The sequence below is a fragment of the Cobetia sp. UCD-24C genome (genome assembly GCF_001306765.1).
GTDB classification, from domain to species: Bacteria; Pseudomonadota; Gammaproteobacteria; order Pseudomonadales; family Halomonadaceae; genus Cobetia; species Cobetia amphilecti.
Genome location: NZ_LJTD01000011.1, coordinates 55989 through 111732, shown reverse-complemented (window position 1 = coordinate 111732; position 55744 = coordinate 55989). Strand labels below are relative to the sequence as shown.

Sequence of the window (55744 nt, the reverse complement as noted above, 5' to 3'; positions counted from 1 at the left end):
ATATTTGGTGACCTTGTCACCACTCATCGGCAAGCGCTCACACGAATTACCTGATCATATTTTTAAAGAGCGTCGCTGTTAAGCGAGGAGGCATATTCTACCCGGAACGCTTGAGAAGTCAAGCACTTGATGATGAGTCAGTCGACTGCCTCTAAGCATCATCAAGCGGTGAGGAGCGTTGCTCGATCACCTGTTCCGTAAGGAGTGCGGCGTATTCTAGCGAATCGCCCGGGATTGTCAATCGATGATGTCGAAGCGGACTTCAAAAACATCAAGTAAAACAATCACCTGCAAACCTCTTTCACCGCTGGTAACGCCATGCGTCCCCGGCAGCGGATGCGTACTTTACGCACGAACCGCCGTGAGAGCAAGGGGTTTTTCAAGAGATTGTCATTCTCGGGACATACGGGTGACATCTCTGCTCTGCCTTTCTCTCCCCTCCTCATACTGCTTCTCTTTTCTTCTTGTCCTCGTCGCGCCGTTGCTTGCTGACATCTTCCCCCGGCCAGAAACGCATTCGACCCCGCCAGGAATGGCGGGGCCGAATATCGATCATCACATTGCTGACAGCTGACGCTTACTTGTTGCCGCGCAGCTTGCGCCCCAGCGCCATGATCGGGCCACTGGCGACATAGCAACCAAACAGGCCCAGCAGCATCACGGACGGCTCCAACGAGATGACCACGAAGGCCAGCACGATGGCGAGCAGCGCCACGAAGGGCACCGGCCCCTTGAGGTCGATTTCCTTGAAGCTGTAGTAGCGGATGTTCGACACCATCAGGATACCGGCAGCCGCGACCACGAAGACCATCAGCGACTTGAAGGCGAAGGTCTCGGCGTCGAAGTTGTGCATGGTCCATACGCAGCCGGCCACGAGTGCCGCCGCTGCCGGACTCGGCAGACCGATGAACCACTTCTTGTCGGTGGAGCCGATCTGGACGTTGAAGCGCGCCAGACGCAGCGCAGCGCCTGCCACGTAGACGAAGGCGGCGATCCAGCCGATCTTGCCGACATCCTGCAGAATCCAGCTGAAGGTGACCAGCGCCGGCGCCACGCCGAAGGACAGCATGTCCGCGAGGCTGTCGTACTCGGCACCGAAGGCGCTCTGGGTGTTGGTCAGGCGCGCCACACGACCATCCAGGCCGTCGAGCACCATCGAGACGAAGATGGCGATGGAGGCGTTGGCAAACTCCCCGTTCAGCGCACACACCACAGCGAAGAAGCCGGAGAACAGCGCGGAGGTGGTGAACAGGTTGGGCAGCAGATAGATGCCACGCCGACGAACGGGCTTGCCGTCCTCAATGGCTTCTTCCACGACTTCGCTGTCGTCGGTGAACTCCTCCACTACCTTGTCCAGCACTGAACTGCTGCGGCGTGTCTGTGCTTCGGGGGCTTCGTCTGCGCCGGGATGTCGATTTTCGTCAGTCATGGGATTCCTTGCATCATGCCTCGTCGTGGCAGGGTAACCACATTCTACACCTGCCAGTGAGCGCGAATAGTGGTGACACCCTAGCGGCCTCACCGTCGACTGTCACTTCCCTCTCCCATTCGATAGCGCTTATAGAGCAACAACGCAAGCGGGGCGCCCTCCTGATGGAGAGCGCCCCGCTCATTTCACGCCGGATCCAATAGGCAGGATCAGTTGCGTGACTTGTCGACCAGCTGGTTGGCAGTGATCCACGGCATCATGCCGCGCAGCTTCTCACCAGTCTGCTCGATCGGATGCTCGGCGTTCTGGCGACGACGGGCCGTCATGGACGGGTAGTTGGTGTTGCCTTCCTGGATGAACATCTTGGCGTATTCACCGCTCTGGATGCGCTTGAGTGCATTGCGCATGGCGACACGGGACTGCTCGTTGATGACTTCGGTGCCGGTCACGTACTCGCCATACTCCGCATTGTTGGAGATGGAGTAGTTCATGTTGGCGATGCCGCCTTCGTACATCAGGTCGACGATCAGCTTGAGCTCGTGCAGACACTCGAAGTAGGCCATTTCCGGTGCGTAGCCCGCTTCGGTCAGGGTCTCGAAGCCCATCTTGACCAGCTCGACCGCGCCACCACACAGGACAGCCTGCTCACCGAACAGATCGGTTTCGGTCTCGTCCTTGAAGGTGGTCTCGATGATGCCGGTACGGCCGCCGCCGACGCCTGCCGCGTAGGACAGAGCGATGTCCTTGGCCTGGCCAGTCGCATCCTGGTGGATGGCGATCAGGTCCGGGATACCGCCGCCCTTCACGAACTCGGAACGCACGGTGTGACCCGGTGCCTTCGGCGCGATCATGATGACGTCGAGGTCAGCACGCGGCACGACCTGGTTGTAGTGGACGTTGAAGCCGTGAGCGAAGGCCAGGGTCGCGCCCTGCTTCAGGTTCGGTTCCACCTGGTTCTCGTAGATGGCCTTCTGATTCTCGTCCGGCGCCAGAATCATGACCAGGTCGGCAGCCTTGACCGCTTCCTCGACTTCAGCAACCTTCAGACCAGCCGCTTCGGCCTTGGCCCAGCTGGAGGAAGAGCGACGCAGGGCTACGGTGACGTCGACGCCGGATTCCTTCAGGTTGTTCGCGTGGGCGTGGCCCTGGGAACCGTAACCGAGGATGACCACTTTCTTGCCCTGGATGAGGGAGAGGTCACAATCCTTGTCGTAATAGAGTTTCATCGTCATTGCTCCTGGCGGCTCACCCCGTCAGCGGGATGGCGTGAGATCTTGAAAGAGTGTCTGTTGTTCTTGCGACCCTTCCCGCGAGGGAAAGGCGTATGACAGTGTCCAGCGCCGACGGCCATCTGTCTCGGCCGCTCTGCGTCCTGGGGAGGTCGTGCGCCTTGGATCAAGGTCTGCCGTCCTCCTCCTGCGCGGCGATGAGTCCACCTTACCTGCACCTCGACATTGCGTAAAATGCTATATTTGCACCATCATATGCCATATTGCGCAATACAAGGCATTTCCCTCTACAGCACTCACCGACAGCGGACTCCGGCATGGACAATCGTCAACTCAAGCAATTCCTGACCCTCGCCGAAACGCTGCATTTCGGGCGCGCCAGCACAGCCTGCCACCTGAGCGCCTCTGCCCTGTCACGCGCCATCCGGGCCATGGAGGAAGAGCTGGGCGTCAGCCTGTTCGAACGCGACAACCGCAGCGTCGCGCTGACACCGGCGGGTGAACGCTTCCGTCGTCATGCTCGCGAACTCCTGAGTCAATGGGATGACATTCGCCAGTCACTGCTGGAAGACAGCGATGAACTGCGCGGCGAGCTCTCCCTGTATTGCTCGGTGACCGCCAGCTACAGCTTTCTCTACGAGATTCTGGCCACCTTCCGTGCCCGCCATCCGCATGTGGAGCTCAAGCTGCATACCGGCGACCCCGCCGTGGCGTTGGAGCGCGTCCTGATGGGCCACGAGGACCTGGCGATCGCCGCGCGCCCCGACGTGCTGCCTTCCCGTCTCGCCTTCACCGACTTCGCCGAGTCACCGCTGCGCTTCATTGCTCCGCGTCGTGATGGCCCCGGCCAGCAACTGGAAGGCATCGGCGAGGCGGACGATTCGGCGGCGGGCGACGACCACATCGACTGGACACGTGTGCCGATGATCCTGTCGGAGACCGGCCTGGCGCGCGAGCGCTTCGATGCCTGGTGCCACACACGCGGCATCAAGCCGCGCCTGTATGCCCAGGTCGCCGGCAACGAGGCCATCGTCAGCATGGTCGGACTGGGCTTCGGGATCGGCGTGGTGCCGCAGATCGTGCTCGACAATTCGCCGCTGGCCGACCAGGTGCGCATCCTTGATGTCGATCCGCCGCTGACCCCCTACAAGGTCGGCCTGTGCGTACAGGAAAAACGCCTGCGACATCCGCTGGTGCGCGCGTTGTGGGAGCAACTGCCCGGCTCGCCGCAGCGACCCGCTGACTGATACCTGGTAGCGAACCAACGAAAATGGCGCAGCAACGAAAACGGCGCCCCGAGGGGCGCCGTTCTTGTCTTGCGATTCCACCACCACCGTATTACAGGCTCAATACCTTCTCACCGCGGGCAATGCCGGAGACACCGGTACGTGCCACTTCCAGCACGCCTACCGGCTGCATCGCCGCCAGGAAGGCATCCAGCTTGCCACCGTCGCCGGTGATCTGGATGGTGTAGAGGCTCGGCGTGATGTCGACGATCTGGGCACGGAAGATGTCCGCCGTGCGCTTGATCTCGTCACGCTGGGCGCCCAGCGCCTTGACCTTGACCAGCATCAGCTCGCGCTCGATGTGGCTGCCCTCGGTGAGATCCACCAGCTTGACCACATCCACCAACTTGTTGAGGTGTTTGGTGATCTGCTCGATGACGCGATCTTCACCGACCGTGGTGACGGTCAGACGGGACAGGGTCGCGTCTTCGGTCGGGGCCACGTTGAGGGTCTCGATGTTGAAGTTGCGCTGTGAAAACAGGCCGACGACCCGTGACAGCGCGCCCGGTTCGTTTTCCATCAGAATGGAGATGATATGGCGCATCAGGTCCGCTCCGTCTTCGTAAGCAGCATGTCACGCATGGAGCCGAGAGGCACCTGCATCGGGTAGACGTGTTCACGCGGGTCGACATAGATGTCGAGGAACACCAGCTCGTCCTTGTTGCGGAAGGCTTCTTCCAGCGCAGGCTCGAGCTCCTCCACCGTGTGCACCTTGATGGCACGGAAGCCATAGGCACCCGCCAGCTGCACGAAGTCAGGCAGCGACTCCATATAGGAATGCGAGTGACGGGACTTGTAGTTCAGGTCCTGCCACTGACGCACCATGCCCAGCGACTGGTTGTTGAGGTTGATGATCTTGACCCCGATCCCGTACTGCTTACAGGTCGAGAACTCCTGCATCATCATCTGGAAGCTGCCTTCACCGGTGAACAGCACCACATCGTCTTCCGGGTAGGACATCTTGATGCCCATGGCCGCCGGGAAACCGAAGCCCATGGTGCCCAGACCACCGGAGGTGATCCAGCGGTTGGGACGCTGGAACTTGTAGTACTGGGCGGCGAACATCTGGTGCTGACCGACATCGGTGGCGACGAAGGCTTCACCACGCGTCGCACGGTGCACGGCTTCCACCACCTGTTGCGGCTTGAGCGGCTCACCCGGGGCGGACGGCTCATACAGCTTGCCTTCACGCTCGGCACGCCAGCCATCGATCTGGGACCACCAGGCCTCCAGTGCATCGGGGTTGGCCAGCTCGCGACCCTGCACAAGGCTGATCATCTCGTTGATCACGGCATCGGCCGGACCGACGATCGGTACATCGGCGCGCACGGTCTTGGAAACCGAGCTCGGGTCGATGTCGACGTGGATGATCTTGGCCGTCGGGCAGAACTTCGAGGTGTTGTTGGTCACGCGGTCATCGAAGCGCGCACCGATGCAGATGATCAGATCGGTGTGGTGCATGGCATTGTTCGACTCGTAGGAGCCGTGCATGCCGGGCCAACCCAGACACTGCCGATCGCCCTGCGGGTAGGCACCGATGCCCATCAGCGAGGTGGTGATCGGGAAGTTGAGGCGGCGCACCAGGTCAGTCAGCGCTTCGCTGGCACGCCCGGACACCACACCACCGCCGGTGAAGAACAGCGGGCGACGTGCCTTGAGCATCAGCTCGACGGCTTTCTTGATCTGGCCACTGTGGCCACGGGTGACCGGGCTATAGGAGCGCATGCGTACCTTCTTGGGGTAGCTGTACTCATAGCGTTCGGTCGGGGCGGTCATGTCCTTCGGGATATCGATGACGACCGGCCCCGGGCGACCACTGGAGGCCAGATAGAAGGCCTTCTTGATCACCTCGGGAATCTCGCTCGGGTGCTTGATCGAGAAGCTGTGCTTCACGATCGGGCGAGTCACACCGACGATGTCGGTTTCCTGGAAGGCGTCTTCACCGATCAGGTGGCTGGCGACCTGGCCACACAGCACGACCATGGGGATCGAGTCCATGTAGGCCGTGGCGATACCGGTGACGGCATTGGTCGCGCCCGGGCCTGAGGTGACCAGCACCACACCCGGCTTGCCGGAGGCGCGCGCGTAACCATCGGCGGCGTGGGTCGCGGCCTGCTCGTGACGGACCAGAATGTGCTGGACCTTGTCCTGGCGGAACAGGGCGTCATAGATATGCAGCGCCGCTCCACCGGGATAGCCGTAAATATATTCCACGCCCTCATCATGCAGGGCGCGGGCGATCATGTCAGCGCCGGAAAGCAATTCCACTTGGTTATTCTCCCCTGGAGGTCTCGAGTGCGTCCGGCGGCAATGCGCAAGCCGGATCGAGTGCGACCTGAATGTCGCTACCGCAGAAATTGCGGCACCTGATGCCAAACCCTGGCGTCTGCGGCCCGGTTAGGGCCTGCACTCTTGTCGCATCGGTTGGATGCGGTCGGGGCTGATGGCCGGTCGGTACGGTTGGCGTACCCGGACCGGCGTATCCTTTGACAGGCGGACAGCGACTCAGCGTCTGTCCTTCACGCGGCGCTTCGAGGGTCGCCCGAATGGCCGCGCCCGCAATCAGGAATGGTCAAGAGTCCAACAGCCGCAAGGGGCTGTCAACTCAACCTTACGCCAGTGTGCGCCGCCTGCGCCAAATGCCACACCGATAACAACGAATCCGGCCATAAGCATGCGTAAAACCTCATCAATGGCGATAAATTCGCAATTTTCTGCCTCGTGAATTTCAGCCTGCCTCACGCCGGGTTGTCTTTTTGCGCCCGGGCGGCAGACACGAAAACGCCCCACCGCAAGCGGAAGGGCGTGCTTCCGTCACGGCGGGGCGTCGCTCATGGGCGCGATTCAGCGCGTGAAGGTCAGCTCCCCGCACTCTTCGCCGACACGGATGACGTCACCGGGCACGAAGTCACCGCCCAGCAGGGCCTGGGCCAGCGGGTTCTCGATGCGGCTCTGGATGGCGCGCTTGAGCGGGCGAGCGCCATAGACCGGATCGAAGCCGGCCTTGGCCAGCAAGGCCATCGCCGGGTCGGTGATCTCGAAGCCGAGATCACGCTCGGCCAGCCGCGCCTTGAGACGCTCAAGCTGGATGCCCGCGATGGAGGCGATCTGCGCCTGCCCCAGCGCGTGGAACACGACCACTTCATCGATGCGGTTGATCAGCTCCGGACGGAAGTGATTGCCGACGACTTCCATCACCGCCGTCTTCATGTCGTCGTACTGGAAGGCCGCCTTGCGCTCGGCACGCTCGTCGGCGCTTTCCGTACTGCCCTCGTCTTCCGCCAGCTCGCCATTGAGACCGCTCATGCGCTGGATCATTTCCGAGCCCAGATTGGAGGTCATCACGATCACGGTGTTGCGGAAGTCGACGGTACGCCCCTGACCATCGGTCAGGCGGCCATCTTCCAGCACCTGCAGCAGGATATTGAAGACATCCGGATGCGCCTTCTCGACCTCGTCGAGCAGCAGCACGGAGTACGGCTTGCGACGCACGGCCTCGGTCAGATAGCCGCCCTCTTCATAGCCGACATAGCCGGGAGGCGCGCCGATCAAGCGGGCCACGGAGTGCTTCTCCATGAACTCGGACATGTCGATGCGCACCATCGCCTCTTCGGTGTCGAACAGGAAGTTGGCCAGTGACTTGCAGAGCTCCGTCTTGCCGACACCGGTCGGGCCGAGGAACAGGAAGGAGCCGTTGGGACGGTTCGGGTCCGACAGCCCAGCGCGTGAGCGACGCACCGCATTGGACACCGCGATCACCGCCTCGTCCTGGCCGATCACCTTCTCGTGCAGCGCCTCTTCCATGCGCAGCAACTTGTCACGCTCGCCTTCGAGCATCTTGGCGACCGGAATGCCGGTCCAGCGCGAGACGACCTCGGCAATCTCCTCCTCGGTGACATTGGAGCGCAGCAGCACGTGGGCGGAGGTATCCGCCTCGCCTTCTCCTGCTTCGCTGATCTGCTTCTCGAGCCCCGGAATCACGCCGTACTGCAATTCCGACATGCGGCTGAGGTCACCGGCGCGGCGTGCCTGCTCCAGATCGATACGCGCCTGCTCCAGCTCGGCCTTGAACTGGGCCGCGCCCTGGATGCTGGACTTCTCGGCCTTCCAGACCTCATCGAGGTCGGCGTATTCCCGCTCCAGCTCCGAGATCTGGTCCTCAAGCGCGCCGAGGCGCTTGAGCGCCGCCTCGTCGGTTTCCTTCTTGAGCGCTTCACGCTCCATCTTGAGCTGGATCAGGCGGCGGTCGAGACGGTCCATCTCCTCCGGCTTGGAATCCAGCTCCATGCGGATGCGTGACGCGGCCTCATCGATCAGGTCGATCGCCTTGTCCGGCAGCTGACGGTCCGTGATGTAGCGCGAGGACAGCCGCGCGGCGGCAATGATGGCGCTGTCGGTGATGTCGACCCCGTGATGCACCTCGTAGCGCTCCTTCAGGCCACGCAGGATGGCGATGGTGTCTTCCTCGCTGGGCTGATCGACCTGCACCTTCTGGAAGCGGCGCTCCAGTGCGGCGTCCTTCTCGATGTACTGACGATACTCGTCAAGCGTGGTGGCACCGACACAATGCAGCTCGCCACGCGCCAGCGCCGGCTTGAGCATGTTGCCGGCATCCATCGCGCCTTCAGCCTTGCCCGCGCCGACCATGGTGTGCAGCTCGTCGATGAACAGGATGACCTGGCCTTCTTCCTGCGCCAGCTCCTTCAGCACCGACTTGAGGCGCTCCTCGAATTCGCCGCGGAACTTGGCCCCCGCCAGCAGCGAGCCCATGTCGAGAGACAGCACGCGCTTGTTCTTGAGGCCTTCCGGCACCTCGCCATTGACGATACGGCTGGCCAGCCCTTCGACGATGGCGGTCTTGCCGACGCCGGGCTCACCGATCAGCACCGGGTTGTTCTTGGTGCGACGCTGCAGCACCTGGATCGTGCGGCGAATTTCCTCATCGCGCCCGATCACCGGGTCGAGCTTGCCATCCCGCGCACGCTCGGTGAGATCCAGGGTGTACTTGTTGAGCGCTTCGCGATTGTTCTCGGCATCGGCATCGCCCACGGCTTCGCCACCGCGCAGCACATCGATGGCGGACGTCAGGGCGGGCTTCTTGATGCCCGAGGAGGTGAACAGCTTGCCCAGATCACCACCCAGCTCCAGCGCGGCCAGCAGCGCGAGCTCGGAGGCGATGAATTGATCGCCGCGCTTCTGCGCTTCGCGATCGGCCAGATTCAGAAGCTTGCCGAGGGCCTGCGAAGGCGCGACATTGCCGTCGAACTGGGACACGGTCGGCAGGTCATCCAGCTGGCGCTTGAGGCCGCTCATCAGGCTGGTGGCATCGCCGCCCGCCTTGTTGACCAGTGCCTTGAGACCGCCATCGCGGTCTTCCAGCAGAGCCAGCAGCAGATGCTGCGGGTGAATTTCATTGTGGCCTCGCCCGACGGCGAGCGACTGGGCATCCGCCAGAGCGTTCTGCAGCTTGCTGGTGAGTTTGTCGATGCGCATGGTGCCTTCTCCTGAGAGTCATGGCGGTACTCCTTTTCTCAGGAGCTTCGCCTGTAACATTTCGTATCTGACTCTCAAGATGGGGGCTGGCGCACGGCTTTCAAGGCAGGATTCGCCGCGCTGCAGCATGTTGTGGCATTTGCCTGATCCAGGTCAGATTCCCGCCGCCACGACGACGACCCGCCGCCCCCGCCGGCCATCATCTTTGCCACACACAGAAACGCCCCGCCAACCTGAGGCATCAGGTCAGCGGGGCGTTTGTGGGTACTGCATGCCAATGCGCTGATCAGCGCCTCAGCGCAGCCAGATCACCGTGGCGAGGCGTCCGGTCACGCCATCATCACGCCGGTGGGAATAGAATCGTGATTCAGAGGCGGTACAGAAGTGCCCGCCACTGACATGACCGACCCCGGCACGCTCGAGACGCAGGCGTGCCAGCTTGTAGAGATCACCCATGTAGTGACCGAGCCGGTAGGGGCTGGCCTCGAAAGCGTCATCGGCCTCAGGCAAGTCCGCGATGAAGGCATCACGCACCTCGGGGCCGACCTCGAACTGCGCATTGGAGATCGCCGGGCCCAGCCAGGCCATCAGCTCGCCGGGGTCATCACCGAGACGCTCGATGGTGGCTTCCAGCACGCCTTCGACCAGCCCGCGCCAACCCGCGTGTGCCACACCGACGCGCGTGCCCTGCCGATCACAGAACAGCACCGGCAGGCAGTCCGCCGTCATCACCACACAGGCCTGCCCGGTGCCGGTACTGATGCAGGCATCCGCCCGTGGCGGCGCATCCGGCCGGTCTTCGGCGTGGCAGACATCGAAGGCATCCACCACCTGAGTGCCGTGCACCTGATCCAGCCACGCCAGCGGACGGCCATCATCGACCTCCGCGGCGAGCAGCTCGCGCACCTGCGCCACCATCGCCGGGTCATCACCCACATGCAGCGCCGGATTGAAGCCGGCATACGGCCCCTGGCTGGGGCCGCTCTCACGCGTGGTCACGAAGGCCTGCACCGGGCTCGGCGCGGGCCAGTCCGGCAGTATCAGGGTCGGGCGTAGACTCTCGTCGTGCATAACCTCTCCTTGTGCGGCGTGTCGCGCGAGCCTGCCGCCTCAGCGAGCGATGTCTTCCTTGAGATAGTCGATCAGCACCAGCATGTCGCCCGGCATCTCGGCGCGGAATTCGACTTCCTTGCCCGTGATCGGGTGGATGAAGGCGAGACGACGGGCATGCAGTGCCTGACGCGGGAACTGACGCAGCAGCTCCTTGAGCGGGTCACTGGCCCCCGGCGGCAGCTTCAGACGCCCGCCGTAGACCGGGTCTCCGACCAGCGGATAGCGCTGGTGCGCCATGTGCACGCGAATCTGGTGGGTACGCCCGGTTTCCAGCTTGCAGCGGATATGGGTGTGACCCCGGAAACGCTCCACCACGCGGAAGTGGGTGACCGCCGGCTTGCCACTGTGAGTGACGGCCTGACGCTTGCGGTCCTTGGGGTGACGCCCGATGGGCGCATCCACGGTGGCACCGGAGGTCAGCACGCCCGTGACGACGGCATCATACTCGCGCGACACGGTACGGGCCTGCAGCTGCTCGACCAGGTCCGCCTGGGCGGTCAATGACTTGGCCACCACCATCAGGCCGCTGGTGTCCTTGTCGAGACGGTGCACGATGCCGGCACGCGGCATCATGGAATTGCCCGGACAATGATGCAGGATGGCGTTGAGCAGCGTGCCATCGTGATTACCCGCGCCCGGGTGCACGACCATGCCGTGCTCCTTGTTGATGACCAGCACGTCGTCGTCTTCATAGACGATCTCGAGCTCGATATCTTCCGGCTCGTGGCTGACTTCCTCTTCAAGCTCGGCGGTCAGGGCCAGACGTTCACCGCCATAGACCTTCTCGCGGGGTTTGACGGCGGCACCGTCGAGGGTCAGCGCACCGGTCTTGATCCAGTGCTTGAGACGCTCGCGGGAATAGTCGGAGAAGATCTCGGCGCAGGCCTGATCAAGGCGCATGCCAATCATCGCCTCCGGGATCCGCTCTTCGCGGTTGATGGTGTCTGCCATATTGCTCTCTGAGGCCGTTTCGCACGAAAGGGCCTTTGCTTTATAGTGAGTGCGGATCGGCGGATTCTAGCATGCCCGCCATGGATTGCCCGAGATGAGGAAACCGATGCGCGCCCTTCCCTTGACTGCCCTCGCCCTGGCCAGCACCTTGCTGGCTGGCTGTGCGTCCAACGAGCCGGCACCGGATCTTCAGGAGCAGGACCTGTATCGTCAGGCCCAGGTTTCCCTGGATACCAGCCGCTTCAACTCCGCTGTGCAACAACTTGAAGCCCTGGATACTCGCTTCCCGTTCGGCAGCTACGCCGAACAGTCGCAGCTGGAGCTGATCTACGCCTATTACCAGGTCGACAACTGGGAGGCGGCACGCGCCGCGGCCAGCCGTTTCATTCGCCTGCACCCCGATCACCCGCAGGTCGATTATGCCTACTACATGCGTGGACTGGCAGCGTACAGCGCGGGTCGTTTCAGCCTGGAATCCCTCGATCTGATCGATATTTCCAAGCGTGACCTGGGCGCGACACGCGATGCCTACGTCGACTTCGGTGAGCTGGTACGTCGCTTCCCCAACAGCACCTACGCGGCAGATTCCCGTCAGCGCATCATCTATCTGCGCAACGTACTGGCGCGCGGCGAGCTGCAGACAGCCGATTTCTACCTGCGCAAGCAGGCCTATCTGGCTGCCGTGAAGCGTGGCGAGTGGGTCATTGAGCACTACCCTAACACTCCTGCCACCCGCGATGCGCTGGCCGTGATGGTCGAGGGCTATCTGGGCCTCGGTCTGCGTGACCGTGCCAGCGAGACGCTCAAGGTGCTGATCCAGAATGATCCGGACAACGAACGTCTGGATGGTCGTACCTTCGAGCCGCGTTACGTGAAGGCTGACGACCTGACGGTCTGACGACCGGCAGGCGTCACCATCGAAAAGCCCGTGATCGATGATCACGGGCTTTTTCGTGCTGCCAGCATGGCCAGAATCGTTAGATTCAGGCGCTTTCAGCGTCTTGCGCAAAGAATCCGCAATCCGTCATTCGCCGGCTACCCAGCCATTGACGATCGGGTAGCGGCGGTCCCGCCCGAAGCCGCGTGGCGTGACGCGCACGCCTACCGGTGCCTGACGACGCTTGTACTCGGTACGGTCGACCAGACGCACCACGCGATAGACATCCTCTTCCTCGAAGCCTGAGCGGATGATCGCCTCGGCGCTCATGTCACCCTCGATATAGTGGGTGAGAATCGCATCCAGAGTGTCGTAGTCCGGCAGCGAATCGCTGTCGAGCTGGTCTTCGGCGAGCTCGGCGGACGGCGGGCGCGTGATGACGCGCTCCGGAATCGCCGGGCCCATGGTGTTGCGCCAGTTGGCGAGACGGAACACCCAGCTCTTGTAGACATCCTTGAGCGCGTTGTAGCCGCCGACCATGTCGCCGTAGAGCGTGGCGTAACCCACCGCCATCTCGCTCTTGTTGCCGGTGGTCAGCACCATCAGGCCCTTCTTGTTGGAGATGGCCATCAGCAGCACGCCACGGCACCGCGACTGCAGATTCTCCTCGGTGGTATCGCGCTCGCTGCCGGCGAAGCTCTCCGCCAGGGTCTCGGTGAAGGCCTCGACCATCGGCGCGATGGGCATCACCTCGTAATTCACGCCCAGCAGCCTGGCCTGCTCGGCGGCGTCTTCCTTGGAGATGTCCGCGGTGTAGTGATACGGCATCATCACGGCGTGCACGCGGTCCGCGCCCAGCGCATCGACGGCGATGGCCAGCGACAGGCCGGAATCGATGCCCCCGGAAAGCCCCAGCACCACACCCTTGAAGCCGCTCTTGTTGACGTAGTCACGCAGCCCGGTGACCAGCGCACAGTAGAGTGACTCCTCCGGCGACAGCAGCTCGGCGATCTCGCCACTCTGCGGCACCCAGTTGCCACCCTCTGCCTTGAGGAACTGCACCGGCATCAGGCCGACATCCCACCACGGCGCCTGCACGCAGGTCTTGCCGTCGGCATCGATGGCGGCAGAGCCCCCATCGAAGACCAGCTCATCCTGACCGCCGATCTGATTGACGTAGACCAGCGGGCAATTGACCTCGGCTGCCCGCTCGGCAAACAGCTGATTGCGCTCGGCCGGCTTCTCCAGGTGATAGGGCGAGGCATTGAGGCTGACGAGAATCTCGGCACCGGCATCGCGCGCCTGACGGATCGGCGCGCCGTCCCACAGGTCTTCGCAGATGACGATGCCCAGGCGGGCACCACGGCACTCGACCACACACGGCTCGCTGCCCGGCGTGAAATAGCGCTGCTCATCGAAGACCTGATAGTTGGGCAAGGCCTGCTTGGCATACTCGGCGATCCACTCACCATCCTTGAGCACGCCGGCCAGGTTGTAACGCTTGCCGTCACGCATGCCGGGGTAGCCGACGATGACCATCACGCCCGGCGCGACCTTCTTCGCCATCTGGGCGCGCGCCTCCTCGAGGCGGGATTCCATGGACTCGCGCAGCAGCAGGTCTTCCGGCGGGTAGCCGGTCAGACACAACTCGGGCAGCACTACGACATCGGCCTTGTGCTCAAGACTCGCTTCACGCACCGATTCGATGGCACGCGCAGTGTTGCCGGGAATATCACCGACCAGCGGGTCGAGCTGGGCCATCACCAGAGTCAGATCTTGCATGCGGTAAGGATCTCTCGATTGGCGGTTCGATAAGGGGCCAGTACACTGTGGCCAGACATCTGGCTCAGATCACTGAGCCGTGCACCGGCCCACCTGTCATCATGTTGGCCGCCATTGTCCCGCAAGGTCGCGCCGCTGGCAAAAGCCACGCGCGCCGCCTCATCTGGGAGTCATATAGGAATGAGCCTGTTGATCATCCGTCTGCTGGTTTTCGTCGCCCTGTTCTGGGCCGGCCTGCGCCTTTACCGCATGTATCGCCAATGGAAGCTGAGCCAGGACGACTACGGCAACGACAGCCCCGCCGAACGCGAGGCGCAGAACATGGTGCGCTGCGCCTACTGCGACCTGCATCTGCCGGAAAATGACGCCATCCGCCATGAGGCGCTGCACTTCTGCTGCCAGGAACACCAGCAGCACTTCCTCGACGAAGGACCGCGCAAATGATTCGCCACCGAGACGAGATGCTCGATGGCGAACCACAACACGCACTCCCTCAGGCCCAGCGTGTCTCACCGGCATCTGACGACGTATCCAGCGCAGCGATCTCGGCCAGCAGGGTCTCGGGCTGGTAAGGCGCTGGGTCGATGATCGGCGTACGCCCGAGCAGTTGATCCGCCAGCAGGCGGGTCGAGGCCGGCGCCAGTACCAGCCCATTGCGGTAATGGCCGGCATTGACGTGCAGGTGGCGGCGTTCAGGCACGGCGCCGATGAAGGGCGTGCCGGTCGGCGAACCGGGGCGCAGTCCCGCCCAGTGGTGCTCGACCTCACACTCCGCCAGCGCAGGGATGATCTCGCAGGCGCTCTTGATCAGTGACTCGCGCGCCTCGGCGGTGGTCGCCTTGTCGAAGCCGACCTCCTCCAGCGTCGAGCCGGCCACGATGCGACCATCGCCCCGCGGTATCACGTAGCGTCCATTCTTGAGCACCACGCGCTCCACCAGCCCCTTGGGTGCCTTGAACAGCACCATCTGGCCGCGTACCGGCCGCACCGGCAGCGCAAGTCCTGCCTCACTCAGAATCTCTCGACTCCAGGCACCACCGCAGACCACGACCTGCCCAGCAGACAGCACCGAATTGGCGGTCTGTACGCCGATGGCGGTGTCGTCCTGCAGCAGAATGCCCTGCACCGCGACATTCTCCAGCAGGCGCACGCGCGGGTGAGCGTCGAGCGCGGCGCGTAGTGACTTGCCCAGACGCGGATTGCGGATGCTGCCAAGCGTCGGCATCCACAGCGCCGACTCGCAGCCGGGCGCGACCGCCGGAGCCTTGTCATAGACGAAGTCGGCGTCCACGCGCGTCAGCGGCTTGGCATATTCCCGGGACCAGGCCAGTGCCTGCTCGGCATCCTCGACATTCAGGTACAGCAGGCCCTGCTGGCGATATTCGGGGTCGATGCCGGTGGTCTCGATCAGGCGCTCGGCCAGCGTGGGGTAGAAGCCTTCCGACCAGGCAGACAGGCGCGAGATCGGCGCGCTATAACGCCACGGATACAACGGCGAGACGATACCGCCGCCCGCCCATGACGCCTCACGCCCACACTGGCCTCGCTCGACCAGCGTGACCTCGGCACCGCCATCCGCCAGCTCCAGCGCGGTCAGCATGCCGATCACGCCACCGCCTACCACCACAAAGTCATTCACGCCTGTTCGCTCCTGCCATCAGCCCGGGAAAGGGATCAAGAATACGCCGCCCGCAAGGCGGTGCAAGCGAGCCGCGTGCAATCCAGCATTGCGCAGAGCCTCCAGCATTGAGCAGAGTCTCCAGCATCGTGCAGAGCCGAGCGCTTCACGGCTACCAGCAATCGCCATCGCCGGTCGTATCGCGGACACCGGTATTGGTGAGGGTCAGCGCGGGGCAGTCGGCATCGGCGCTTTGAGGCGCCACCGCGGTCGCGATGAGCGTGAAGCGCGTGGTCGTGGCGCCATCCTCCAGGCTCAGGGTGTAATAGCCTTCCGGCGACTCGGTGGCACGCCCCAGTCCTTCCTCATCACAATCACTGTCGCCGGCGATGCTGGTCGCGTAGCCGCCGCAACGCGCCATGTAGCGCTCCTGAGCCTGAGCCAATGACATCAATGCCGCCTGCCCATCGGCACGACGCGAGCGGATCACCTGGTCCTGATAGCTCGGGTAGGCGATCGCCGCGAGAATGCCGACGATGACGATCACGATCATGATCTCCGTCAGCGTGAAGCCTGAGGTGTACCGGCGCCGAGACAGACGCGAACGGGAAGAGAGAAGACTGGCCATGAAGTGCTTCCTTGAAGAACGTGAATGAAGGGCTTGAGTGAAAGACCAGGGCGAAAGACTTCAGTGAAAGACTCGGGCGCAAGACTCAACTAAAAAGCATCGAGCAAGCCTGCCTGAAGGAAGTAAACCCTGATGAAAGACAAGGCGCCGCCACCCGGGGAAGGCGTGGCGGCGCAGCGTGTCATCCTTGCCTCATGTCCGAGGCGGGCTCAGCGCAGCTGATACCAGGAGACACGGCCGGTGTCCGTCGAGCTGGACACGTTGAGATCATAGGAGGAGACACCGCCCTCCTCGCTGCCCAGCGAGCTGGTGCCCACGTAGACCGTATCACCGACACTGACACTGGACGTCGGTGTACCGCTCAACTTGACGCTGACGATGACATTGCCGACGGCGACGGTGTCATCAACGAGGGTGCCGACCAGGTCATCAGCGCTAAAGGCCTCATCCTGATTGAAATCGAAGATGGTCACGTAGCTGCCTTCGCTATCGTCATAGGTCGGCAGGCCTGTCTCGGTATCCAGCGCGACCAGCCAGCCACCGCCGGTACTTTCACAGAAGTTGGTTCCGGTACTGGACGTGCTGGTGGAGAAGACCACCAGGTTGGAGAGCAGATTGGCCGGCTCGACCAGCTCTTCCTGCTCGGAGGCGTCCAGATCCAGATACCAGCCGAAGCGATCCGTGTCTTGATCCTCGAGCTGGCTGGGATAGTAGGCAAAGCTGTCGCCGCCAAGGGTCCGGCCTGTCAGCTCGCCGTTGGTGTAGCTGCCGCTGACGAAGTTGCGTGCCTCAAGGTCACTGCGCGTCAGGCTGGTATGACTGCCGCCGGTATCCAGCACGGTGTAGAGGCTCTGCGTGACCCAGGCTTCATCTTCAGCATCGGCATACATGTCCTGGCCGGTCCCGAAGGACACCAGCAGATTGGGAGAGGTCATGGTGTGTGTCTCGCCGGAGTAGCGACTGAGTGTCGGCTTGACGGTGATCGGCTGCAGCGCGTCCGTCTGGCACTCCCCGCCGGTCAGGCTGGTAGCACAGGCCGTGAACAGGCGCGTGACACTCCATTTGCTGCTGTCGTCGTCACTGAGGTCGAACTTCCACAGTCGCCCCTGCAGGTCTCCGCCATAGGCGAAATCGACGGTGCCATTGCTGTCGAGGTCCGCGACCTGCAGGTTTGCCAATCCGCCGGTCATTCCACTGGGGGACAGCTTGGCGATCACGCCGCCGGCATTGACTCCATCAAGCTCCAGCGCGAACAACGTCGGCGCGGCGTTCTCATCGGCCGTTTCCAGCCCGTTGCCGACCAGCACCGCGCTGTCGCCGTTGTTCAGTGACACGATATGCGCGCTGCCGTAGACATGCCCCATGTCATCATCGTCGCTGGCACCGAATTCCCAGCGCACCACATCATCTTCGTCGAAGTCTTCGCCTGCCACGGCCTTGGTGACATTGAGCGCGAACAGGCCGCGTCCACCGCCAGCGAGACCGGATACCAGCCACTCCTCATCATTCAGGCTGGCCAGACGCAGTTCACCGTCGACGTAGTAGCGATGCTGATAGCCCGGGTCCGTCAGATACCCCAACCCTGCGTCGTCCTCTTCGCTGTAGAGCAGTTCCGGAATATAGGCGAACTGCTCGTTGCCGGTCTTGAGGTCGAAGGCATGCAGCATGCCGTCGTTGGCCCCGACGAAGACACTGCCCTCTGTCGTCGAGTCCTCTTGAGTCACGACGACAGGCGACGAGCCGATGATGTCGCCCAGCTGAACGCCAGTGCGATTGCGCAGGCCATCACCTTCGTATTCATCGCTGCCCCGCAGCCACTCGATCGCCGCCTCCACATGGTCATCGGTGGAGTTGCCACCGACCTCCATGCGCGCGAGATCATTGCGCTGGCTGGAGCTCAGGCGGCCCGCGTTGTCGGTCGTGAACTCGACTCCGTTGCCGCCGGACATGGTGAAGACCGTACGCGACTCAACACCATCCTTCTCTTCCAATGCCTCACTCAACTGGGTGGCAGCACTCCAGACCTGGTCGTCATCCTCGACGTCCTTGCCCTCCTGTACCGACGAGGCCACCACATCCCCCGTCCAGGTCGAGGCGGAATAGCGGCTCTCGATCAGTTGGCTGTCCGTCTCGACACTGGCCGTCGTCAGGTTGGTGGAGAGGCCACTGACACTGTTGCCCACCGCGACGATCTCGGAGGCGATCGCCGCCAGGGCCGAGACGAGGTCCGTCGGGCTGGAGGCATTGAAGTAGGAGCCCCCGCCATCGATGGCCGCCTGCTCCAGGTCATCGATGGTGCTGGAGCTGCTCTCGATGACGCGATCCTTGTCATCCCAGTCGTCACTGGTCGACTCGACCCCGAACGCCACCGTATAGGTCGTCATCACCTGCTTTTCGTAGGTCCCGCTTCCAAGCTTCGGCAAGAGATCATTATGAGCATAATAATAAGCGACATCCGCCAGCGTGGCATAACCGCCATAACTGTAGTTATAACTTTCCCGCCAGGTTCGTCCGTCACCATTGGCATCGCCGATCTTGCTTTCAATATTATTGGAGGCGGTAGAATTTTCGGAATTCCAGAAGCCATCCGTGATCAAAACAGTGAAGTTCTGCTGACACATGCCACCTTCATCTTCGGAAAGAATCGGCGTGGAGCCCAGGCTGGAGTAATTGTCACTGTAATATTCACCAGCGCGATAGAGTGCCTCACGCAAGGGCGTCGACACATAAGTGTTGCTTGAGCTGATTTCCGTTTTGACGATGGCATCCTTGATATCATCAAGATGATCGTTGCCACTGTCACTTGTCGTGACGACTGATACCAGATTACCCAGTACATTGGTGACATATTCTATGATCGAATCCAGAATATCATCGACCTTCACCTTGGTTGCCGTCTCTGAGCCGGGGTTGATGGTGATGAACCCAGTACGGTACTCAATATCGGAAAGCAGCTCGAGACCGGCAGCCTTGCCGACATTCAAGCGACTGCGATAATAAGTGAACCAGTTGGCATAGTTGACCTGCTCATCCAGGCTGAGATCCGAAACCTGCACTTCGCTGCTGTCACTGCAATTGCTGCCAGTGTAATAACGAAACTCGAGATCCGGGTCCGTCAGGTCGACCAGATTGTCTTCATCATCGCCTTCATTGAAATCAATCCACGCCGCTGTCGGGTCCATGTCATCGTAACGCTCATCCCCATTTCCAGACTTCCAGGGCTGATAGATCTGATCCGGGTCATAGGCTTGGCTATTGGAGTCAGCACAGAAGTATTTGTTGGAAAGATCTTGCGGCTTGAATACATATTCACAGGACCACTTCCAATCATTGCCATTATTTTTCTTGACCTTCTCACATACCTGTCGCTTTTTATAAAGCATGTTGTAGCCCTGATAGGAGCTACCACCATCAAAGGTGTCTTCCCAGGTCATCGAGCCCGAATCATCCAGCACCAGCAGGACGTTGGGGGTAACACCGACACTCTGGGTGGTGGGCAACTGGAGTAGCGTGTCGCTGTCTGCCAGCACGGGCAATGCGACCAGCAGTCCGCCTGACAGCAAGACCGGCAGGTGAATACAACGCAAGCCGCTGCGGCGGGGTGAGTGCTTCGATTTCATCGATAGATTCCCTTCAATCGGCCATCATGATTTCGCTTTGCACCACTGCCAGTGCACGCTTCCTGCTATCAGGGTCACCTGCGCTCTCAAGACTCCAACCGGCGGCCGTGATGCGGAAGGCATTCAACAACTGACTGCTGCTCAGGTTATCGTCATTCAGAACGCCTTCCGTCGTCTCTCCGAGATACTCGATGACATAGTTGCCGTTGTCAGCCGCATCACCACTCAAGACACCTTCCCCCTCCCAGGCGTCTGCCTGCAGAGGATCGAAGTCCAGGTCCTCCCCCGCCGTGACGTCATAGAAGCCGTCCCCACCGAAATCATCCAGGGTCAGCTCCCCCTCGAGCAGTCGACTCTCCGCCTGTTGTTGAAGGCTCTCGGCCTCCGCATAGGCGTTGTCGTAGAACTGGGTATTCATCAACATGCGGGTCTGCAACTGGGTATCTTCATTGCCTGTCACCGCCATCACGCCCACCACGATCAGCATGATCAGCACGACCAGCAATGCCATGCCTTGCTGGCGTGGCGGCCTGGAAGAACTTGCCTGGTTCATAGACCGATATTCCTCGGGCTCAGGGTGATATCGAAGGTGCGTTGCAACTCACCGTCCCCCTCTCCCTCGACATTGATCGACGGGGGCGTCTTGAGGGTCAGGCTGATGTGGATCCGTCTGACGCTGCTCCAGTCGTTCGCGGCTTCCACTTCCGCCACGCTGCGCTCCACAGCAAAGCGACTCGCGCTACCGCTGCCGGAGGCCGTATCGAAGGTCAGGTCCAGAGCTTCGACGTATCGCGCCACTTCTTCGCCACAGCCTGCTGCCGGATCGCCAGCGACATCCTCGCCGTTCAGGCAGAGCCGAACGGGGGAGTCGTCATCGGCCTGCGACAGCAACAGGTACCAACGCTGCAGCGGATAGACATATGCCTGGGTCTGTATGGTGCCGCCATAGCCGTGCTCGACGGCGCTCGACAGATCGAGCGAGTTGTTGCCATCGCCCGAGAGGCGTGCGATATCGCCGCTCTCACAGTCGCTGATCAGCACGACGCTATCCGTCTCCAGCGTGCCGGAGGTGTAGTCCTCCAGGGTCAGCGAGGTATCGCCTTGGGCGACGCTCGCCCCGAGCTTCCAACCGCGCTGCGCTCCCAGCGCCGGTACCTGCAAGGCCAGACGGTCGTAGGTGATCCCCGCCACCGTGTCGGACTCGGCCGTCAGAGGAGAATCGGACAGCGCATGGCTGCCGGTACCATCACTGACACTGCTCACCGACGCACAGCCGGAAAATCCGGCATTGCGCACCAATGGCTGCAGGCGACGCGTGACGTGGCGCGCAGACTCCTGAAGGTAGGACACGGCCGACGTGGTGTTGAGGGTAGAGCGCGAGGCCAGAAAGTATTCCAGCGCCATGGCGGAAATGAACAGTCCCAGCACCAGCGCCAGCATCAATTCGACCAGGCCGACGCCCTGCTGGGCACGCCGTGAGGGAATCGAGCGCGGCGCCCGAGGCGAGCGCGACGCGAAGGCTCGCAGCGGGAGGGAGGCTTTCGACGACATCAGGGCACCACTCGTATCTGTAGGGTCTCGCTCAATGCCTGAGCATCGGCGTCCATGCTGTCTTCGTTCTGCCCGAGCTGCGCGGCACCGCTCCAGCCGAGGGTCAGGGTGAGAAGGTCACTGCCGCTGCTGGCGATGGTCCCGACCGGCGCGTTCAGACTGCTGTCCTCAAGCCTGTCCGCCCACACCGCCACATCACGGGCCGCTAGCTCGGCAACACTGCAGGGACAACCGCCCGGATTTCCTGCCCCCGCAGTGGAAAGCCCATCGTAGTCATCCACGCCATCGGGATTGGCCTGAATGCGCTCTGCCATGCTGACCAGGAGAATACGGGCTTCGGTACGCGCGTAACTCTCGTTGTTGGCCTGCAGACTTTCCATCTGCATGAGCCCGAACCCCAGCAATGTCAGCCCCATCAACAGCAGAGCGATCAACGCCTCCAGCAGGCTGGTACCTTGCTGGCCACCGCTTGCGCGGGACACGCCAAGCTCAGCAACTCTGGTCATCGCTGCCATAAGTCTCCGTCAATACTCGTCCGATGGGAGTCAATTCAAGCTGGCGATGGCCCTGCCCGCCCGACTGATCGCAGATCAACAACCAGGTGGAATCAGAGGTCGCGCCCTGATCATCGAAAGTCACGCCGGCAACACCCGCCTGCACGGTGATGGCGGCATCAAACACGCGCAACAGGTCATCGCCCAGCGACGCCCGTGCCTCGGCCTGACTGCCCTGCACCACCGCCCAGCCATTGCTCCAGCTGGTGGAATTCATGCAGGCGTCACCCTGCGCATTCAGAGGGCAGAGCGTGATGTCGTTGCCGCTGGCCACCGCCTCGCTACGCGCATAGTTGATGGAAGTCACGAGCGTCTCGGCCGTGCCGGTGACGGCGTTGCGCGCGACCACCCCCTGCCAGGCGGGGACGGCAATCGTGATCGTGATCACGAGAATGGCCAGTGTGATCATCAGCTCAATCAACGTGAAGCCTTGCTGGCGGCCCTGCTGACATCCATGCCGAAGTGCAGGAAAAAGCTGCATCGTCTTACCCCTGAAAGCCACGCAGGCCAAAGCACCCTACAGGGCGTGAAATTGGGCAATTTAACGTCTATGAACCACAGATGGAATCATTATGTTACACAAGATTACCCATCATTCCGAAAACTCCCCATAATCACCGTTATTCCATATTTCTCGACTGAACCTCATCCACCAGACAAAAAAGCCCCGATCATCGTAGATCGAGGCTTCAGGCGCTTGCCATGCAATGTCGGCTGTCAGTGACTACCAACAATCACTGCTATCGGTGTCTTCCGAGTCCTCAAGGACTGCCGCTCCCTTCACTCCCAACTCCGTGAGCGTAAAGGTGGCGCAGTCCTCATCATTGGCCTGACTGCCGGTAGCAGTGGCAGTCAGGGTATAGCTGTCTGCATCCCCTGCGACGGCCAGGTTGTAGAAGCCTTCCTCGCTGACGGCATCTGCCTGTCCCAGCCCGATACCACCGCCACCGCCTCCAAGCGCATCTCCACAGCTGGTCGCCGCTGTCACGCTGGCCGTCGCGTATTCACCGCAGGTTGCCATGATGCGCTCCTGGGTCTGGGCCAGCGCCAGCAAGGCGGTGGTGGCGTCGGTGCGACGTGAACGCTCCACCTGATCCTGATAGCTGGGATAGGCGATCGCCGCCAGAATGCCGATGATGGCCACGGCAATCATGAGTTCCAGCAGACCGAAGCCGCCTTGTGCCCGAGCCCCCCCTGTTCGCCTGATCATCAGCGCCCCCGACGCAGCAGCGTGATGTCGATGACCTGCTTCGGCTCACCACGTGGGTCGAAGCGCACCTCGACCTCCTGCCCCGGCGTGAGGTGGAAGGCCTTCAGCTCGCGCCCATTGCGATTGAGTATCCGGCTATCCGGCTGAAGCACGAACCCCATGTCGTCGACGAGCAGCTGATCCCCCTCTCGCTCGTCGATGACGCCGGTGACGCTCTGCTCCATGACCAGCGGAATCGGGGCATCTTCCGCCAGGGCCTGGGAGCCCCAGCTCGTGAAGAGCAAGCCCGCCGCCAGCATCAGTCCACTACCAGTCAGCTTGAGTCGTGATGTCTTCATGGTCTCTCTCCTAGCGCAGCTGATACCAGGCACTACGGCCTTCCAGCCCATCGATCCCGAAGTCCATGGCCATTTCGACCACCTGATTGGTGCCACCCTGACCGACATACTGGGTATCGCCCAGGAATTTCGGTGAGGTGGGCTCGCCTTCTGTCTTGATCGAGAGTACGACCTGATTGTTAACGTTGTCGCTCGCGTTGACCTCGCCATCAGCGTTGTAATCAAAGACCTGCTGCACATTGTTGTAACTGCGTACCGGCTGCAGGCCGTTGCGCAAGCTGAGCGCATTCAGCCAACCACTGGCACCGCCAGTACAGGGGCCATTGGAGCCCGGGATGGTGGTATTGAAGACAATCAGATCACCACGGACAGCCGGGATGGTCACCAGACGCTCACCGGAGTCCGGTAGCTCCAGGTACCAGCCATACTGCATACCATTGTTGTTCTGATTGGAATAATCGACGCCTACCCCCGTGACCGTTCGCGCGTCACTCACGCCACTGATATTGGAGAAGCTCTGCTTTTCCAGCTGGCCATGATGACGGCGAGTCGAGGACCCGGTATGCAGCACGCTGTAGAAGGATTGCGTCGAGGTATCGACCGCATCCTGCAGCGTCAGCAATTGCCCGGTGCCCCAGTACACATTCAGGTACGGCGTATCGACGGTGCTGTTGAAGACACCGCTGCGTGCCACGGCTACCCGCGATGTGATGGGCTGTCGGGAAGCTGCCGGACAGGTCGATGACGTGCTGTTCAAGGCAACGGCACATGACTGGAACAGACGCGACATTTCGCTGCTGCCGATGTTGCTCAGCGAGAACTCGCGCATGTCGAACACCCAGACATTGCCATGCAGATCGCCGGCATAGACCCAGTCGGTGATGCCATCGGCATCGACGTCGGCCAGCTCAGGACTCGACATGCCATTGCAGTCACTGCTGCCAGAGGTGCACGACCCACCGGCATTGCTGCCCTGTTGAGAATCCAGCAGCGCATAGTTGTCGGGGTCTTCCAGGTCCACGATGAACAACTTGGCACGCCCATCGCTGTCGGCGTTGTAGCCATTGCCGAAGATGGCATACCACTTGCCGTCATCCAGACGCGCTACCTGAATATCGCTGAAGGTATAGCCGAGGTCCTCGTGCGTGAATTCCCACTGCACGATCTCGGCCGGCGAGGTGCCGTCGGATTCACCCAATGATTCGAAGCCTTCAGGATCGGTGATATCCAGCATGTAGACCGCCTTGCCGCCAGCGCCCAGCCCACCCAGCAGGACCGAGTGCCAACCGGGCGCATCCTCATCCCCCAACTGGACATGCACGTCACGCGCGACCGGAGTGGCATCGACATAGTACTGGTGCACATAGTTCTGATCAGCGAGCTGGCGAATACCGCGCCCGCTCTCGATGCTGAAGGCGGCATACGGCATGTAGGCGAACTTCTCTTCACCGGTCTCCATGTCGATGGCGTGCAGCATGCCGTCGTTGGCACCGATATAGATCATGTTCTGGCGGTCTTCATACAGCGTCTTGAAGGAGCGGTACGAAGACACTTCCATGTCATTGCGATAGCTGGCCGAAGGCGGCCCGACGATCGCCGGCGAGGCATGCACGATATCCCCGAGATAGTTGTCGTCACGCTCGCGGAACAAGGTGCCTTCGTAGGCATCGTCACCCTTGAGATAACCGATCAGGTTCTCGAGATCCGACGTTCTGACGCCAAGATCAGCGCCATCCAGCTTCAGGAAGGTACCGGTAGTGTCCAGGACGCGTCCCGTCAGCTGAGTCACGCCACTGGTGACGCCTCCGACCACTGAGCCGACTCCGCCAAGAATGCCATCATCATCATCATCATCATCATCATCATCGTCGTCGTCGTCGTCGTCATCATCCCGGACGGTTCTCCGCAGCGTTGCCAACAGCGTTTCTGACAGCAGGGTCTCATCGAGGAAGCCCACGAGGTCCAGTACCTGTTCGGCCTCCAGTGATCCGGCCTCCTCGATATTGAAGAAGAACGCCTTCTCATCCACTTCGGAGATCCCCGGGTTGTAGGTGATCACCTTGCGGCTGGAGCTACGGCTATCATCGTCACGCAACCACTCCGCGACGGACCAGTCCGAGGTGGCGCTCAAGGCGCCATTGGTGCCGATCTTGCGTGCAACGACATCGCCCGACCAATCGGCGGGATCATAGATGGTCTGAATCACATAAGCGCCGCTGGTCTGCCCACCACTGCTGATGTCCAGGCTACCGGTGCTGGCCGCGCGCCCTGCGATGGACTGCGCGATATTGTTCAGCGCATCAATCAATGCCTGCGGATTGGCGGCGCTGAGATATTCACCACGTCCGTTCCAGGCCGCATGACGCAGATCATCGATGGTGGTATTGGCATTGGCGGAAGGCTGCGGCCAGCTGAAGGCAGACTCGAGATCAGCAGGGTTCTCGGACAGCGAGCCATCCACACCGAAAGCGACGGTGTAGGTCACCATGTGCTGAGCAGAGTTTTCGTCCACTCCCGGTATGGTAGGCACGCTGTCGATCAAGTCAGTCCGCAGGTCCTCGCGATAATATTTCATCGCGACATCGCCAAGCGTATTGGAATAGCTGTCACGGTGACTGGCACTGATGAAGTCGCCGCTGCCACCGTCGACGTTGCCGACACTGGGGCTGGAGCCATTCCAGTAGCCATCGGTCATCATGATGGAATAGTTCTGCTGGCACATGCCGCCCTCATCCGCACTCAGGATGGGAGCCGAGCGACCAGTGCCGGAATAATACTCACCGGCATTCTTGAGCGCGGTACGCAGAGGGGTGCCACCGGAGGGATAGGCGGTAAACAGCTCCTCCAGCAGGTCTTCACGCTCATCGACATCCGTCATGTCCGCAACGTTGCGATTGTTGCGGCCCTGGATGGTGCGCAGCCCCACCCGGGACTCGTTGGCGTTGATCACACCGGCCATGGCGGATTTGGCAACCAGCATACGGTCGCGATAGTAGGTAAACCAGTTGGCGAAGTTGACTTGCTGAGCCGCGGACAGGTCTTCCACTTCAACGACATGATCTTCGTCTAGATACAAGCGCCCCGAATTGTTGCTATAGACGCCGCATTCACCATAGTCATAGTCCCCGTCGCCATTGTCGTCCCAGCGAACGTAGTAGACATCATCCTTCATCCTGGCCGAGCTGGTGGGCTCGTAAGGATCCTCACGGACATTCGACAGGCTCATGTTTTGATAGGCGATTCCCAGTCGGTCTGCCCCCGCCCACGGGGTGTAGGTCAGCGCTGGGTTGTAGGCCATGACATTGAAGCCCATGCAGGCCCCGACCGCCCCGCCAAGGTCCGAAGAGTAAACGATACGATCATCGGCATCGTGGTTGTTCTCTATCCCGGTCCTGCTATTGGAATACACCCCGGTGTAACCCATCAGCGAGGAAGCCGGCTGATACCCCCAGTGTTCCACTCCCTTGTTGAGAGTGTCCTCCCAGGCCATGCTGCCCGAATCATCCAGAATGAACAGGATATTGGGCTGAACCCCGGTCGCTTCCGTGACCGGGGCGCGGGCGATTTCCCCGGGGGCCGCCAGACAGGGCAAGGCGACAAGGCACAGGGCACCACTCAGCAGATAACGCATATTCATGCTCCTCTCAGAAGTAAGGGCCCAGTTCCATCTCGCTTTGCACTACTGTCCAGGAGGCACCATTGCCGCCCCCCGTGCCCATCGCGTTGATACGGAAGGCATCCAGGCGCGTGCCCACCGCATTCACTTCGTTGCTGGCATTCAGCGGCGGCTCGCCGACCTTGCCCAGATACTCGATCACATAGGCCCCGATGACCGCACCGGTATCACTGTCCAGCGTCTGGATACCGCTGGCTTGCCAATCCGCTTCCGAGAGCGGGTTGATCGGCGGTGCATCCTCGGGCAGTGCCAGCATCAGGCCGGCCGAGTCATCGAAGCTGTCCAGGCTCCAGGTGCCATCCTCCAGGCTTTCCTGCAGCGCACGCTCACCGATGCTCAGGCTGGTTTCCGCGTTGTAATAGGACTGCTCGAAGTTGCGGCTGTTGACGGCCATGCGTGTCTGCAGCTGACTGTCCTCGACCCCGGTCACGGCCAGCAGGCCGATCACGACCAGCATGATCAACACGATCAGCAAGGCGATGCCTTGCTGACGTGCTGGCCCCCGGGTGACCGCGCAGACTCTGGACGTTGAAGACGATGTATTCATCAGCTGCCCCTCAGTTGCAGATTGCGCGGCGTGAACGTGAGATTGAAGGTTCGCGTCAAACGCCCATCGTTATCCCCACCCGGCACCACTCCCGGCAGGCTCTCGAGCGTCAGAGCGATCTCGATACGGCGCACCTCATCCCAACGGCCTTCGCTGCGCACCGTGGCGGCCGGCACCTTGACGCGATCGACACTGCCATTGCCGGTGGTATCCAGGCTGAAGCTGACATCGAAGCCCTGTACGCCGGAGGCCAGTTCTTCGCGTGAGAAAGCGGCATCGATACGGTCGATATACAGTGCACGCACCGACGAATCGTTGGCCTGGTCATCCAGCCGCAGCTCCCAGGCCTGCACCGGGTAGAGATAGGCATTCGAGGACTGAGAGCTGCCGTAGGAACGTGACAGGGTGTCGTTGGTTTCCACATTGCCCTGGGTGGTGCCCGACACCCTGAAGACATCGGTGCTGCTGCAATCACTGACCAGTGCATACTCGTTGGTCACGAAGGCATCTTCGCTACCGTTGCGCACGGACAGGGGGCCGCCCAACGACGTCATGCTGCTGGTCAGCGTGGTTTCATCGCCGTCCTTGCTGGCAGCGACGAACGTCAGATTGAAATAGCTGAGGCCCCGCTGGGTGCGCTGCTGCCCCCCGAAAGGCGCCGTGAGATCGTGAGAGGCATCCACCGAGCTGGCATTGGTGATATCGCGGCTATTGGCACAGCCTGCGTAGCCCACATTGCGCATCAGCGGCTGGAGCCGGAAGGACACGTAGCGGGCCGATTCCTGCAGATAGGAAAGCGCCTCCTGGGTGCTCACGGTACTGCGTGAGGTCGAGAACATCTGCACGGCCATCGCCGTGATCAGCAGCCCCAGCACCAGGCTGATCATCAGCTCGACAAGCCCCACGCCCGCCTGGCGTTTCAAACCATGCGGACGGGCGGTGTCGGGGGCGAAGCGTCGGCGGACCGATGCAGGGGAACAGCGATTCATGGCTCTACCTCGAAACGATAGGTCTGCTGGTCAACTCCCCCGCTGATGGGGTCACTCCACTGCACCTGGACACTGACATCGTGAACGCCGATACCGGCGCCGCCGACAACACGCTCGTCGACTTCCACGCTGCCGACGCCGCTGGTCAGCGTGGAGCCGATGATGGCGTCACGCCAATCAATGATGTCCTGGTCCGCCAGCTCTGCGGGCACGCAGTCCGAGCTGCATCCATCCGCCGGCGCATTGGTGGTATCGGCATCATCATATTGATCGATGGCCTCAAGGTTGGCGCGGATACGCTCAGCCATGTCCAGCGACAGCAGTTGTGCCACGGTATTGCTGTAGCTGACGCGCTGATGCTGAAGCGTCTGAACTTGCAACAACCCCAGCCCCAGCAGGGAAACCCCCAGCAGCATGACCGCGACCAGCGCCTCGATCAGGCCGACGCCGCGCTGAGAATGCCGAGCGGAACGCCGCCGCTGCAGGCGAGACAGCAATGTCTTCCTCAGCGCTCGCGGCTGCAGGGCTTGCTTGAGGGATGTGATCATCAACGATGCTGTCATGAGCAGTCCCCTCCTGATTCAAGGCGTACACGGCCTGAAGGCGCCACTACCACAGAGGTAGCATCGGATACCGCACAGAACACCAGCGTACTGTTGCCACTAGTCAGCGTGCCGCGATCGTTGTAGGTGATCCTGGAGGCGCCCCCCGACTGGGCAACCGCATTGCTGTCCTGATGGATCCACAGGCGGTCGTCGAGGGTGAAGTTGGAAGCATTCCCGACATAGACGACCCAGCCATTCGCCCAGTCATCGTCGCAGGTCGTGGGGTTGGGGGTGGCGACGCTCGGCGCATAGGGACAGACACTCACATCCACACCGCGCGTGGTGGCGGTGCTGCGCGCCATGCCGAGCGCATGGGTCAGGGCACGCACATCGGACTCCACCTGAGAGCGCTGCACCAGGCCTTGCCAGGCCGGCACCGCCCAGGTCGCGATGATGGCAATGATCGCCACTGTCACGATCAGCTCGATCAGGGTGAAACCACGGGATTGGCGCATGAGAGATACTTCTCCTTGCCGCTGAGGGGCGACCGGCCGTGCCGGACTCGAGTCTGTCTTCTGGGGCCCACCATCACCAGCACCGACCTCCTCCTTCGGCACCGGTATTCATGTCCTGGTCCATCCACAGCACGCCACAGTCATCATTGAGTTGTGCCCCTTGAGGCGTCGCCTGCAGGACGAAGGCCGAGGCAGACAGACTGCGATACGTGATCAGGTAGCGAAGATTGCCACCGCCGTCCTCTATACGGCTGACGCCATCCGTCGGCTGGTCATCCCCCCCCACGGGCGCCTCGGAAAAATTCTGGTAGTAGAAGCCATGCAGCTGTCTGGCCTGCTGCCCCAGTGCCTGCTGAGCATGCGAGCGCCAGCTGCGCTCCACATAACCGAGATAGGAGGGAATGGCGACCGCCGCCAGAATGCCGATGATCGCGACCACCATCATCATCTCGATCAGGGTGAAGCCCTTAGCCCGACGCCTGCCAGCTGCCCCGCGCCCCGGTCTCGGCTTGCGGCGTGCACCTGCACTGCTGACACCGGTGACCGAGAACAGTCGTGGCATGGGGAATTCTCCAGAGTACGAACCATACCTCTATTATGTATCATTTTGGTAACTGCGCATTACATTTTTTTTCAATACGCACCAGATTGATCAACGATCGTGCTCAAGAATGCCGTTGCTTATACAAGAAACTGCTGAATTGAATGGCAAAATGCGAATGGCGCGCATAAAAAAGCCGCGACAGGGTCGCGGCTTCTTCACTGGCAGAAACTTACAAGGCGTTACAGCTCGCGGATCTGATCCGAGGCGATCAAGCGCTCCTTGAGCTCCTTGGGCATGGAGAAGACGATGTTTTCCTCCTGACCCTCGAGTTCCTCGGGCGCCGAGGCTCCCAGTGCCATCAGACGATCGATCACGCCCTGCACCAGCACTTCGGGGGCACTGGCCCCGGCGGTGATACCGATGCTGCCGATACCCTCGAGCCAGCTGGCCTCGATCTGCTGCGCATCGTCGATCAACCAGGCGGGGGTCTGCATGCGCTCGGCCAGTTCGCGCAGGCGATTGGAGTTGGAGCTGTTGGGGCTGCCGACCACCAGCACCACATCGCAGGCTTCCGCCAGCATGCGCACGGCGTCCTGACGATTCTGGGTCGCGTAGCAGATGTCATCCTTGCGCGGGCCCTGAATCGCCGGGAAGCGTTCGCGCAGCGCGTCGATCACGCGCGCCGTGTCATCCATCGAGAGCGTGGTCTGGGTGACGAAGGCCAGCTGCTCCGGGTCCTTGACCTCCAGACGCGCCACATCGGACTCGTCTTCCACCAGATGGATGGTGCCACCCTGGGAAGTGTCATAGCGGCCCATGGTGCCCTCGACCTCCGGGTGGCCCTCATGACCGATCAGCACGCAATCCTGGCCCTTGCGCGCATAGCGCAGGACTTCCATGTGCACCTTGGTCACCAGCGGGCAGGTGGCATCGAAGACCTTGAGGTTGCGACGCTCGGCCTCTTCCTGCACGGCACGCGAGACGCCGTGTGCCGAGAAGATGACGATGACGTCATCCGGCACTTCGTGCAGTTCCTCGACGAAGATGGCGCCGCGCTCCTTGAGGGAGTCGACCACGAAACGGTTGTGCACCACCTCGTGACGCACGTAGATCGGCGGCCCGAACACGTCGAGCGCCCCGTTGACGATATCGATGGCGCGATCCACTCCGGCGCAGAAACCGCGCGGGTTGGCCAGCTTGATCTGCATGACAGGCTCCGCTTGATGGCGAGGTGCGCTCACGGGGAGCGCACCTCTGGAAAGAAGACTCAGTGCGTGGTCGCGGGGGCGACTGACAGTACCTCGACCTCGAAGGTCAGGGTACGCCCGGCCAGCGGGTGATTGAAGTCGACCTTGACGTCACGCTCATCAATCTCGCGGATGATGCCCGGCAGCTCCGAACCCGACGGCTCGGCGAAGGACATCACCATGCCGACCTCGATCTCTTCATCGAAGCTCTTGCGCGCCACGGTCTGGACGTTCTGCGGATTGTGCTGACCGAAGGCATGCTCCGGCGTGATCGTGAAGCTGCCGGTCTCGCCCGCCGCCATGCCCATGATCGAACGCTCGAAGCCCGGCGGCAGATTGCCGTCACCCACCTGGAAGGTGGCCGGTGTCTTGTCGAAGGTGGAGTCCACCTCGGTGCCGTCTTCCAGACGCAGACGGAAATGGAGGCTGACCTCCATGTTATCGGCGATACGATGCTCGCTCATGCTGACCTCGCTTGTGGCGCTCATTCGGAGCGGCCACGGAAAGATTCAAGAATCAGTGCCACGGCTCCCAGGCTGATGGCGACGTCCGCCACGTTGAAGGCCGGGAAGAAGGCATTGCCCCAGTGGAAGGACAGGAAGTCCACCACGTAGCCATGCACGACACGATCATAGAGATTGCCAAGCGCGCCCCCCAGCACCAGCGCGATGCCCAGCGCGGTGAAGGTCTCGTGACGCTTGAGGCGCGCAAGCCAGATGCTCAGGCCGATGGCTGCCACCACCGCAATGCCCGCAAACAACCAGCGCTGCCAGCCATCATGGCCAGCCAGAAAACTGAACGCCGCGCCGGTGTTGTGGAGCAGCGTCAGATTGAAGATCGGCAGCACTTCATTGGCCTGACCATAGACCAGCGAACTGCTGGCCAGCCACTTGGTGGCCAGGTCCAGCACCACGATCACCAGCGACAGCCACAGCCAGCGCAGCGGCGAGCGCATCGGCTCACTGCCGGCCGAGGGGGTATCCGTCGCTGGGCCTTGTGAAGAAGACGTCATGTTACCTTCCTGTCGTGAAATGAGTCTGCGACCGGCAAGACACGAACGCCGGGCCAGAGCCCGGCGTTCGATATCAGCGCTCAGCGGAGGCTGAACGATGCCGCGGTCGCATCAGCGATCAAGCGAAGTGACGCGTCTCGCCTTCGCCATCCGGCAGATTGGTCACGCAGCGGCTGCACAGCGTCGGATGTTCCGGCAGGGTGCCGACTTCCGGACGGTGGTGCCAGCAACGCTCGCACTTGGCATTCTCGCTGACCTTGACCGCCACCTTGAGGCCGGACACTTCGGTCTCTTCCGCCTCACCGGCCGCCTCGAGAGGCGCCAGGGTCACGCCGCTGGTCAGCATCACGAAGCGCAGCTCGTCGCCGAGACTTGCCAGTAGCGTATTGAGCTCGTCGTTGACGTAGAGAGTGACTTCCGCCGCCAGGCCGTTCTTGACCAGACCGGCGTTGCGCGCGCCTTCCAGCGTCTTGTTGACCGCCTGCTTGACGTGCAGCACCTGCTCCCAGAACTCACGCCCCATGGCCGCATCATCCGCCAGAGTCGTCAGGCCGGTGTAGGCCGTCTCGAGGAAGATGGTGTCCTTGCGCGGGCCCGGGATGTTGGCGTAGATCTCTTCACCGGTGAAGGAGAGGATCGGCGCCATCCAGCGTGCCAGTGCCTCGATCACGTGATACAGCGCCGTCTGGCAGCTACGACGCGCACGCGAGTTCGGCTGCGTGGTGTACTGGCGGTCCTTGATGACATCCAGATAGAAGCCGCCCAGCTCACGCGAGCAGAAGGTCAGTACCTGCTGGTAGATGTCGAGGAAGCGGTATTCCTCGTAGGCCAGCTCGACACGTGCCTGCAGCTGGGCGGCACGATCGACCACCCACTGGTCCAGCGCCAGCATGTCGTCAAAGGCCAGCGCATCACGCTCGGGCTCGAAGCCGTTCAGATTGGACAGCAGGAAGCGCGAGGTGTTGCGGATACGACGATAGGCATCGGCGGTACGCTTGAGGATCTCGTCCGAGACGGCCATCTCGCCGGAGTAGTCATTGGAGGACACCCACAGGCGCAGGATGTCGGCGCCGAGCTTGTCCATCACCTGCTGCGGCGCGACCACGTTGCCGACAGACTTGGACATCTTGCGACCCTGCGCATCCACGGTGAAGCCGTGAGTCAGCAGCGCCTTGTAGGGCGCGTGGCCGTCGATGGCACAGCCGGTCAGCAGTGACGAGTGGAACCAGCCACGGTGCTGGTCGGAGCCTTCCAGGTACAGGTCGGCACGCGGGCCTTGCTCGTGACCATGCGGGTGCGAGCCACGCAGCACATGCCAGTGGGTCGTCCCGGAGTCGAACCACACGTCCAGCGTGTCGGTGACCTTCTCGTAGTTCTCGGCCTCATCGCCCAGCAGCTCCTGGCTGTCGAGTGACCACCAGGCATCGATGCCGTGCTCGGCGACACGATCGGCGACCGCTTCCATCAGCGCCACGCTGTCGGGGTGCAGTTCCCCCGTCGCGCGATGCAGGAACAGCGGAATCGGCACGCCCCAGTTGCGCTGACGCGAGATGCACCAGTCCGGACGGTTGGCGATCATGCTCTTCAGACGCGCCTGACCCCAGGCCGGGATGAAGGCGGTGTCCTCGATGGCGGACAGCGCCTTGTCACGCAGGGTCACGCCGTCGGTGCCGGCAATGTCCATGCCGACGAACCACTGGGCCGTCGCGCGGTAGATGACCGGGGTCTTGTGGCGCCAGCAGTGCATGTAGCTGTGGGAGATCTTCTCGTGCGCCATCAGCGCACCGAGCTCTTCCAGACGCGCGACGATGTTCGGGTTGGCCTTCCAGATGAACTGGCCACCGAATTCCGGCAGGTCCGGCACGTAGACGCCGTTGCCCTGCACCGGGCTTTCGATCTCGTCGAAGCTCATGCCGTAACGACGGCAGGTATGGAAGTCATCCTCGCCGTAGGCCGGCGCGGAGTGGACGATACCGGTACCGGCGCCGGTCTCGACGTAGTCGGCCAGATAGACCGGCGACAGACGATCGTAGATCGGGTGACGGAAGTTGATCAGCTCCAGCGCCGCGCCATTGACGGTCGCCAGCGTCTCGCCGCTCAGGCCGAAGCGCGCCAGGCTGTCCTCGACCAGTTCCTCGGCGAGCACCAGCAGGCGCTCGCCGGTGTCGACCAGCGAGTAGACGAAGTCCGGGTGAACGTTGAGCGCCTGGTTGGCCGGAATGGTCCACGGAGTGGTGGTCCAGATCACGATCGCCGCCGGCTTGCTCAGTGACTCGAGGCCGAAGGCCTTGGCCAGCGCCGCGCTATCGTCTGCCGCGAAGGCGACGTCGATGGCGTCAGAGGTCTTGTCGGCGTACTCGACTTCCGCTTCCGCCAGTGCAGAGCCGCAATCGAAGCACCAGTTGACCGGCTTCAGGCCCTTGAAGACATAACCGCCCTTGACCATTTCGGCCAGCGCACGGATCTCGCCGGCTTCATTGGCGAAGTCCATGGAGCGATACGGGTTGCCCCAGTCACCGACGATACCGAGACGGATGAACTCGTGCTTCTGGCCTTCCACCTGCACGCCGGCGTATTCACGGCAGAGATGACGCGCCTTCTCGGACTCGAGATGCTTGCCGTGGGTCGTCTCGACCTTGTGCTCGATGGGCAGACCATGACAGTCCCAACCCGGCACGTAAGGCGCGTCGAAGCCCGCCATCGTCTTGGCCTTGACGATGATGTCCTTGAGAATCTTGTTGACGGCATGACCGATGTGAATATTGCCGTTGGCATAGGGAGGGCCGTCGTGGAGCACGAAGCTCGGACGGCCCTTGCCTGCTTCACGCAGACGCGCGTAGAGGTCAATCTCGTTCCAGCGTGCCAGTTGGTCCGGCTCACGCTTGGGGAGATTGCCGCGCATCGGGAAGTCGGTATCGGGCAGATTCAAAGTGTGCTTGTAGTCGCTCATAGCCTTTCGGGTCAGCCGTCGTGGGGGCGGGAAGCCTGGGCTTCCCGAGCTGTGGAATCAGACACCTCAGCAGTGCCGTGTAAGGGTGCCGTCGGCGCATCCGTCATCAGTGCGCTCAGCGGACGGCTGGCCAGCGGCAGGTCAGCCATCGAGGTCATGCAATCGAGCAACGCCTGCTCATCACCGGCAGGCGTCTCGCCCGCGGCCAGCGCGAAGAAGCGCTTCGCCAGGGCGATGTCGGCGTAGATGGCGGCCTTGAGGGCTTCCAGGCCATCGAAGCGCTGTTCACCGCGCAGGAAGGCGCAGAAGCTGGCGCGCATCGGCTGGCCATAGAGGTCTTCCGCGAAGTCCAGCAGATGGACCTCGAGCACCGGCCGCGGCGTGCCGACCGTCGGGCGCCAGCCGATGTTGGCCACCGCCGGGCAGTCGCGGCCGTCGGCAAGGTGCGCCATTACCGCGTAGACGCCGGAGACTGCCAGCGGCGCATTCGGCAGCGGCAGGTTGGCGGTCGGCACGCCCAGCGTGCGGCCCAGCTGGCGGTCCGCGACCACGCGTCCCTGCCAGTGGTGGGCACGCCCCAGCAGCCGGGCGGCCAGCGCCATGTCGCCTGCGGCCAGCACCTCACGCACGCGGGTGCTGGAAACGCGCTCACCGGCGATCTCGAAGGTGCGGGTATGCTCCACCGCAAAGCCTTCGGCGGCGCCGATGCGCTCCAGCAGCGCGAAGTCTCCGGCGCGATCGCAGCCGAAGCGGAAGTCGTCACCGACCACCAGATGACGCACGCCGAGGCCATCGATCAGCACCTGCTCGATGAACTCGCGTGCCGACAGCGAGCGCAGCGTCTCATTGAAGGGCAGACACAGTACGCGCTCGGCGCCATGGCTACCCAGCAGACGCACCTTGTCCGCCAGACGCGTCAGCCGCGGCGGCGCCCTGTCACCCGCGAAGAACTCACGCGGCTGCGGCTCGAACACCACCACCGTGGCGGGCAGGCCATAGGCCGCCGCGCGCTCGCGAAGTTGCTCCAGAATCGCCTGGTGGCCGAGATGCACGCCATCGAAATTGCCGATGGTGGCCACACAGCCGCGACTGCCATCCTGCTTGCGCAGGCGGGCGAGATTGTGGAGTCCTCTGATCAAGTCCATGCGTGCATCACACAAGCCGCCGAAAGTGGTCGATTATAGCGAAGGGGCACGGCGCTGACAGCCACCGTTGCCCCACCAGAGAGAAAACTGCTGGAACGCGAGATGTGAATCGGGAGTCGGGGCTCAGCCCTGCATGCGGAAGTGGCGCGGACGTATGCCGCAAAGCCCCAACCACAGTGCATAGACCAGCACACCGCCGACGACCAGCGCCCCCATCATCGCACAGCGCTCCCACAGGCCCCAACCGAGCCAGGTGGTCCAGTCCGGTGACAGCCACAGCAGGCCACCACCCATCAGGGCGCAACCGCCAATCAGCGTCAGCGAATAGCGTCCCCAGCCGGGCTGGAAGCGCAGCACGCCGTCACGATACAGGCCGCGTGCCAGCAGGCCCGCATTGAGGAAGGCCGACAGCGCCGTGGCCAACGCAAGCCCCGCGTGCGCCAGTGGCACGATCAGCGCCAGGTTGAAGGCCATGTTGGCGACCATCGCGATGATACCGATCTTGACCGGCGTTTTCGTGTCCTGACGTGCATAGAAGCCCGGCGCCAGCACCTTGATCAGCATGAAGGCCAGCAGCCCGAAGCTGTAGGCACGCAGGCTCTGGGCCGACATCACCACATCGTTGTCGGTCATCGCGCCGTAGTGGAACAGCGTGATCAGCAGCGGTTCGGCCAGCACGCCGAGCGCCAGCGCCGCCGGCACACCGATCAACAGCACCGAGCGCAGCGCCCAGTCGAGCATCTTCTGGAAGTGCTCCAGTGATTGCTCGGCGTGGCGCCTGGAGAGCGCCGGCAGAATCACCGTCCCGATGGCGATGCCGATGATGCCCAGCGGCAGCTCGACCAGACGGTCGGAGTAATAGAGCCACGACACGCTGCCGGTGACCAGAAACGAGGCCAGCACGGTATCCAGCAGCAGATTGATCTGCGAGACCGAGACACCGAACAGCGCCGGGGTCATCAACTTGAGGATGCGGCGCACGCCTTCATGGGCGAAATTCGGCCATGGCTTGGGCATCAGGCCAAGCCGCAGCAGGAACGGCACCTGGAACAGCAACTGCACGCCGCCCGCGATCAGCACGCCCCAGGCCAGCGCCATGGCGGGTGTCTCGAAGCGCGGGGCCAGCAACAGCGCCGCGCCGATCAGGCTCAGGTTGAGCAGCACCGGCGTGATGGCCGGTACCGCAAAGCGATTCCAGGTATTGAGCACGCTGCCTGCGAAGGCGGTCAGCGAGATCAGCAGCAGATACGGGAAGGTCAGGCGCAGCATGTCGCCGGTCAGCGCCAGCTTGCCGGCATCGTCACCAAACCCGGGCGCGAAGACCCACACCAGCCAGGGCGCACACAGCATCGCAAGCGCGGTGATCAACGCGAGTATGACGCCAAGACTGCCACTGACGGCGTCCAGCAACTCGCGGACCTCTTCCCGTGTCCGGCGAGTCGCATACTCCGACAGCACCGGAATGAAGGCCTGGTTGAAGGCACCCTCGGCAAACAGGCGGCGCATGAAGTTGGGGATCTTGAAAGCGACGAAGAAGGCGTCCGCCCCACTGCCGGCGCCCAGCAGGGATGCGATGGTCACATCGCGCGCCAGACCCAGCACGCGCGACAGCATCGTCATCACGCTGACGATCAACCCGGAGCGCAACAGACCACCCCGCACCGGCAGGCTGTCGCCCGAGCGGGTCTCGCCCTGGGCACTCGCCTGTGAAGCGGACTGCGCGGCGGCCTCGGCCTTGCCGTCTTCTCCCCTGACTTCCTTCTCGCCTGCGGGCGACTCATCCTGCGGCTTGCTCACCCTGACACCCCTCTCGCTTCCCTGACCTGACACCGATGTCATCCACTCGACAGACAGACACAAAAAAACCGGCCGAAGCCGGTTTTTTCACACTCACACGTCTTAGACAGCCAGTGCCTTGACGCGAGTGTTCAGACGGCTCTTCAGACGAGCGGCCTTCTTCTTGGACAGAATGTCCTTGTCGGCGTAACGGTCGAGGACCTTCTGCGCGACATTGAAAGCGGCCATGGAAGCAGCGTGATCGCCAGTCTTGACGGTCTTCAGCACGTTCTTGATGCTGGTACGCACGGCGGAACGCTGTGCGGAGTTGTGCTGACGACGAACTTCAGCCTGACGAGCGCGCTTACGTGCTTGCTTGGAATTTGCCACTTTGATGCTCCTTATGAGTCCACCCGTAGGCGCGTACTCATGAACTTGAATTTGGAAGACGTTGTCGCACCGCGACAGCGAGTCCGATCATCTCTCGCCTTTCGACACTGATGTGAAGACTTTCGAGAAATCAGCGACTTGACGTGGAAGCCCCGTCAAACCTTCGCCATCGGGGCGGACCAGCACCCGACAGGACGGCAGAGTCTAGCATGACCCGAGCGCATATCGCCAGTCTGAGCTTGCCTGCGCCAGACCCAGGCACAGAGCCAGGAAGCAGGCCTCATGGGTGCTACAGCACGATGAGGTTGTCGCGGTGGATCAGTTCCGGCGCCTCGATATAGCCCAGCGTGGCTTCGATCTGATGGCTGGGCAGGCCGAGAATCCGCCCGGCATCTTCGGCGCTGTAATTCACCAGTCCCTTGGCGATGCGCTGACCGGATTCATCGACGCACTGCACCAGGTCACCGCGCTTGAAGGCGCCCTCGATCTTCCTGACGCCCACCGGCAACAGGCTGGAGCCACGCGTGGTCAACACATTGACGGCGCCGGCATCCAGCGTCAGGGTGCCGCGCACCTGCAGCTGCCCCGCGATCCAGCGCTTGCGCGCCGCGATCGGCGCATGCTCCGGCAAGAGGAGCGTGCCGAAGCGCTCACCGGAAGCCAGCCGGGTGATCACCTCGGGCTGACGACCAGAGGCGATCACGGTCAATGCGCCACTGCGCGCCGCCAGACGCGCCGCGCGCACCTTGGTCGCCATGCCGCCACGCCCCAGCACCCCGCCGCCACCGGCGACCTTGACCAGCATCGGGTCATCGGCCTGCGCTTCCTCGATCAGCCTGGCCGCCGGATCATGGCGCGGGTCGGCGTCGTACAGCCCTTCCTGATCGGTGAGCAGCAACAGGGCATCGGCTTCCAGCAGATTGGCGACCAGCGCGCCGAGCGTATCGTTGTCACCGAAGCGAATCTCGTCGGTGACGACAGTGTCATTCTCGTTGATCACCGGCACCACGCGCAGCTCCACCAGGGTGCGCAGCGCCGAGCGTGCATTCAGGTAACGCTTGCGATTGGAGAGATCGTCGTGGGTCAGCAGAATCTGGGCGGTGGTCAGGCCGTGACGATGGAAATGCTCTTCATAGCACTGGGTCAGGCCATTCTGGCCGACCGCCGCCGCGGCCTGCAGCTCATGCACGCCGCTGGGGCGAGCCGACCAGCCCAGCCGCGACATGCCGACCGCGATCGCCCCGGAGGACACCACGATCACCTCGACACCCCGCGCGTGCAGCGCCGCGATCTGATCGACCCAACGACCGATGCCGGCATCATCCAGCCCGCGGCCGTCATCGGTCAGCAGCGCACTGCCGATCTTGACCACCACGCGTCGTGCATTGGCCAAGGCCTCGCGCCCCGACTGACTGCCCAGCTCCGCCACTTCCGCCACCTTCTGCTCCGACACCGCGCTCTCTCCTGTCATGTAATCCCTCGCCCGGCAGGCTCTGCCTCCCTGCTTGCCATTGTCTGCTCCCGCCAGCCCGCTGTCATCACTCCTCGCCGGCCCCGACAACGAAAACGCCCCGCCGCGAGACCATGAGGTTCGGGGCGGGGCGTGAATCGCGAAGCGGGTCGCTCGTCACTCAGTGGCTGCCGCGCAGGACAGCCACCGGACGAACTGATACCTCAGGGCGCGTATTCGACTTCGACGTCGTAATCGTCGTCATTGAAGTCGTCATCGTCCTCTTCTTCGTCATCCTTCTTGCGCTTGCGACGTGTCAGGCGCTCTTCAGCGCGCTCCAGCGACTCGTTCTCCATGCGCGCCAGCAGGGCGGCATGCGCCTCGGCAGCTTCCGGATCTTCCGCCAGCTGCAGGCGTTGCTCGCCCAGCCAGCGGTGAGCGGCCTGCACCAGCTCCTGAGTGCCGATACCGCTGGCCGCGGAGACGACGAACAGCTCGCCCTCCCAGCCCAGGCGCTCGACGAGATCCTTGACCATCGCGTCGCGATCATCCTCGGGCAGCAGGTCGATCTTGTTGATCACCAGCCAGCGCGGCAGCTCCGTCAGTGCTGCGGAGAAGTTCTTGAGCTCCTTGAGGATCGCCTCGACCGCATAGGCCGGGTCGCTCTCGTCAAAGGGCGCAATATCCACCACGTGCAGCAACAGGCGCGTACGCGTCAGGTGCTTGAGGAAACGCAGACCCAGGCCAGCGCCGTCAGCAGCGCCTTCGATCAGACCGGGGATATCGGCCATCACGAAGTGCTGGTGGCTACCGATCTTCACGACACCGAGGTTCGGCACCAAGGTGGTGAACGGGTAGTTGGCGACCTTGGGCTTGGCGGCGGAGACGGCGCGGATCAGCGTCGACTTGCCGGCATTCGGCATGCCGAGCAGACCGACATCTGCCATCACCTTCATCTCGAAGCGCAGGTTGCGACGCTCGCCCCAGGTCCCCTTGGAGGTCTGGCGCGGCGCGCGGTTGGTCGAGGACTTGAAGTGGATGTTACCCAGACCACGACGTCCGCCCTGCGCGACCAGCAACAGCTGACCGATTTCCGTCACGTCACCGATGATCTCGAGGGTTTCCTCGTCGATCACGGTGGTGCCGACCGGCACCTTGACGATCAGATCCTCACCCGCCTTGCCTGCCATCTGGCGGCCTTGACCGGCATCGCCGCTCTCCGCCTGATAGTAGCGCTGGAACTTGAAGTCGATCAGGGTATTGAGCGAGTCATCCCCGATCAGGTACACACTGCCGCCGTGCCCGCCATCGCCCCCATCGGGACCACCGCGCGGCACGTATTTTTCACGGCGAAAACTCAGGCAACCATTGCCGCCACGTCCGGCCTCTACAATGATCGACGCTTCATCAAGGAACTGCATGCTGCTCTCTCCTGACGACGACCCGGGCCGTCATGCGACAAAAAAGCCCCGCCTGAGCGGGGCTTCCTTGCAGACTGCCATGCGACACCGGGGCATCGAGCAGTCTGCGTAAGCTGTCAGACGTTTCAGGCAGAAACGATGCTGACGAACTTGCGGTTCTTCGGACCCTTGGTCTCGAACTTCACGTGGCCGTCGGCCAGAGCGAAGAGAGTGTGGTCCTTGCCGATGCCGACGCCAGTACCAGCGTGGAAACGGGTGCCGCGCTGACGCACGATGATGTTGCCGGCGATAGCCGCTTGGCCACCGAACAGCTTCACACCAAGGCGCTTGGATTCAGAATCGCGACCGTTGCGGGTAGAGCCCGCCGCCTTCTTATGTGCCATTGGATAATTCTCCTATGGTGGGTAGCGCTGCAATTAAGCAGAGATACCAGTGATCTTGACTTCGGTGAACCACTGACGGTGGCCCGCACGACGCATGGAGTGCTTCCGGCGACGGAACTTGATGATGGTGACCTTGTCGCCACGGCCGTGAGACACGACCTCGGCAGAAACCTTGGCACCTTCAACCAGCGGAGCGCCGACCTTGATGTCGTCGCCTTCAGCGACCATCAGGACTTCGTCAAACTGGATAGCTTCGCCAGTCGCGACTTCAAGCTTCTCGAGCTTCAGGGTCTGGCCTTCCTGAACGCGGTACTGCTTGCCACCGCTCTTGATAACTGCGTACATGATTCTCTCCATCGGACTCATCAAGGGTGTGCTCTTGGGTGGCCTGCTGCGAGTGGCGCCCCTTCTGGAGCCATCTGACAGGGAGCGGGATGAGTCACGGCCGCGTATTATAGCGCCACGTGCCGCGACCGACAAGCAATGTCAAGGTTTACGCGGCCAATCGGCCGCCAGCCAGCGTCCTTGCGCGGGTGCACGCCTTGACGGCCATAGGGGTGCCCCATAGCATTACCGCCAAACGGCACGCCACGGCGGCCTCACCTCTCGCTACGGGCACGACGATCTCATGCAAGCCGACGCATCGACCCTTCACGCGGCAGTGGCAGATGACTTCGCCGCCGTCGACCGCACCATCCTCGCGCAGCTCGAGTCGCGCGTGCCGCTGGTCCAGACCATCGGTCAGTACATCATCCAGAGTGGTGGCAAACGCCTGCGCCCGGTGCTGGTGCTGCTGGCAGCCCGCGCGCTGGGCTATCAAGGCGAGAAACACGTTCATCTGGCCGCGCTGATCGAATTCATGCACACCTCGACCCTGCTGCACGATGATGTCGTGGATGAATCCAGCCTGCGGCGTGGCCGCTCCACCGCCAACGACACCTGGGGCAATGCGCCTTCGGTGCTGGTCGGTGACTTCCTCTATTCGCGCTCCTTCCAGATGATGGTCGAAGTCGGCTCGATGAACGTGATGGCGATTCTCTCCGCTGCCACCTGCACCATCGCCGAAGGGGAAGTCCTGCAGCTGACCAATATCGGCAATGCCGACATTGATGAAGCCGCCTACTTCGAGACCATCCACGGCAAGACCGCCATGCTGTTCGAGGCGGCCGCACATGCCGGCGCGATTCTGGCCAGGGAAACCGACGACACCGTGACCCCGGCACAGGTCAGCGCGCTGCAGAACTATGGCCGCTACCTGGGCCTCGCCTTCCAGCTGATCGATGATCTGCTCGACTATCAGGGCGATGCCGAGACCATGGGCAAGAACGTCGGTGATGACCTGGCCGAAGGCAAGCCGACCCTGCCGTTGATTCGCGCCATGCAGGTCGGCAGCCCGGCCCAGGCCAGTCTGGTGCGCGGCGCCATCGAGAAAGGTGGACTGGAGCAGCTCGACGAGGTACTGGAAGTGGTGCGCCTCACGGGTGGCCTCGACTATACCCGCAGCCGTGCCCAGGAGATGGCCGACAACGCCCTGAGCGAGCTCAAGGCACTGCCGGAGAGCGAATTCCGCGACAGCCTCGAGCGCATCGCGTTGTTGAGCGTCGGCCGCCAGGCCTGATACCCGCATGACGATGGCCTGCCTGGCAGGTCGTCAGCCAGTGGGTCAGTCAGTCCATCATGACAGCAGAAAACCGCCGCCAACGTGGCGAGAAGCGCCGGCAGGATGAGGTGAAGAGAAGCGCGCTTCTCGACAGCGGAATTGCCCCTTGAGACTCAGATAAAACTTTTTGACCTCAAGGGCTTGCAAAGCAAAGCTGCCTGCGTATAATTCACCTCCGTCGAGACAAGCTCACGACGCATCGGAGTATAGCTCAGCTTGGTAGAGCGCTGCCTTCGGGAGGCAGAGGTCGTAGGTTCGAATCCTGCTACTCCGACCAGATATATGAAAAAGCCGCTGATCACTGATCAGCGGCTTTTTTGATGCTGGAAGGTTTTTCCTGCCTCACAAGCCTGCTTCTGCTTGCTCGCGTCTGCGACGCGCTCCCCAACGCGCTACATCCCTCAGGGTGCCCCATGCACACACTGCGTCTTGCCTTGCTGTCCCTGCTGCTGACCTCACTGCTCTCCGCCTGCGCCAGCCCGCGCGCCCAATGGGAAAAGCCAGGTGCCAACAGCACACAAGCCCACAATACCTATGCGGGCTGCCAGTACGAGCTTGGCCTGACCGACAAGTCCGCCAACGAGAAGCAGACACTGCTGAAATACTGCATGGAGCGCGACGGCTACCGCCTGCAGAGTTACTGATTCATAGCGCGCACTGAACCGTATCGAGCGGCGAGTCAGTCGGACATCCAGCTGTCACTCGCCTTGCGGGCCCGCTCGCGACCAGCACGTTCACGGTCGCGACGGGCCTTTTGCCTGAGGTAGTAACTGCGCAGGGCAAGGCCGAGACCGAAGGCCAGCATCAGGGCGAATACCAGCCCCTGCCAAGGGCGGGCGGCATCGCCAAGCCAGGTCTCCAGCGCGACGATGGCGATCAGGCCGCTGGCCTGACTGGCAACGGCGATCGCACGGCTACGGTCATAATGATGTGACAGCATGGGGATATCCTTGCAGCGTCCTCGGCGGCAGAGCAATGCTCAGCGCGCGAGGCGTGGATGTCGAAGTCCGTCGATTATCGCATACTCGAGCCTCGCGACTGCAGCGCCTGCCGCGCGTTTGCCAAGCACTTGCCACATACAGGCCGACAGGTATTGCTGCCCTGAACGCTCCCCCGGACACCGCCAGAGGATAACCGCATGGACGCCATCGCCCTGGGCCCTGCCCTGATTTCCGTCGAACGCCTCTATGCCTTCGTGGCAGCCCTGGTGATGCTGATCGAGTTCTCGCTGCTGATTCGTCTGCTGGCACGCATGCACGCCAGGGGCACGACCGCGCCCGCTCACGATACTCCCCCACTGAGCCCCTCGCACTGGTTCAATCGCATGCTGGTCAGCTGGGTGATCGGCGCGCGCCTCACTCATGTCGCGCTGCACTGGGCAAGTTATCAGCAGGCGCCGCTGGATATCCTCAAGCTGTGGCAACCGGGCTACCACCTGCTCGGCGGCATGCTGGCCGCGACCCTGGCCAGCCTGTGGCTGTTGCGCCGGCATGGCGCGATTCGCCAGGTCATCGCGCTGGGCAGTCTGACCCTGGGGCTGACCGCCTTCCTCGGCCTCAAGCAACTCGACCCGCTGGGCAATGACTCCGCCATCGAAGCGATGCCTGCCATCACCCTCAATCATCTGGATCGCCGCCCCGTGGCGCTGAATGACATCCAGGACGAGCGCGTGATCGTCAATCTGTGGGCCACCTGGTGCCCGCCCTGCCGGCGCGAGATGCCACTGCTGGCAGAGGTCGATCAGGCACCCGGCGTCACCGTGGTACTGGCCAATCAGGGCGAGCAGGCACTGGCGGTGACCCGCTTTCTGCAAAGCGAACAGCTGACGCTCGAGTACGCGCTGCTCGACCCCGCCATGCAACTGATGGCGCTGGCCGAGGCGCAGGGACTGCCCGCGACCCTCGTCTTCGATGGCGACGGACAGCTGATCGAGCGTCATATCGGCGAGCTGAGCCGCGCCCAGCTGGACGCCCTGCTACCGGCGTCACGGCCATAGTGCGACACCCTGGTGGCCTCGCTCGGTGCGACAAAGACGCTCGCCGCAAGAAAAGGCGCTTAAGCCACGGCGTCTGATCCGGTAAGATACCGCGCCCCTGTATTCCCGATTCCCGTCTTTGTCCTACCCCGAGGCTTCATGAGCGACTTCATTCCCGGTCAGCGCTGGATCAGTGACGGCGAGGCTGATCTCGGCCTTGGCACCATCCTCAATGTCGACTTCCGTACCGTCACCGTGCTCTTTGCCGCCAGCGAAGAAACCCGCACCTACAGTCTGCGCGAAGCGCCCCTTACCCGGGTGGCCTTCGGCAATGGCGACCGCATCCAGTCCGACGATGGCGAATGGCTGATCGTCGATGACTTCAAGGAAGTGCGCGGCCAGATCGTCTACATCTGTGAGCGCAGCGGCGAGCATGCCGGCGAGCTCATCGAGCTTCCCGAAGCCCGCCTGAACGACAAGATGCAGTTCAATCAGGCACGTGATCGCCTGCTGACCGGCCAGGTCGACCGCAATGACTGGTTCGACCTGCGCTACCGCACCCTGCGCCACTTCCATCGTGTTGAGCAGAGCCCGGCGCTGGGCCTGTCCGGCCCCAAGGTCGACCTGGTGCCGCACCAGCTCTACATCGCCGATGAAGTCTCGCGCCGTCACGCGCCGCGGGTACTGCTGGCCGATGAAGTCGGCCTCGGCAAGACCATCGAAGCCGGCCTGATCCTGCACCGCCTGCTGCTCAGCGGCCGCGCCAGCCGTGCGCTGATCCTGGTACCGGCGAGCCTGACCCACCAGTGGCTGGTCGAGATGCTGCGCCGCTTCGCGCTGGATGTCTCGCTGCTCGACGAGGAGCAGTGCAAGGCCTACGGCACGCGCAATCCCTTCGAAGGCAACCAGATCATTCTGGCCAGCCAGGACTGGCTGTTCGCCAACCCGTCGCGTCAGGTCCAGGCTGCCGCCTGCGACTGGGACATGCTGATCGTCGATGAGGCCCACCACCTCGACTGGAGCGAAGACAAGGTCGGCCCGGGCTACGCCTGTGTCGAATCCCTCGCTCGCCAGACCGCCGGTGTGCTGCTGCTGACCGCCACGCCGGAGCAGATGGGGCTCGAGAGCCACTTCGCGCGCCTGCGCCTGCTCGACCCGGAGCGCTATCACGACATCGAGCGCTTCAAGGCCGAGGAACAGGGCTATGTGGCCGTCGCCAGCGCCATCGACGCCCTGGAAGCGCTGCCCGCCGATGAATCCGGTCTCGACAGCCTCGCCAGCGTGCTGGATGACAGCGACAGCCGCGCCCTGCTCGACACCCTGATGGACAGCGATGCCGACGATGCCCAGCGCGACAGCGCGCGTCGCCAGCTGCGCGACCAGCTGCTCGACCGCCACGGCACCGGCCGTGTGATGTTCCGCAACTCACGCACCCATGTCGCCGGCTTCCCCGAGCGTCGCCTGCACGTCCACGAGCTGGAGCTGCCCTCCTCCTACCGTCGCGTGGTGCGCAAGCTGGAGCGTGACGAGGACTATCTCGATGACCTGCTGATCGAGACCGGCATGAACCACCCCGAGGTGGTGCTGTTCCTCGACGAGATGTATCGCGCCCTGCCCGATGACCGCATGAACGCGGAGCCCTGGTGGCAGATCGACCCGCGCGTCATGTGGCTGCTGGAAACCCTGACCGACCTCGGCAACGAGAAGGCACTGGTGATCTGTCATACCGCCGATACCGCGCGTGAGCTGTCCGAAGGCCTGCGCGTGCTGGGCGGCGTGCATGCGCCGGTCTTCCATGAGGGCATGAGCCTGGTCGAGCGCGACCGTGCCGCCGCGGCCTTCGCCTCCGAAGAGGAAGGCGTGCAGCTGCTGGTGTGCTCGGAAATCGGCTCGGAAGGTCGCAACTTCCAGTTCTGTCACCACCTGGTGATGTTCGACCTGCCGGTACATCCGGACCAGCTCGAACAGCGCATCGGGCGTCTGGATCGCATCGGTCAGCAGTTCCCGATCGAGATCCACGTGCCGGTCTTCGAAGGCTCGCCGGGCGCCCAGCTGCTGCGCTGGTACCGTGACGGCATGGACGCCTTCAGCGCGCCGCACGGCATCGGCAGCGAGCTCTACGCCCAGTTCGGCGACGAGCTGGAAGAAGCCCTGCTCGACAGCGAAGAGATCGACAGCATCATCGAGCAGACCCGCGAGCGCTTCGATGCCCTGCAGGAAGAGCGTCAGTCCGGCCGCAACCGCCTGCTGGAACTCAATGCCTGCCGTCACGAGCGCGCCGAGGAAGTCATCGCCGCCATCGAGACGCTGGACAACGACAAGGCACTGCCCGGCTATCTGGAGCGCGCCTTCGACATCTTCGGCATCGAGAGCCGGGATCTCGGCGACGGCATCACCTATCTGGCACCGGGCCCGCACATGCTCGACGGCCTGCCGGGGCTGGTGAAGGGCGAGGAAGGCTTCAGCGTCACCAGTGACCGCGCCACCGCGCTGTCACGCGAAGACGTGCAGCACCTGTCGTGGGAGCACCCGCTGGTACGCGAGATGCTGGTCCGTATCCTGGACGGCTCGATGGGCAACACCGCGCTGGCGCTGCTCAAGCACCCGGCGATTCCCGGTGGCCGCCTGATGACGGAAGTGGTGTTCCGCACCCAGTCCACCGCGCCGCGCGGCCTGCGTCTGGGCCGCTTCCTGCCGCCGACCGCCATCCGTGTCCTGTTGGATGAAACCGGCAGCAACCTGTCCGACAAGGTCTCCTTCGGCGGACTGGCCAAGAACCTCAAGCCGGTCAAGAAGGCGGTCGCGCGTGACCTGATCAAGCAGAGCCACGCCACGCTGCGCAAGCTGATGAGCGATGCCGAGCAGGAAGCCGAGCGCGAACTGCCGACCATCGTCGAGCAGGCCCAGCAGCAGATGCGCGAGCAGCTCAGTGCCGAACTGGCGCGCCTGGAAGCCCTGGCCAGCCACAACCCGGCCGTGCGCGAGGAAGAGCTCGAAGCGCTGCGGCAGGAACGTGCCGCGCTGGATGGCGCCATCGAGACCACCCGTCTGCGTCTGGACAGCGTGCGCGTCATCGTCACCGTGGATGCCCACGAGCGTTGAGCTGACCGCAGGCGTCAGTGATGAACCTGAAACGCCCCACCTGCCATCGGCAGGTGGGGCGTTTTGCCATGTGCGCCAGCGACAATGGCCCGCTGGACTTGCCAGATCGACCAGCGGCCGCGACGATGCCATCGCTTGCGTGCCACGACTCGCGGTCCGTCACTTACGCTTCATCACTTGCGCTTCACCCCTATTGTTTCATCCTATCGCTTCATTACTACAGAGCACCCTCATGGCGAGATCATATCCAGAGAGCGACGAGGCAGCGTCAGGGCAGAGCTGGCGGGGAGAGCGCCTGGCCGAGGAAGGCGAGCGTGTCGCGAAGGTGGGACTGTCGCTGCTGGCTGCGGGCGATGACTGGTGGGCCATCGACAAGCCGGCCGAGCTGCCCTCGGTACCGGGGCGTGATCCCTCGCGCTTCGACAGTGTCCATTCGCGCCTGTGCCAGCTGAGCGACGATACCCGCGCCGTGCACCGCCTGGATGTGGCGACTTCCGGGGTGCTGCTGGTGGCGCGCAACGTCGAGGGCCAGCGGCGGCTGTCGCGGCTCTTCCAGTCGCGCACCATCGAGAAACGCTACCTGGCCGTGGTGGCAGGGCATCTCACGCCCGCCGAGGGCAGCATCGCCCTGCCGCTGCGCTGTGACTGGCCACGCCGCCCGCGTCAGATCGTCGACTTCACGCATGGCAAGTCGGCACTGACGCATTATCGGGTCGAGCAGCATCTGACGCTCGAGGGCCAGCGCCCGGATGGTACGCCTCAGACCCTCGCCGCCAGCCGTGTAGCGCTGACGCCGCATACCGGGCGCTCACACCAGCTACGCCTGCATATGCTGGCGCTCGGCCATCCGATCATCGGCGATGGCTTCTATGCGCGCGGAGCGGCACTCAATGCCAGCCTGCGCCTGTTGCTGCATGCGGCACGTCTGGTGATTCCGCCAGCCAGCGACAGCGAGGCACCGCCACTGGTGCTGGAAGCGCCGCTGCCCTTCTAGCGTCGCCTTGCTGCCAAGGCTCACTTGCGTGACAGGATATCGGCGAAGGCCACGTCGAGGGTCGGGTAATCGAAGGTGAAGCCGGCAGCCAGCAGACGCGCCGGCACCATGCGGGCGCCTTCCAGCAGCAGGGTACTCATCTCTCCCAACCCCAGCTCAAGCGCCTTGGCCGGCAGCGGCAGAATCGCCGGACGCCCCAGACCGCGGGCCAGAGCGTGGGTGAAGCCCATGTTGGTGACCGGATGCGGCGCGCTGGCATTGAAGGCACCGCTGAGACTGTCATCCGCCAGCAGACGCTCGATGATGCGAATCATGTCGTGGCGGTGGATCCACGGCATGTAATGGCGCCCATCACCCAGCCGCCCCCCGAGCCCGAGCTTGAAGGGCGTCAGCAGCTTGGCCAGCGTGCCGCCATCGGCCTCCATCACCAGGCCAGTGCGGATGATGGCCAGTCGCACGCCGTATTCGGTGACGGGCATGGCGGCCGCTTCCCAGTCGCGACACAGGCGATGATTGAAATCGTCGTGGGGCGTCGCCTGCTCGTCGATCTCGACATCGTCCGGCTCGCCCGCCTTGGGCTGTGCGCCGTAATAGCCCATCGCCGAGCCGGACACCATCACCTGCGGCGGATGGCCTTCGGCGGCCAGCTGCTGACACAGCATCACCAGATGCTCGGTGGTCTCCAGCCGCGAACGGCGCAGCTCACGCTTGTGATCCTCGCTCCAGCGCCGTCCGGCTATCGACTCCCCCGCCAGATTGACGATGCCCTCAGGCTGCCAATCCTTGAAGGCCAGTGACGAATCCGCCGCGACCACCGTCAGCCCCAGGTCGGCAAACTGGCGCTCAGCACGCTCAGGGCGGCGCGATACGACCGCCAGCGAGTGGCCCGCCGCCGCCAGTGACTGACACAGCGCCTGGCCGACGAACCCCGTTGCACCTGTTATCAATATTCGCATGTTGCCCTCCTCGGCGATGAAGCATCGAGTGTGCCGACTTCCGCCATAAATCTATACTTATATTGTACAATTATGCGCAAGAAGTTAACTTTAGCGTATCTGCTGTCGGGTCACATGACGACCCGTTCCCCCCTGAACACCGCCTGCGCAGGAGTCGCCTCCAGATGCCAGTATCGTCCATCGCCATCATCGGTGCCGGTATCGCCGGATTGTCCGCCGCCACCCGACTGGCCGCACAGGGCCATGCGGTGACGATTTTCGAGAAGGCACGCGGCCCCGGCGGACGCCTGGCCAGTCGCCGAACGAGCGAAGGCCCCATCGACATCGGCGCGCAATACTTCACGGCGCGTGATCCACGCTTCCAGTCCGCGCTCGAGCAGTGGCGGGCCGCAGGCGTCGTCGCAACTTGGGGTGAGAGACTGTTGAGCCTCGGCAAGTCGGCGTCTGACGAGAGCCAATGGCAGCGGCTGCGCGATGATTCCATCCGCTACGTGGCCAGTCCGCGCATCAGCGCCCTGAGCCGCCACCTCAGTGAACAGCTGCCGGCCCACGCCAGTCTGCACAGCGAAACGCGCATCACGCGCCTGATCGCGGACGAAGGCACAGCATCAGGCAAGCGCTGGCGGCTCGAGGACAGCGACGGTGATCAGCACGGCCCCTTCGATCACGTGGTGATCAGCGCACCGGCGCCACAGGCACGCGCCCTGCTGAGCACGTCCGGCACCGACGCCCAGGGGGTGGCGCTCGGCGAGGACTCGCTGGCCCCGGCCCTGAGTGAGGCGCTGGCGCAGGTGGAGATGGCGCCGACCTGGACACTGATGGCCACTCTGGAGACGCCACTACCCGCGCTGGGGGGCGACGCTGACTGGCAAGGGTTGCTGGTCAGTCGCGGCGATGATGGCCCGCTCCGCTGCGTGATGCGCCAGCATTCGCGTCCCGGCCGCCAGCCACCGTCACATGCCAAGGAGACCCAGAGCAAAGAGACCCTGAGCCTGCTGGCGACCGCCGGCTGGAGTCGGGCGAATCTGGAGAAGTCGCCACAGGAGGTCGCGACCTTGCTGTGGCAGGCCTTCGAGGCACTGCCGGAGCTCCGCGAGCTGGCGCCGGGCTGGAGCCAGGGCAAGGTCACCCTTGCGGCGCATCGCTGGCGTTACGCTCACCCGACCCAGACGCTGCCGCAGACTTCAGCGGCAGCCGGCCAGAAGGGCTATGACCAGAAGGACTATGTCCACAATGTCTGCGGCCAAGGGTCATCCGGGCTATGGCTGGCCGGAGACGCCCTGCGTGGCCCGCGCGTCGAGGACGCCTGGCTGTCAGGACACGAGGTAGCCGAACAGCTGCTCAACACCCTCGCCGACAGCTGATACGCTGCCGCGACCCCTCATCGCTCACAGGATAGCTGCATGACTACGTCCACAGATCACGACAACGCCTTGATTCTATTGGCCCATGGGTCACGTGACCCGCGCTGGCGCGAGCCCTTCGAGGCACTGGAAGCCACGCTGGCTTCCCGCCTCAAGCGCCCGACGCGCCTGGCCTATATGGAGCTGTGCGATCCGCTGCTGACCGACACCATCGATGCCCTGGCGGCAGACGGTGCCGCGCGTATCGACATCCTGCCGCTGTTCTTCGCGGCCGGCCGTCATCTGCGTGAAGACGTGCCCGCCATGCTGGATGACTCGCGGCGCCAGCACCCCGACTGCCCCATCAGTCTGCTTGACCCGGTGGGTGCACATCCGGCCTTTGTCGAGGCCTTGATCCAGATTGTGGAGCAACAGGACAACGCCTAGACGGCCGATTTCATGACGGGACCTTCGGCGTCAAAGGCGCTGTGATGCACCTTCAAAACATGCGCACCGGGGATGCGACGCAGCTTGCCTCTTGTCAGGCTCTGGCGGCTGCGCCATCCTGATGCCCACATGTACAGCTAGTGCACAAGATGCATTGCCGGTATCCCACAGCGCCCCAAGTGACGACACTTCAACTTTACCCTGTGTGTCGTCCTCACCTGTGCTTCACCCGGGATGCCTCGTCACCGCCAGAGGTAACACCATTCATGACTGACAAGGCCACGGAAACTGCCAGTTCGCCGCTGTTTCCGATCCGCGAAGTCTCTCGCCTGACCGGCGTCAATTCGGTCACGCTGAGAGCCTGGGAACGCCGCTACGGACTGATCGAGCCCCGCCGTACGCCCAAGGGGCATCGCCTGTATGCCCGCGAGGACATCGAGCGGATCGAACACATCCTGCAGTGGCTCAACCGCGGAGTACCTGTCAGCCAGGTACGCGAGCTGCTCGACCAGCCGCAGCCGGAAAGCACGCCGATGCCGGACGAAGGCAGCTGGAGTGGCCAGCAGCAGCTGGCACTGGCCGCCATCGACGCCCAGGACGAGGCGCGCCTGGCCGAGCTGTACAACCAGAGTCTGGCACTGTACCCGGTCAGCAGCGTGGTCGAGCGCCTGTGGCGTCCGCTGCTCGAGCAGCTCGAGGAGCGCGGCACCGCCACCTTCGGCACCCGCCTGGCCCAGTGCTTCTTCGAGAGCTTCCTGCGTTCGCGCATCGGTGCCCGGCTGGTGTTTGCCAATCAGGAGCGTCACGCCCCGCACATCACGCTGACGCGCCTGCCGGAAGAGCCGGGCCTGAGCTGGCTGCTGCTGTTCGCGCTGGTCGCCAGCGACGCCGGCTATCACGTCAGCCTGCTGGATGGCCCACTGCCGCTGGCGGAGCTGCCGCTGGCCGCAGAGCGCCTGCAGGCACAGGCCGTGGTGCTGGTCGGCACCCAGGCCGAGCGCTCGGATGTCATGCGCCGTCAGTTGCCGCGGGTCGCGGAACAATTGAGCGTGCCGCTGGCCATCGCTGGCCCGGCCGCCCAGATTCGCCAGCAGGAGCTGGTAGACGGGCCCATTGAAGGCCTGGGGGCCGACCCGATTCAGGCGGTCGCTCGCCTGAGGTCCTTGATGGCACGTTGATCGCAGGCTCCTGCTCGGCATTGGTTTCACCGATCGCCAAGGAGCCCCGATGTCATCTGACTCACCATCCGCCTCTTCCCCCGCCTCCGCACCAGCGGGGGCTCCCCTGCAGCTGGTCTGGCTGCGCAGTGATCTGCGCGTACACGACAACACTGCTCTCTCGCAGGCTGCCGCACGCGGCCCGGTCGTGGCCGTCGTCGCCCCCTGCCTGGCGCAGTGGGTCGAGCACGGCCACGGCGCCAACAAGCTCGACTTCCTGCGCCGCGGCCTGCATGTCCTGCAACAGGCGCTCGCCGGCTATCACATCCCGCTCAAGGTGCTCGACTGCGACACCTTCGCCGAGGTGCCCGAGGCGCTGGCCGCGCTGTGCGATCAGCTGGGTGCCCAGGCTCTGCACTTCAATGACGAATATGCCGTCAATGAGCGTGAACGCGATAGGCGCGTGCGCGAGCGCCTTGCCGAGAGCGACGTCCGCCTGCATCGCTACACCGACATGCTGGCCTTCACGCCCGGCGAGCTGCTGACCGGCAAGGGCGATTACTACGGCGTCTTTACGCCCTTCTCCAAGCGCTGGCACAAGGAAGTCGATTCCCGCCGTCTGGCGCTGAACGAGGCACCTGAAGTGCAAGCCACGCCCCGTGACGCCCAGGGGCGCGAGATCCACGGCGATGCCATCCCGCCACTGCCCGAGACGCTCAAGGGCGAGCCGGCGACAGCGCTGGACGCCGAGCTGTGGCCGGCCGGCGAAGAGGCCGCGCAGGAGCGGCTGGAACGCTTTCTGACCTTCCGCGCGCGCCGCTACCACGAGCAGCGCGATATTCCCGCCACCCGTGGCACCAGCGAGCTCTCGCCCTATCTGGCGCTGGGCATGATCTCGGCCCGCCAATGCTACGCCGCCGTACTGGCAGAGAACGGCAGCCTCGCCGATGGCGATGTCGGCCTGACCAGCTGGGTCAACGAGCTGATCTGGCGTGAGTTCTACCAGCACATCCTGGTCGGCTTCCCGCGCGTCAATCGTCACCGCCCCTTCCAGCGCCACACCGAGGCCCTGCAGTGGCGCGATGACGACGCAGGCTTCGCCGCCTGGTGCGAGGGCCGCACCGGCTACCCCATCGTCGATGCCGCCATGCGTCAGCTGGTGCAGACCGGCTGGATGCACAATCGCCTGCGCATGGTGACGGCGATGTTCCTCACCAAGCACCTGCTGATCGACTGGCGGCGCGGCGAGGCCTTCTTCATGACCCATCTCGTCGATGGTGAGCTGGGCGCCAACAATGGTGGCTGGCAATGGGCGGCCTCCACCGGCACCGACGCCGCGCCCTATTTCCGCATCTTCAATCCGACCACCCAGGGCCAGCGCTTCGACAAGGACGGCGAGTTCATCGCGAGCATGGTGCCGGAGCTGGCCGAGCTGCCGGCCAAGCGGCGCCACCAGCCCAGTGCGGATGACTGCCAACAGACGGGCTATCCACGACCGATCGTCGACCACAAGGCCGCCCGCCAGCGGGCGCTGGATACCTTCAAGGCGCTGTCAAAAAGCGAATGACCCCTCAAGCGGCCTGCTGATCTTCAGCAGGCCGCTCTTGTCTCCCGCCCCTTCAGGAGCATTGCCATGCAATCGCTACCCGACGAGATGAGCCCGGCCCTGACTCGGGTATGTCGTCTTTACGAAAAGCTGGACAAAACCTCTACAGAACTGCTCAAATCAGTCTACAGTGACGATATCGTCTTTCGCGACCCCCTGCATGAAGTCCGCGGCCTGACGGCACTCAACGCCTATTTCTCAGGGTTGTACATGAATGTCGCCGCCATCGACTTCG

The 55744-nt window shown here is 63.0% G+C and carries 49 protein-coding genes and 1 tRNA gene (1 of these 50 running past the window's edge); 14 read left to right on the top strand and 36 right to left on the bottom strand.

Annotated features, from left to right (window positions below; all coding sequences use genetic code 11):
• Window positions 1-577: 577 nt before the first annotated feature.
• Together pssA and ilvC are read right to left on the bottom strand one after the other, a co-directional pair.
• On the bottom strand, window positions 578-1429 hold the full coding sequence (gene pssA, locus AOG28_RS14805; protein WP_054556944.1) for a CDP-diacylglycerol--serine O-phosphatidyltransferase: 852 nt from the start codon (window positions 1427-1429) through the stop codon (window positions 578-580).
• 209 nt (window positions 1430-1638) lie between these two features.
• Entirely contained in the window at window positions 1639-2655 is a 1017-nt protein-coding gene (gene ilvC / locus AOG28_RS14800; RefSeq protein WP_043337232.1) for a ketol-acid reductoisomerase, read from the bottom strand.
• Between the two features lie 320 nt (window positions 2656-2975).
• Between ilvC and ilvY the strand changes: the two genes are divergently transcribed.
• Window positions 2976-3905 (top strand): HTH-type transcriptional activator IlvY, encoded by a 930-nt coding sequence (gene ilvY / locus AOG28_RS14795; RefSeq protein WP_043337230.1) that lies wholly within the window; start codon window positions 2976-2978, stop codon window positions 3903-3905.
• 91 nt (window positions 3906-3996) lie between these two features.
• Here ilvY and ilvN read toward each other — a convergent pair whose 3' ends face one another.
• The 5 genes from ilvN to rluD form a co-directional block, all read right to left on the bottom strand.
• On the bottom strand, window positions 3997-4488 hold the full coding sequence (gene ilvN, locus AOG28_RS14790; RefSeq protein ID WP_043337227.1) for an acetolactate synthase small subunit: 492 nt from the start codon (window positions 4486-4488) through the stop codon (window positions 3997-3999).
• Complete coding sequence (locus AOG28_RS14785) at window positions 4488-6212, bottom strand: acetolactate synthase 3 large subunit (protein WP_043337225.1); 1725 nt, start codon at window positions 6210-6212, stop codon at window positions 4488-4490. Before AOG28_RS14785 ends, ilvN begins: the two co-directional genes overlap by 1 nt.
• A gap of 576 nt (window positions 6213-6788) precedes the next feature.
• On the bottom strand, window positions 6789-9437 hold the full coding sequence (gene clpB, locus AOG28_RS14780; protein WP_054556943.1) for an ATP-dependent chaperone ClpB: 2649 nt from the start codon (window positions 9435-9437) through the stop codon (window positions 6789-6791).
• A 294-nt stretch (window positions 9438-9731) separates the two neighbouring features.
• Window positions 9732-10508, bottom strand: coding sequence for a peptidoglycan editing factor PgeF (gene pgeF / locus AOG28_RS14775; RefSeq protein WP_043337183.1), 777 nt, complete (start codon window positions 10506-10508; stop codon window positions 9732-9734).
• A 39-nt stretch (window positions 10509-10547) separates the two neighbouring features.
• Window positions 10548-11501: a 23S rRNA pseudouridine(1911/1915/1917) synthase RluD gene (gene rluD / locus AOG28_RS14770; protein WP_054556942.1), complete on the bottom strand. Its 954-nt coding sequence runs from the start codon at window positions 11499-11501 to the stop codon at window positions 10548-10550.
• A 94-nt stretch (window positions 11502-11595) separates the two neighbouring features.
• Between rluD and AOG28_RS14765 the strand changes: the two genes are divergently transcribed.
• The gene (locus AOG28_RS14765) at window positions 11596-12399 is read left to right on the top strand and encodes an outer membrane protein assembly factor BamD (RefSeq protein WP_054556941.1); all 804 of its coding nucleotides are present in this window, start codon (window positions 11596-11598) and stop codon (window positions 12397-12399) included.
• 126 nt (window positions 12400-12525) lie between these two features.
• Here AOG28_RS14765 and AOG28_RS14760 read toward each other — a convergent pair whose 3' ends face one another.
• On the bottom strand, window positions 12526-14160 hold the full coding sequence (locus AOG28_RS14760) for an NAD+ synthase (protein WP_043337176.1): 1635 nt from the start codon (window positions 14158-14160) through the stop codon (window positions 12526-12528).
• A gap of 180 nt (window positions 14161-14340) precedes the next feature.
• Here AOG28_RS14760 and AOG28_RS14755 point away from each other — a divergent pair, with 180 nt between their 5' ends.
• Entirely contained in the window at window positions 14341-14604 is a 264-nt protein-coding gene (locus AOG28_RS14755; protein ID WP_043337174.1) for a PP0621 family protein, read from the top strand.
• Between the two features lie 49 nt (window positions 14605-14653).
• Here the strand turns inward: AOG28_RS14755 and thiO are convergent, their stop codons facing one another.
• The 26 genes from thiO to rplU form a co-directional block, all read right to left on the bottom strand.
• Window positions 14654-15799 carry a glycine oxidase ThiO gene (gene thiO, locus AOG28_RS14750; RefSeq protein WP_054556940.1) on the bottom strand — a complete coding sequence of 382 codons (1146 nt, stop codon included), beginning with the start codon at window positions 15797-15799 and terminating at the stop codon, window positions 14654-14656.
• 151 nt (window positions 15800-15950) lie between these two features.
• Window positions 15951-16406, bottom strand: coding sequence for a type IV pilin protein (locus AOG28_RS18735; RefSeq protein WP_054556939.1), 456 nt, complete (start codon window positions 16404-16406; stop codon window positions 15951-15953).
• A gap of 209 nt (window positions 16407-16615) precedes the next feature.
• A complete protein-coding gene (locus tag AOG28_RS14740) occupies window positions 16616-20026 on the bottom strand; it encodes a pilus assembly protein (RefSeq protein WP_054556938.1) in 3411 nt (1136 codons plus the stop codon).
• 13 nt (window positions 20027-20039) lie between these two features.
• Complete coding sequence (locus AOG28_RS14735) at window positions 20040-20579, bottom strand: pilus assembly PilX family protein (RefSeq protein WP_054556937.1); 540 nt, start codon at window positions 20577-20579, stop codon at window positions 20040-20042.
• Window positions 20576-21577, bottom strand: coding sequence for a PilW family protein (locus AOG28_RS14730; RefSeq protein WP_054556936.1), 1002 nt, complete (start codon window positions 21575-21577; stop codon window positions 20576-20578). Before AOG28_RS14730 ends, AOG28_RS14735 begins: the two co-directional genes overlap by 4 nt.
• A complete protein-coding gene (locus tag AOG28_RS14725; protein WP_152965435.1) occupies window positions 21577-22083 on the bottom strand; it encodes a hypothetical protein in 507 nt (168 codons plus the stop codon). Before AOG28_RS14725 ends, AOG28_RS14730 begins: the two co-directional genes overlap by 1 nt.
• Entirely contained in the window at window positions 22067-22612 is a 546-nt protein-coding gene (locus tag AOG28_RS14720; RefSeq protein WP_082388836.1) for a GspH/FimT family pseudopilin, read from the bottom strand. Before AOG28_RS14720 ends, AOG28_RS14725 begins: the two co-directional genes overlap by 17 nt.
• Window positions 22613-22855: 243 nt before the next feature.
• On the bottom strand, window positions 22856-23341 hold the full coding sequence (locus tag AOG28_RS14715; protein ID WP_082388835.1) for a type IV pilin protein: 486 nt from the start codon (window positions 23339-23341) through the stop codon (window positions 22856-22858).
• Window positions 23341-23679, bottom strand: a complete 339-nt coding sequence (locus AOG28_RS14710; RefSeq protein WP_043335952.1) for a hypothetical protein — start codon at window positions 23677-23679, stop codon at window positions 23341-23343. The genes AOG28_RS14715 and AOG28_RS14710 overlap by 1 nt, the downstream gene beginning before the upstream one ends.
• 10 nt (window positions 23680-23689) lie before the next feature.
• Window positions 23690-27310: a pilus assembly protein gene (locus AOG28_RS14705; RefSeq protein WP_054556932.1), complete on the bottom strand. Its 3621-nt coding sequence runs from the start codon at window positions 27308-27310 to the stop codon at window positions 23690-23692.
• A gap of 13 nt (window positions 27311-27323) precedes the next feature.
• The gene (locus AOG28_RS14700; RefSeq protein WP_131432819.1) at window positions 27324-27902 is read right to left on the bottom strand and encodes a pilus assembly PilX family protein; all 579 of its coding nucleotides are present in this window, start codon (window positions 27900-27902) and stop codon (window positions 27324-27326) included.
• Window positions 27902-28891, bottom strand: a complete 990-nt coding sequence (locus AOG28_RS14695; protein ID WP_152965434.1) for a PilW family protein — start codon at window positions 28889-28891, stop codon at window positions 27902-27904. The genes AOG28_RS14700 and AOG28_RS14695 overlap by 1 nt, the downstream gene beginning before the upstream one ends.
• A complete protein-coding gene (pilV, locus tag AOG28_RS14690) occupies window positions 28888-29454 on the bottom strand; it encodes a type IV pilus modification protein PilV (protein ID WP_082388834.1) in 567 nt (188 codons plus the stop codon). Before pilV ends, AOG28_RS14695 begins: the two co-directional genes overlap by 4 nt.
• Window positions 29451-29951, bottom strand: coding sequence for a GspH/FimT family pseudopilin (locus AOG28_RS14685; RefSeq protein ID WP_054556929.1), 501 nt, complete (start codon window positions 29949-29951; stop codon window positions 29451-29453). The genes pilV and AOG28_RS14685 overlap by 4 nt, the downstream gene beginning before the upstream one ends.
• 73 nt (window positions 29952-30024) lie before the next feature.
• Entirely contained in the window at window positions 30025-30513 is a 489-nt protein-coding gene (locus tag AOG28_RS18895; protein ID WP_054556928.1) for a type IV pilin protein, read from the bottom strand.
• Window positions 30514-30734: 221 nt separating this feature from the next.
• Window positions 30735-31703 (bottom strand): 4-hydroxy-3-methylbut-2-enyl diphosphate reductase, encoded by a 969-nt coding sequence (gene ispH / locus AOG28_RS14675; RefSeq protein ID WP_054556927.1) that lies wholly within the window; start codon window positions 31701-31703, stop codon window positions 30735-30737.
• Between the two features lie 59 nt (window positions 31704-31762).
• Window positions 31763-32206, bottom strand: coding sequence for an FKBP-type peptidyl-prolyl cis-trans isomerase (gene fkpB, locus AOG28_RS14670; RefSeq protein ID WP_043335961.1), 444 nt, complete (start codon window positions 32204-32206; stop codon window positions 31763-31765).
• Between the two features lie 20 nt (window positions 32207-32226).
• Window positions 32227-32754: a signal peptidase II gene (lspA, locus tag AOG28_RS14665; protein WP_054556926.1), complete on the bottom strand. Its 528-nt coding sequence runs from the start codon at window positions 32752-32754 to the stop codon at window positions 32227-32229.
• Window positions 32755-32872: 118 nt separating this feature from the next.
• Window positions 32873-35704 (bottom strand): isoleucine--tRNA ligase, encoded by a 2832-nt coding sequence (ileS, locus tag AOG28_RS14660; protein ID WP_054556925.1) that lies wholly within the window; start codon window positions 35702-35704, stop codon window positions 32873-32875.
• 11 nt (window positions 35705-35715) lie between these two features.
• Window positions 35716-36849, bottom strand: a complete 1134-nt coding sequence (gene ribF, locus AOG28_RS14655; RefSeq protein ID WP_054556924.1) for a bifunctional riboflavin kinase/FAD synthetase — start codon at window positions 36847-36849, stop codon at window positions 35716-35718.
• A 123-nt stretch (window positions 36850-36972) separates the two neighbouring features.
• Window positions 36973-38469, bottom strand: a complete 1497-nt coding sequence (murJ, locus tag AOG28_RS14650; RefSeq protein WP_235507047.1) for a murein biosynthesis integral membrane protein MurJ — start codon at window positions 38467-38469, stop codon at window positions 36973-36975.
• 279 nt (window positions 38470-38748) lie between these two features.
• A complete protein-coding gene (gene rpsT / locus AOG28_RS14645) occupies window positions 38749-39015 on the bottom strand; it encodes a 30S ribosomal protein S20 (RefSeq protein ID WP_043335965.1) in 267 nt (88 codons plus the stop codon).
• Between the two features lie 289 nt (window positions 39016-39304).
• Entirely contained in the window at window positions 39305-40486 is a 1182-nt protein-coding gene (gene proB, locus AOG28_RS14640; protein ID WP_082388831.1) for a glutamate 5-kinase, read from the bottom strand.
• Window positions 40487-40689: 203 nt separating this feature from the next.
• Window positions 40690-41886, bottom strand: a complete 1197-nt coding sequence (gene cgtA / locus AOG28_RS14635) for an Obg family GTPase CgtA (RefSeq protein WP_043335967.1) — start codon at window positions 41884-41886, stop codon at window positions 40690-40692.
• Window positions 41887-42011: 125 nt separating this feature from the next.
• The gene (gene rpmA / locus AOG28_RS14630; RefSeq protein WP_043335969.1) at window positions 42012-42269 is read right to left on the bottom strand and encodes a 50S ribosomal protein L27; all 258 of its coding nucleotides are present in this window, start codon (window positions 42267-42269) and stop codon (window positions 42012-42014) included.
• Window positions 42270-42302: 33 nt separating this feature from the next.
• Window positions 42303-42614 (bottom strand): 50S ribosomal protein L21, encoded by a 312-nt coding sequence (gene rplU, locus AOG28_RS14625; protein WP_043335971.1) that lies wholly within the window; start codon window positions 42612-42614, stop codon window positions 42303-42305.
• Between the two features lie 283 nt (window positions 42615-42897).
• Here rplU and ispB point away from each other — a divergent pair, with 283 nt between their 5' ends.
• The 3 genes from ispB (at window position 42898) to AOG28_RS14610 (ending at window position 44573) form a co-directional block, all read left to right on the top strand.
• Entirely contained in the window at window positions 42898-43887 is a 990-nt protein-coding gene (gene ispB / locus AOG28_RS14620) for an octaprenyl diphosphate synthase (protein ID WP_054556923.1), read from the top strand.
• Window positions 43888-44129: 242 nt separating this feature from the next.
• Window positions 44130-44206 (top strand) — tRNA-Pro (locus AOG28_RS14615).
• A 136-nt stretch (window positions 44207-44342) separates the two neighbouring features.
• The gene (locus AOG28_RS14610; protein WP_054556922.1) at window positions 44343-44573 is read left to right on the top strand and encodes a hypothetical protein; all 231 of its coding nucleotides are present in this window, start codon (window positions 44343-44345) and stop codon (window positions 44571-44573) included.
• Between the two features lie 35 nt (window positions 44574-44608).
• Here the strand turns inward: AOG28_RS14610 and AOG28_RS14605 are convergent, their stop codons facing one another.
• On the bottom strand, window positions 44609-44869 hold the full coding sequence (locus AOG28_RS14605; RefSeq protein WP_054556921.1) for a hypothetical protein: 261 nt from the start codon (window positions 44867-44869) through the stop codon (window positions 44609-44611).
• A gap of 198 nt (window positions 44870-45067) precedes the next feature.
• Between AOG28_RS14605 and AOG28_RS14600 the strand changes: the two genes are divergently transcribed.
• The 3 genes from AOG28_RS14600 to AOG28_RS14590 all read left to right on the top strand — a co-directional run bounded on the left by AOG28_RS14600 (window position 45068) and on the right by AOG28_RS14590 (window position 50000).
• Window positions 45068-45925, top strand: coding sequence for a TlpA disulfide reductase family protein (locus AOG28_RS14600; protein ID WP_054556920.1), 858 nt, complete (start codon window positions 45068-45070; stop codon window positions 45923-45925).
• Window positions 45926-46063: 138 nt separating this feature from the next.
• A complete protein-coding gene (gene rapA, locus AOG28_RS14595) occupies window positions 46064-49006 on the top strand; it encodes an RNA polymerase-associated protein RapA (protein WP_054556919.1) in 2943 nt (980 codons plus the stop codon).
• A 232-nt stretch (window positions 49007-49238) separates the two neighbouring features.
• Complete coding sequence (locus AOG28_RS14590) at window positions 49239-50000, top strand: RluA family pseudouridine synthase (protein WP_082388830.1); 762 nt, start codon at window positions 49239-49241, stop codon at window positions 49998-50000.
• Window positions 50001-50020: 20 nt separating this feature from the next.
• Here AOG28_RS14590 and AOG28_RS14585 read toward each other — a convergent pair whose 3' ends face one another.
• Window positions 50021-50956, bottom strand: coding sequence for a TIGR01777 family oxidoreductase (locus AOG28_RS14585; RefSeq protein WP_054556918.1), 936 nt, complete (start codon window positions 50954-50956; stop codon window positions 50021-50023).
• A gap of 164 nt (window positions 50957-51120) precedes the next feature.
• Between AOG28_RS14585 and AOG28_RS14580 the strand changes: the two genes are divergently transcribed.
• The 5 genes from AOG28_RS14580 to AOG28_RS14560 all read left to right on the top strand — a co-directional run.
• Window positions 51121-52320, top strand: a complete 1200-nt coding sequence (locus AOG28_RS14580; protein WP_054556917.1) for an NAD(P)/FAD-dependent oxidoreductase — start codon at window positions 51121-51123, stop codon at window positions 52318-52320.
• Between the two features lie 39 nt (window positions 52321-52359).
• Complete coding sequence (locus AOG28_RS14575) at window positions 52360-52746, top strand: sirohydrochlorin chelatase (RefSeq protein ID WP_054556916.1); 387 nt, start codon at window positions 52360-52362, stop codon at window positions 52744-52746.
• A 266-nt stretch (window positions 52747-53012) separates the two neighbouring features.
• Window positions 53013-53924 (top strand): MerR family transcriptional regulator, encoded by a 912-nt coding sequence (locus tag AOG28_RS14570; protein WP_043335996.1) that lies wholly within the window; start codon window positions 53013-53015, stop codon window positions 53922-53924.
• 49 nt (window positions 53925-53973) lie between these two features.
• Entirely contained in the window at window positions 53974-55470 is a 1497-nt protein-coding gene (gene phrB / locus AOG28_RS14565; protein WP_054556915.1) for a deoxyribodipyrimidine photo-lyase, read from the top strand.
• Window positions 55471-55536: 66 nt separating this feature from the next.
• On the top strand, window positions 55537-55744 hold the 5' end (the start) of the coding sequence (locus AOG28_RS14560) for a nuclear transport factor 2 family protein (protein ID WP_054556914.1). It continues 293 nt past the right edge of the window; 208 of the gene's 501 nt are visible here — the first part of the coding sequence; it begins with the start codon at window positions 55537-55539; the stop codon falls past the right edge of the window.

What these genes read in the sequence shown, in the direction of transcription:
- pssA (WP_054556944.1), bottom strand. Translation starts at nt 1,429, where the DNA reads ATGACTGACGAAAATCGACATCCCGGCGCAGACGAAGCCCCCGAAGCA.
- ilvC (WP_043337232.1), bottom strand. Translation starts at nt 2,655, where the DNA reads ATGAAACTCTATTACGACAAGGATTGTGACCTCTCCCTCATCCAGGGC.
- ilvY (WP_043337230.1), top strand. Translation starts at nt 2,976, where the DNA reads ATGGACAATCGTCAACTCAAGCAATTCCTGACCCTCGCCGAAACGCTG.
- ilvN (WP_043337227.1), bottom strand. Translation starts at nt 4,488, where the DNA reads ATGCGCCATATCATCTCCATTCTGATGGAAAACGAACCGGGCGCGCTG.
- clpB (WP_054556943.1), bottom strand. Translation starts at nt 9,437, where the DNA reads ATGCGCATCGACAAACTCACCAGCAAGCTGCAGAACGCTCTGGCGGAT.
- pgeF (WP_043337183.1), bottom strand. Translation starts at nt 10,508, where the DNA reads ATGCACGACGAGAGTCTACGCCCGACCCTGATACTGCCGGACTGGCCC.
- rluD (WP_054556942.1), bottom strand. Translation starts at nt 11,501, where the DNA reads ATGGCAGACACCATCAACCGCGAAGAGCGGATCCCGGAGGCGATGATT.
- AOG28_RS14765 (WP_054556941.1), top strand. Translation starts at nt 11,596, where the DNA reads ATGAGGAAACCGATGCGCGCCCTTCCCTTGACTGCCCTCGCCCTGGCC.
- AOG28_RS14760 (WP_043337176.1), bottom strand. Translation starts at nt 14,160, where the DNA reads ATGCAAGATCTGACTCTGGTGATGGCCCAGCTCGACCCGCTGGTCGGT.
- AOG28_RS14755 (WP_043337174.1), top strand. Translation starts at nt 14,341, where the DNA reads ATGAGCCTGTTGATCATCCGTCTGCTGGTTTTCGTCGCCCTGTTCTGG.
- AOG28_RS18735 (WP_054556939.1), bottom strand. Translation starts at nt 16,406, where the DNA reads ATGGCCAGTCTTCTCTCTTCCCGTTCGCGTCTGTCTCGGCGCCGGTAC.
- AOG28_RS14740 (WP_054556938.1), bottom strand. Translation starts at nt 20,026, where the DNA reads ATGAAATCGAAGCACTCACCCCGCCGCAGCGGCTTGCGTTGTATTCAC.
- AOG28_RS14735 (WP_054556937.1), bottom strand. Translation starts at nt 20,579, where the DNA reads ATGAACCAGGCAAGTTCTTCCAGGCCGCCACGCCAGCAAGGCATGGCA.
- AOG28_RS14730 (WP_054556936.1), bottom strand. Translation starts at nt 21,577, where the DNA reads ATGTCGTCGAAAGCCTCCCTCCCGCTGCGAGCCTTCGCGTCGCGCTCG.
- AOG28_RS14725 (WP_152965435.1), bottom strand. Translation starts at nt 22,083, where the DNA reads ATGACCAGAGTTGCTGAGCTTGGCGTGTCCCGCGCAAGCGGTGGCCAG.
- AOG28_RS14720 (WP_082388836.1), bottom strand. Translation starts at nt 22,612, where the DNA reads ATGCAGCTTTTTCCTGCACTTCGGCATGGATGTCAGCAGGGCCGCCAG.
- AOG28_RS14715 (WP_082388835.1), bottom strand. Translation starts at nt 23,341, where the DNA reads ATGATCAGGCGAACAGGGGGGGCTCGGGCACAAGGCGGCTTCGGTCTG.
- AOG28_RS14710 (WP_043335952.1), bottom strand. Translation starts at nt 23,679, where the DNA reads ATGAAGACATCACGACTCAAGCTGACTGGTAGTGGACTGATGCTGGCG.
- AOG28_RS14705 (WP_054556932.1), bottom strand. Translation starts at nt 27,310, where the DNA reads ATGCGTTATCTGCTGAGTGGTGCCCTGTGCCTTGTCGCCTTGCCCTGT.
- AOG28_RS14700 (WP_131432819.1), bottom strand. Translation starts at nt 27,902, where the DNA reads ATGAATACATCGTCTTCAACGTCCAGAGTCTGCGCGGTCACCCGGGGG.
- AOG28_RS14695 (WP_152965434.1), bottom strand. Translation starts at nt 28,891, where the DNA reads ATGAATCGCTGTTCCCCTGCATCGGTCCGCCGACGCTTCGCCCCCGAC.
- pilV (WP_082388834.1), bottom strand. Translation starts at nt 29,454, where the DNA reads ATGACAGCATCGTTGATGATCACATCCCTCAAGCAAGCCCTGCAGCCG.
- AOG28_RS14685 (WP_054556929.1), bottom strand. Translation starts at nt 29,951, where the DNA reads ATGCGCCAATCCCGTGGTTTCACCCTGATCGAGCTGATCGTGACAGTG.
- AOG28_RS18895 (WP_054556928.1), bottom strand. Translation starts at nt 30,513, where the DNA reads ATGCCACGACTGTTCTCGGTCACCGGTGTCAGCAGTGCAGGTGCACGC.
- ispH (WP_054556927.1), bottom strand. Translation starts at nt 31,703, where the DNA reads ATGCAGATCAAGCTGGCCAACCCGCGCGGTTTCTGCGCCGGAGTGGAT.
- fkpB (WP_043335961.1), bottom strand. Translation starts at nt 32,206, where the DNA reads ATGAGCGAGCATCGTATCGCCGATAACATGGAGGTCAGCCTCCATTTC.
- lspA (WP_054556926.1), bottom strand. Translation starts at nt 32,754, where the DNA reads ATGACGTCTTCTTCACAAGGCCCAGCGACGGATACCCCCTCGGCCGGC.
- ileS (WP_054556925.1), bottom strand. Translation starts at nt 35,704, where the DNA reads ATGAGCGACTACAAGCACACTTTGAATCTGCCCGATACCGACTTCCCG.
- ribF (WP_054556924.1), bottom strand. Translation starts at nt 36,849, where the DNA reads ATGGACTTGATCAGAGGACTCCACAATCTCGCCCGCCTGCGCAAGCAG.
- murJ (WP_235507047.1), bottom strand. Translation starts at nt 38,469, where the DNA reads ATGACGATGCTGTCGCGCGTGCTGGGTCTGGCGCGCGATGTGACCATC.
- proB (WP_082388831.1), bottom strand. Translation starts at nt 40,486, where the DNA reads ATGACAGGAGAGAGCGCGGTGTCGGAGCAGAAGGTGGCGGAAGTGGCG.
- cgtA (WP_043335967.1), bottom strand. Translation starts at nt 41,886, where the DNA reads ATGCAGTTCCTTGATGAAGCGTCGATCATTGTAGAGGCCGGACGTGGC.
- rpmA (WP_043335969.1), bottom strand. Translation starts at nt 42,269, where the DNA reads ATGGCACATAAGAAGGCGGCGGGCTCTACCCGCAACGGTCGCGATTCT.
- rplU (WP_043335971.1), bottom strand. Translation starts at nt 42,614, where the DNA reads ATGTACGCAGTTATCAAGAGCGGTGGCAAGCAGTACCGCGTTCAGGAA.
- ispB (WP_054556923.1), top strand. Translation starts at nt 42,898, where the DNA reads ATGCAAGCCGACGCATCGACCCTTCACGCGGCAGTGGCAGATGACTTC.
- AOG28_RS14610 (WP_054556922.1), top strand. Translation starts at nt 44,343, where the DNA reads ATGCACACACTGCGTCTTGCCTTGCTGTCCCTGCTGCTGACCTCACTG.
- AOG28_RS14605 (WP_054556921.1), bottom strand. Translation starts at nt 44,869, where the DNA reads ATGCTGTCACATCATTATGACCGTAGCCGTGCGATCGCCGTTGCCAGT.
- AOG28_RS14600 (WP_054556920.1), top strand. Translation starts at nt 45,068, where the DNA reads ATGGACGCCATCGCCCTGGGCCCTGCCCTGATTTCCGTCGAACGCCTC.
- rapA (WP_054556919.1), top strand. Translation starts at nt 46,064, where the DNA reads ATGAGCGACTTCATTCCCGGTCAGCGCTGGATCAGTGACGGCGAGGCT.
- AOG28_RS14590 (WP_082388830.1), top strand. Translation starts at nt 49,239, where the DNA reads ATGGCGAGATCATATCCAGAGAGCGACGAGGCAGCGTCAGGGCAGAGC.
- AOG28_RS14585 (WP_054556918.1), bottom strand. Translation starts at nt 50,956, where the DNA reads ATGCGAATATTGATAACAGGTGCAACGGGGTTCGTCGGCCAGGCGCTG.
- AOG28_RS14580 (WP_054556917.1), top strand. Translation starts at nt 51,121, where the DNA reads ATGCCAGTATCGTCCATCGCCATCATCGGTGCCGGTATCGCCGGATTG.
- AOG28_RS14575 (WP_054556916.1), top strand. Translation starts at nt 52,360, where the DNA reads ATGACTACGTCCACAGATCACGACAACGCCTTGATTCTATTGGCCCAT.
- AOG28_RS14570 (WP_043335996.1), top strand. Translation starts at nt 53,013, where the DNA reads ATGACTGACAAGGCCACGGAAACTGCCAGTTCGCCGCTGTTTCCGATC.
- phrB (WP_054556915.1), top strand. Translation starts at nt 53,974, where the DNA reads ATGTCATCTGACTCACCATCCGCCTCTTCCCCCGCCTCCGCACCAGCG.